The organism is Streptomyces sp. NPDC003027 (genome assembly GCF_053591435.1).
In genome coordinates, this window is the sequence record NZ_JBSFTU010000017.1 from 57,363 (window position 1) to 114,245 (window position 56,883).

Below are 56,883 nucleotides of genomic sequence, written 5' to 3' on the forward strand. Positions count from 1 at the left end.
CCGTGGCGCGGTCCTACTCCTTCCCCTTCCCCCGCTCGGTCGGCAAGGTCTTCCCGTACAACGAGTTCGTCCTCGTCGGCAAGGTCCCCGCGGCCTGACCCGCCGGAAAACTCCTCGCCGTGCCGGTGCGTTCGCCCGCGAGGCCCGGGCCGGCGAACGCCCCGGCCCAACGGGGCGAGTTCGCCCGGCCCAGATCCGCACCGCTGTGGCGGCCTCCTCGGAGGAGCTCCGCGACGCACGGCGCCTATCCTGGGACCTGCCGGTCGCCGTACGGCGACCGAGGGCCGACGAAGGAGTCCGAGGTGCCGTCGATGCTCGATGCCGTCGTCGTGGGGGCGGGCCCCAACGGACTGACCGCCGCGGTGGAACTGGCCCGGCGGGGCTTCTCCGTCGCCCTGTTCGAGGCCAGGTCCACGATCGGCGGCGGTGCCAGGACGGAGGAGCTGACCCTCCCCGGTTTCCGGCACGACTCCTGCTCGGCCGTGCACCCGCTCGGGGTCGGTTCGCCCGTCTTCAAGACCATGCCGCTGGACCGGTACGGCCTGGAGTGGCTGCACCCCGCACTGCCCATGGCCCACCCGTGGGACGACGGCACCGCCGCCGTGCTCTCCCGGTCCGTCGCCGAGACCGCCGCCTCCTTCGGCCCCCGTGACGCCGGCACGTACCGCAGACTCGTCGCTCCCTACCTCGGCAAGTGGGACACCCTGGCACGGGACTTCATGTCGCTGCCGCTGACCGCCCTGCCCCGCGACCCCGTCACGCTCGCCCGCTTCGGCGTCGACGGGCTGCGGCCCTCCACCTGGCTGATGCGCCGCTTCCAGGACGACAAGGCGCGTGCGCTGTTCGCCGGGCTCGTCGGCCATGTCATCGCGCCCCTGGGAGAGTTCGCGACGACGGCGATCGGTCTCGTCTTCGCGCTCGCCGCGCACGAGGGCGGCTGGCCGCTGCCCCGTGGCGGCTCCCAGTCGATCTCCGACGCCCTCGCCGCGTATCTGAAGGACCTCGGCGGCGCCGTCCACACCGACTTCGAGGTCAAGCGGCTCGACGACCTGCCGCCGGCCCGCGCGTACGTCTTCGACACCTCGCCCACCGCTCTCGCGAGGATCGCGGGCTTCGGCGGCTTCTACGACCGGTACCGCTACGGCGCCAGTGTCTTCAAGGTCGACTACGCCCTCGACGGCCCGGTCCCCTGGACGGCCGAGGCGCCACGCCGCGCGGGCACCGTCCAGATCGGCCCCTCCAGCGGCGAGATCGGTACCGCGCTGCGTCAGGCGTCCTCCGGCACGGCGCCCCGCACTCCCTTCCTGATCACCGCCCAGCCCAGCCTCGTCGACCCGTCCCGCGCCCCCGAGGGCAAGCACGTCTTCTGGGCGTACGGCCATGTTCCGAACGGTTGGGGCGGCGACCTCACCGAGGCGGTCGAGCGCCAGATCGAGCGCTTCGCCCCCGGCTTCCGGGACCGCGTCCTCGCCCGCGCCACGGCGGGACCGCCCGAGCTGGCCGCCCACAACGCCAACTACGTGGGCGGCGACATCGCCTGCGGCGCCGCCCGCGGCCTCCAGCTGCTGCTGCGGCCCAGACTCTCCCTCTCCCCCTACCGCACCCCGCACCCGGCCGTCTTCCTCTGCTCCTCCGCGACCCCGCCCGGGCCCGGCGTCCACGGCATGTCGGGCCACAACGCCGCGAAGGCGGTCTGGCGCCGCCTGCGAGCGACACGGGACTGACCGCGCGCCCGCGAAGCCCCGGCGTACGCCCGTCGCACCCCGGCGCGCGCCCGCGCCGGGGGCCCATCATGTCCTCATGGCCCAGACCACCGTGATCACGCTCGCCCTCGGGGACATCACCGAGGAACACGCCGACGCCCTCGTCAACGCGGCGAACTCCTCCCTGCTGGGCGGCGGAGGAGTCGACGGCGCCATCCACCGCCGCGGCGGCCCCGCCGTCCTGGCGGAGTGCCGCGCACTCCGGGCCGGCCACTACGGCCGCGGCCTGCCCACCGGCCGGGCCGTCGCCACCACCGCGGGCCGCCTCGACGCCCGCTGGGTGATCCACACCGTCGGACCCCGATTCAGCCCGGAGGAGGACCGGTCGGCCCTGCTGGCCTCCTGCTACCGGGAGTCGCTGAAGGTCGCGGACGAGCTCGGCGCTCGTACGGTGGCCTTCCCCGCCGTCTCCGCCGGCATCTACGGATGGCCTATGGAGGACGCGGCCCGTATCGCGGTGGAGACGGTACGGGCCACCGAGACGAAGGTCGAGGAGGTCAGGTTCGTCCTCTTCGACGACCGGGCGTACGAGGCGTTCGCCCGGCACATCCGCTGACCGCCGGCCGTCGTCGACGCCGTCACCGAGGCGACCGCGGCCCGGGGCGGCGAGCCGATCGGGCGTACCCGCAGAGCCCCGCGAGGACGCCTCGGATAAGGTGACCGAGTAGGAAAAACACCCCCCGGGGTTAGGTCGATGCGTTGGACACTGATCAGTCGACGAGCGAGACGCCGGAGCGGCCGCCGGCGGCCGTCGGGTACGCGGGTGTGCTGCGCGAACTCCTCCCGATCGCCCTGTGGCGCGAGGACGCCGACGGCCGCGTCGTCGAGTGGTCCCTCGCCGCGCAGGACCTCCTCGGCTACCGCCCCGAGGAACTGCTCGGCCGCCCCGCCACCCCCGTGCTCGCCCCGGAGACCAACCAGGAGCTCGCCGAGCAGCTGACGCGGCGCGTCCAGAACGGTGAGACCGTCGTCGGGACACTGCCCGTACGCCACCGCGACGGCCACGACGTGACGATGGAGATGTGGATCGTCCCCGACGTCGACCCCCGGGGGCGGCCCGGAGCCATGCTCATCGCGGTGGAGACCTCCGAGGTCCTGCGCATGCGGGACTCGCTCGCCGCCCTGCAGAGCCTCTTCACCCAGTCGCCCATCGGCCTGGCCACCCTCGGCCCCGACCTGCGGTTCCTGCGCGTCAACGACGCCCTGGCCCGGATGAACGGCGTCTCGGCCGCCGAGCACCTCGGCAAACGGCTGACCGAGGTGGTGCCCGGGGTCAACGCCGTCGCCCTGGAGGCGATGATGCGTCAGGTCCTGGAACGCGGCGAGGCCGTCGTCGACGTCCGCCGCACCGGCCGCACCCCGGCCGACCCCGACCACGACCGGACCTGGTCCTGCTCGTACGCCCCGCTGCTCGACGGCTCCGGACGGCGCCTCGGACTGATCGCCTCCCTGATCGACATCACCGAGGGCCAGCGCGCCCTCGTCGAGGCCGAGCGCGCCCGCTCGCGCTTCGCCCTGCTCGCGGAGGCCGGCACCCGCATCGGCACCACCCTCGACCTGCGGCAGACCGCCGAGGAGGTGGTACGGGTCCTGGTGCCCCGGTTCGCCGACTCGGCCGACGTACAGATGCTGGAGGCGGTCCTCGCCCCCGACGAGGCCGCCGCGGCCGGAGCCTCCACCCAGGGCCTGCTGCGCCGGCTGGCCGCCGTCTTCCCCGACCCGTCCGCTCCCACCGCGCTGCTCGCCGCCGGGCAGACCTTCCAGATCCCGCTCGGCACCGTGTACGAACGGGTCGTCGCCGAAGGCCGCGCGATGAACCTCTACCAGTCCGACATCCCCGCGCTGTTTCCCGACCCCCGCTCCGCGGCGCTGCGCGGCTACCTCGCCACCACCATCGGATCCGCCCGCCTCGTCCCGCTGGTCGCCCGTGGCAGGGTCCTCGGCGCGGTCACCGTGACGCGCGTACGCGGCCGTGAGCCGTTCGACGAGCAGGACTGCGTCCTCGTCGACGAGCTGGTCGCCCGTGCCGCCCTGAACATCGACAACGCGCGGATGTACACCGCCCAGCGGGAAGCCGCCCTCACCCTGCAGCGCAGCCTGACGAACAGCTCCCTGCCGCAGGTCGACGGTCTGGAACTCACCGGCAGGTACCTGCCCGCGAGCGACCACGACGTCGGCGGCGACTGGTTCGACGTCATCGCCCTGCCCGAGGGCCGTACCGCCCTGGTCATCGGCGATGTCATGGGCCACGGCGTGCACGCGGCCGCCGTCATGGGCCAGCTCCGCACCGTGGTACGGACTCTCGCCCGGCAGGGCGTGCCCCCCGCCGAGCTGCTCCGCTCCCTCGACGCCGCCGTCGCGGACCTCGGCGAGGACGAGATGGCGACCTGCGTGTACGCCGTCCACGACCCCGCCTCCGGCGGGGTGGTGATCGCCCGGGCCGGCCATCCGCCGCCGGTCGTGGCCACCGCCGACGGGACGATCACCTTCCTGGAGGGGCCGCCCGGCACACCGCTGGGCACCGGAGGCCAGGACTTCCGTACCGAAGAGGTGCGGCTGCCCCCGGGCAGTCTGCTGGTCCTGTACACCGACGGCCTCATCGAAGCCCGGGACCGGGACCTCGACGAGGGCATGGACCGGCTCGCCCAGGCCCTGTTCCACCACGAACGGCCCCTCACCCAGCTCTGCGACGGCATCCTCGAACAGCTGCTGCCCTGCGCGCAGCAGGACGACGTGGCGGTGCTGCTCGCCCGTACGACCCCCCGGTGATCCGCGCGCCGGGTCGGGGTGGCCGGTCCGCGTGCCGGTCCCGGTGGCTGGTTCGGGTGGCCGGTCCGCGCGCCGAGGGCCGGTTCCGGGTCACCAGGCCAGGTTCTCCAGCGCATCGAGGTCCGGCATCCCCGCCCCCGCGGCGGACCCCGGAGGGGCCGTGGTCAAGGTCAGCTCCGCCCAGATGACCTTGCCCCGGTCGGTGTAGCGGGTGCCCCACCGCTCCGCGAACTGGGCCACCAGGAACAGCCCGCGCCCGCCCTCGTCGGTGGTCGCGGCGTACCGCAGGTGCGGGGAGGTGCTGCTGCCGTCGGCGATCTCGCAGATCAGCCGGCGGTCGCGCAGCAGGCGGACCCGGATCGGCTCCGCGCCGTACCGGATGGCGTTGGTGATCAGCTCGCTGAGGATCAGTTCGGCCGTGAAGGCGATGTCGCCCAGCTCCCAGTCGGCGAGCTGCTCGGAGGCGGCGTTGCGGATGCGCGAGACGGCGGCTGGATCGGCCGGCACGTCCCACTGCGCGATCCGGTCGGCCTCCAGACGGCGCGTGTCGGCGATCAGCAGGGCGATGTCGTCGTCGGGGGCCGGCACGAGCAGCGAGGTCAGGACGTCCGCGCAGGCCTGCTCCGGACTCCGGCCGACCCGCGCCAGGGCGTCGCGCAGCAGCGCGAGACCCGTGTCGAAGTCCCGGTCGCGGTTCTCGAGCAGCCCGTCCGTGAACAGCACCAGACGGCTGCCCTCCGGCAGCCGCAGCTCCGTCGCCTCGAAGGGCATCCCGCCCACCCCGAGCGGCAGACCGGAGGGCATCTCCGGGAACTCCACCCGCCCGTCGGCGTGCACCAGCGCGGGGCCGGGGTGCCCGGCCCCGGCCATGGCGCAACGGCCGTTCGCCGGATCGTAGATCACGTACAGGCAGGTGGCGCCGGTGATCGGATCGCGTTCGCCACCGCCCCGGCTGTCGTCGTCGCCCGCTCCGCCGCCGTCACCGGACTCCGGCCGGTCGATCCGGTCGATCAGCTCGTCGAGGTGGCCGAGGAGCTCGTCGGGAGGCAGGTCAAGGGTCGAGAAGTTGTGCACGGCCGTCCGCAGCCGCCCCATCGTCGCGGCCGCGTGCAGCCCGTGGCCGACGACGTCGCCGACGACGAGTGCCACCCGGGCGCCGGGCAGCGGAATCACGTCGAACCAGTCACCACCCACCCCGGCCTTCGCGGGCAGATACCGGTAGGCGACATCGACGGCGGACACATCCGGCAGCACCCGGGGCAGCAGACTGCGCTGGAGAGTGACCGCCATGGCGTGCTCGCGGGTGAACCGGCGGGCGTTGTCGATGGAGACCGCGGCCCGCGCGGTCAGCTCCTCCGCGAACGACAGATCGTCCTCCCCGAAGGGCTCCGGGGTCTCGGCCCGCCAGAAGTTCGCCATCCCCAGCACCACCCCCCGGGCCAGCAGCGGCACGGCGACGAGCGAATGCAGCCCGTAGGCGAGCGCGACCGCCGCCCCCTCCGGGTCCTGGGCCCGCCAGCCCTCGGCCGCGCTCAGATCCTCCACCAGCACCGCGTGCCCGCTGTCGAGCGCCGTCGCCATCGGCGTCGTCGGCACCACACACCGGATCAGATCGCCCACGGGCTGGAGCGGTGGCTCGTCCCGGATGCCGGTCAGGGCCGCACGGCGCATCTCCGTGTACGTCCCCGAGGGCTCCTCCCCGCGCAGCACCGGTTCGAGCAGCTCCACGGTGACGTAGTCGGCGAACCGCGGCACCGCCACCTGCGACAGCTCCTCCGCCGTCCGCACCACGTCCAGCGTGCTGCCGATCCGCACCCCCGCGTCGTACAGCAGCTGGAGCCGGCCCCGGGCCACCTCCGCGCGGCCGGACAGCGCGGCGAGCTCGGTCGAGTCGCGCAGCGTCATCACCGTGCCGGTGGGCCGGCCCCGGTTCGGCTCGGTGGGGCGCACGTTCACGGCGAGCAGCCGGTCGCCCGCCAGGTGCACCTCGTCCGTCACCGCCCGCCCCGAGGCGAGCAGCGCGGCGGTGCCGGGGTCGAGCCCGAGCTCGGTGACATGCCGCTGCTCGGCGTCGGGCGCCAGATCCAGGAGCCGGCGGGCCTCGTCGTTGGCGAGCAGCAGACGGCGGTCGGCGTCGATGATGAGCACGCCCTCGCGCACCGCGTGCAGGACCGCCTCGTGGTGTTCGTTGATCCTGGTCATCTCGACCGGGCCCAGGCCGTGGGTCTGCCGGCGCAGCCGCCGGCTCACCAGCGCGGCGCCGCCCACCGCGAGCAGCAGGGCGCCCGCGGCCGTGCCGAGCAGCAGCGGCAACTCGTTCTCCACCACATTGCCGACGTTCTCGATCTCGATCCCGGTGCCCACCAGGCCGACGACGTCGCCGTCCTCGGTACGGACCGGAACGATCGCCCGGACCGCGTCCGTCGGCTCCCCGGTGAAGATCTCGGTGAACGACTCACCGGCCCGGGCACGCGCGATGTCCCCGGTCGCGCGCTGCCCGATCAGCTCCGGCCGGGCGTCGGTGTAGCGGATCCCGTCGGGGGTCATCACGGCCAGGAAGTCGAGACCCGCGGCCACCCGGGCCGCCTCGGCCCGCCGCTGGAGGAGGGCCGACGGGTCCGGGGCCCGCAGGGCGTCCACGAGACCGGGCGCGTGCGCGAACGCCTCCGCCGCGGCGAGGGAACGATTGCGCGCCTCACGCTCGCTGTCGTAGCGGGTCTGGAAGATCAGGGCAAGCGCGGCCACGGTCACCAGCAGGACCACGATGACCGCCTGCAGGGCGAAGACCTGACCGGCGACACTGCGCACCCACAGCCCCCTGGGTCGTCCAAGACGTCCGGTCATGGGGTTCTTCTCATGGATGTGGCTGTCATCACGGACTCGGCTGTCACCCGTCCACTTCCTCGGCTCGCCGGCGCGCCGCAGAGTTCCCTTCCCTCCATGCTGCCCCCGCCGCGCCGGGAAATCGAGGCGGCACCGGCCAGACGAGGTCGATGTCGTTTTCTCGCCAGCCCGAGGGCGTGCACGTCCCCGATCCTGTACTCATGCACACCGACACCGAGCGCTGCGTACGGGCCGTCCGGTCGAAGGACGCCCGCTTCGACGGCGTCTTCTTCACCGCGGTCCTGACCACCCGGATCTACTGCCGCCCCAGCTGCCCGGTCGTGCCGCCCAAGGCCGAGAACATGGTCTTCCACCCCAGCGCCGCCTCCTGCCAGCGCGCCGGGTTCCGCGCCTGCAAGCGCTGCCGCCCCGACACCAGCCCCGGCTCCCCGGAGTGGAACGTCCGCGCCGACGCCGTCGCCCGCGCCATGCGCCTCATCCAGGACGGCGTCGTCGACCGCGAGGGCGTGCCCGGACTCGCCGCCCGGCTCGGCTACTCCACCCGCCAGATCGAGCGCCAGCTCCTCGCCGAACTGGGAGCCGGACCGCTGGCCCTGGCCCGCGCCCAGCGCGCCCAGACCGCCCGGCTGCTCATCGAGACCACCGCGATGCCCATGGCCGAGATCGCCTTCGCGGCCGGATTCGCCTCGATCCGCACCTTCAACGACACCGTCCGCGAGGTCTTCGCCCTCGCCCCCGGAGAGCTGCGCGCCCGGGCGGCCCGCTCCTCAGGCCCCGACCGGGCGGCCCCCGGGGTGATCGCGCTGCGGCTGCCGTTCCGCACTCCCCTCAACCCCTCGAACCTCTTCGGCCACCTCGCCGCGACCGCCGTGCCCGGTGTCGAGGAGTGGCGGGGCGGCGCCTACCGCAGGACGCTCCGCCTCCCGCACGGCCACGGCATCGTCTCCCTGGCCCCGCGCCCCGACCACATCGCCTGCCGGCTCTCCCTCACCGACCCGCGCGATCTCACCCTCGCCATCAGCCGCTGCCGCTGGATGCTCGACCTCGACGCGGACCCGGTCGCGGTCGACGAGCAGCTGCGGACCGACCCGCTGCTCGCGCCGCTGGTCGACGGGGCGCCCGGGCGGCGGGTGCCGCGGACCGTCGACGCCGCCGAGTTCGCGGTACGCGCCGTGCTCGGCCAGCAGGTCTCCACCGCCGCCGCCCGCACCCACGCCGCCCGCCTGGTCACCGCGCACGGAACCCCCGTCGAGGACCCCGAAGGCGGACTCACCCACCTCTTCCCCACCCCCGAGGCGCTGGCGGGTCTCGACCCCGAGGCGCTCGCGCTGCCCCGCAGCCGCCGCACCACCCTCCTCACCCTGGTGGAGGCGCTCGCCGACGGCTCCCTGCGCCTCGGCCCGGCCAGCGACTGGGAGGAGGCCCGCGCCCGGCTCCTCGCGCTGCCCGGCTTCGGGCCCTGGACCACCGAGGTCATCGCGATGCGCGGGCTGGGCGACCCCGACGCCTTCCTCCCCGGCGACCTCGGCGTCCGCCGCGCCGCCCAGGGCCTCGGCCTGCCGTCGACACCGGCCGCGCTGACCGCCCGCGCCGCGCACTGGCGGCCCTGGCGCGCGTACGCCGTGCAGTACCTCTGGGCCACCGACAGCCACCCGATCAACCATCTCCCCGCGTAAGGAAGCCATCGAGCCATGCCGACCGTCCAGCACATGGTCGTGGACAGTCCGTACGACGCGCTGACCCTGGTCGCCGTCGACGGCGTCCTCAGCCGTATCCACATGACCGACCAGCGCCACCGCCCGACCGAGGAGGCCTTCGGCGCTCGCGACCCCCGCCCCTTCGGCGAGGTGATCCGCCAGCTCGACGCGTACTTCGCCGGCGAACTCACCGCGTTCGACCTGCCGTTGAAGCTGATCGGCACCCCGTTCCAGCTGCGGGTGTGGGAGCAGCTGTGCCGCATCCCGTACGGCGAGACCCGTACGTACGGCGAGCTGGCCGAAGCCCTCGGCAACCCGGCCGCCTCCCGCGCGGTGGGCCTGGCCAACGGCAGGAACCCGGTCTCCATCGTCGTGCCCTGCCACCGCGTGATCGGCGCGAGCGGCTCCCTGACCGGCTACGGCGGCGGCCTGGACCGCAAGCAGCGCCTGCTCGCCTTCGAGTCCGGCACCGAGCCGGACACGCTGTTCCCGGTCGCGTCCCTAGGAGCTCCTCCTACGGGCTAACCCCGCAGGCGGGTGAGGAGCGCGGGCAGCGAGGTCCCGATCGGCTCGCGCACGATCTCGTCGGCGATCTCGTCGTACGGGGTGGGCTCGGCGTTCACGATGATCAGCCGGGCCCCGTGCTCGGCGGCGATCCCCGCGAGCGAGGCCGCCGGCCGGACCTGGAGGCTGGTGCCGACCGCCACGAACACCTCGGCGGCCTTCGCGATCGCCACCGCCTCACCCAGGACGACCGGGTCGAGCCGCTGCCCGAACATCACCGTGGCCGACTTCAGGATCCCGCCGCACGCCAGGCACTTCGGATCGTCCTCGCCGGCCCTCACCCGCTCCAGAGCCTCGTCCATGGCGGAACGGGCCCCGCACCCGGTGCACACCACCGACCGCGCGCTGCCGTGGAGTTCGAGGACCTTGCGCGCCGGCACCCCGGCGATCTGGTGCAGCCCGTCGACGTTCTGCGTGATGACCCGGACCGGGTTCCCGCTCCGCTCGAACGCGGCGACGGCCCGGTGCGCGGCGTTCGGCTCGGCGCGCAGCACCGGCCCGTCCAGCCGCATCCGCCACGACCGGCGCCGGATGTCAGGATCGGCCATGTAGTGCTCGTAGGTGGCGAGCTTCTCGGCCTCGGGGTCCCGCGTCCACAGGCCGTCGGGACCCCGGTAGTCCGGGATGCCGGAGTCCGTGGAGATCCCGGCTCCGCTGAGGATGGCGACCATGGTCATACCGCGACCCTAGGACGCCGACCGGGCCTGCCGCGAACGGAATAGCGGGTGCTAGGTTCCCGCCATGGCAAAGGTGAACATCGCGCTCGACGCCGAACTCGTCGTCGAGGTCATGGTCTTGGCGGGCGTGAGCGACCCGCGGGACGCGGTCGAGGCCGTCGTCCGCGACTACATCGCCCGCGGTCACCGCACCGAGGCGCGCGTCGAACCGCGCGACGACACCCGCCGCAGGGGTGATCTCACGCCCCCCGAGACCCCGCAGGCCTGAACCGATGCGAAGGACACCCCGCCGAGCGGCCCGGATCGCCGTCCTCGCCCCCGACGGCTCCGTCTTCCTCTTCCGCTACGACAACGAGGAGGTCGGCGTCCACTGGGCCATGCCGGGAGGCGGGCTCGAACCGGGAGAGGACCCCCGCGAGGGGGCCGTGCGCGAGCTGCGCGAGGAGACCGGCTGGGAGGGGATCGTGCCGGGCGGGCTGCTCTGCACCTGGGAGCACGACTTCACCCGCGCCGGGGTCCCCGTCCGGCAGCACGAGCACATCTACGTGGCGTACGGGCCGCGCCGCCGGCCCGTCGGCGATCTCGCCGCCGCGCACGCCGAGGACCGGATCCAGCACGGGCGCTGGTGGCGCCCCGAGGAGCTGGCCGCCGCCGAGGAGGCCCTCTGGCCGCCGGACCTGGCCCGGCTGCTCGCGGACTTCACCGCCTCGGCCGACCGCTCCCGTGCCGTGCCCGGTCCGCGGAGCTGACCCGCCCCTCCACAAGGTCCCCTGCGGGCCCGACGGGCGGGCTCCGCGCCCATCCCGCCCCCCTATGGTGCGGAATATCGGCTCATCAGGGGGTGGCACGCCCTCTCGCGCTCCGGATAGGGTCGGCCTCGGCGCGACTCCTGTTCGAAAGCAAGGGATGCAAGGTGACGGACGGAGCAGCAACTGAGGCCGCACGGGGACGAGCACACGTGCTCGTCGCGGCCGACAAGTTCAAGGGTTCGCTCACGGCCGTACAGGTCGCGGAGCGGGTCACGGCGGGACTGCGACGGGTCGTCCCGGAGCTGGAGGTGGAGACGCTTCCCGTCGCGGACGGCGGCGACGGCACGGTCGCGGCCGCGGTGGCGGCCGGTTTCGAACGCCGTGAGGTACGGGTGACCGGACCGCTCGGCGAGCCGGTGACGGCGGCGTTCGCGCTGCGCGGCACGACGGCGGTCGTGGAGATGGCGGAGGCGTCCGGCCTCCAGCTGCTCCCGCGGGGCGTCTTCGCGCCGCTGACCGCCACCACGTACGGGTCCGGCGAGCTGCTGCGGGCCGCGCTGGACGCGGGCGCGACGACGATCGTCTTCGGCGTCGGCGGCAGCGCCACGACGGACGGCGGGGCCGGCATGCTGGCCGCGCTCGGCGCGGTCTTCCTGGACGCCGCCGGTGAGCCCGTCGCCCCCGGCGGCGGCCCGCTGAAGGATCTCGCCACGGCCGACCTGTCCGGTCTCGACCCCCGGTTCGCCTCGGTCGACCTGGTGCTGGCCAGCGACGTCGACAACCCGCTGACCGGCCCGAAGGGCGCGCCGGCGGTCTACGGCCCGCAGAAGGGCGCGTCCCCCGAGGACGTCGAGACCCTGGACGCGGCGCTCGCGCACTTCGTCACCGTCCTGGAGAAGGCCATCGGCCCCAAGGCGTCGGAGTGCGCGCTCGCCCCGGGCGCCGGCGGCGCGGGCGGCATCGGGTACGGCGCGCTGGTGGGCCTGGACGCGAGCTTCCGTCCCGGGATCGAGCTGATGCTCGACGTCCTCGGTTTCGCCCCCGCCCTGGAGCGGGCCACTCTCGTCATCACCGGCGAGGGCTCCCTCGACCAGCAGACCCTCCACGGCAAGGCCCCGGCCGGCGTCGCCGCCGCGGCCCGGGCGGCCGGCAAGGAGGTCGTCGCGGTCTGCGGCCGCCTCGCCCTCGCCCCCGAGGCGCTGGGCACGGCCGGCATCCGCCGCGCCTATCCGCTCACGGACCTGGAGCCGGACACGGCGAAGTGCATCGCAGAGGCGGGCCCGCTCCTCGAAAAGGTCGCGGCGAACATCGCCCGCGACTTCCTGGCGTAGGCCCGGCGCCCTGGAGTACACCGGCGGCGAAGCCGCCCCCTAGGGGGCGGCTTGCCGGCCCGGCCCGCTACCCCGCCGTCAGGCGGAAGGCGTCCAGGGCCAGGGTCATCTCCGTCAGATCCCGCGGGCGGGACAGCGACCGCGACGTGAGCTGTTCCAGCCGGCGCAGCCGGTTGAAGACCGTGTTGCGGTGGCAGTACAGCCGGCCCGCCGCCCGGCCCGCCGAGCCCTCGCAGTCCAGCCACACGTCCAGGGTCTCCAGCAGGATCGCCCGGTCCGCCGGATCGAGTTCCAGGAGCCCGCCCAGCACGTCCGATATCAGCAGCCCCGCCATCTCCGGCTGGCCGACCACCAGCGCCCCCGCCATCCGGCGGTCCAGGCGGACGATCTCGTGGGACTCCGGCGGACACGTCCGCAGGGCGAGCTCCGCGAGGCGACGGGCGCGGCCCAGCTCGGCGAGCCCGGTGACCACCGGGCTGATCCCGCCGGGCCCCGGACAGCGGCCCGCCAGAAGCTCGGAAAGCGCGTCCAGACCCGTGCCCTCCGCCAGCGACACCACGCCGATCTCGCAGTCCGCCCGCATCCGCCACAGGAACCGCACCCCGGCCCCCTGCACCCGCCGGTGGAACGGCTCGGGCACATCCCGGCGGTCGTAGCGCAGCACCACCACCGCGTACCGCCCGTGCTCCGGCAGGTCCAGGCCGGCCGCTGCCCGCGACACCACCTCCGGCGTCCGCTGCCCCTGCAACAGCGCGTCGAGGAGCGCCTGCAGCTGCTCGTCCGTACGCCGCCGCAGCTCAAGCTCCGTCGCCCGGTACGCCTCCGACGCCGTGTCCGCCTGCGCGTCCACCGCGTGCCACACCATGGTCGCCGACTGCATCAGCGCCGTCAGCTGCGCCGGATCCTCCGCCGCACCCTCGATCAGCGCGTCCCACACCAGATGCCCGGCCTGACGGTACGAGTGCACCACCAGCTCCAGCGGCATCCCCTGCTCCGCCCGCAGCCGGCCCGTCTCGTCGGCGTGCTCCAGATCCCGCCGGGGCGAGTCGCGGGGCGCCGAGATCATCTCGATCCCGATCCGCATCGCCTCGTGGGCCTCCTGCCAGTGCTGGTCGTACGGCACGATCCGGCCGTACGCCGGCTCGTACTCGTGCAGTTCCCTCAGATGCTCGTCCACCAGCTCGGGCAACCGTTCCAGCAGTGCCGTGCACGCCTGTGCCAGCAGCTTCCAGTCATCGCCGGTCCGTGGTCTGCGCCGTCCCATGACCGGAGGATGCCATCCTTCCGCCCCATCCCACAGGCCCCTGACACGCACTGTTGTGCCCGTGCACAACCCGCCGCCGCGCCCGCTGGTCACCGGCAGCGTTTCGGCCGCCGGGCGTGGACGGGCGGCCCCGGCGGTGCTGGGGTGAGCGCCACGAAACAGGCCACGGAATCCGAACAGGTCGCGGAAACGAGCACGCCGCGAAACGGAAAGCCCGGGAAACCGGACGACCCGGACACCGGACGCGCCACGGAGACCGGGCACGCCACGGAAGGGGAGCCATGGGAGGTACCGCACTCGCCCTCGAGGTCGCGGACCTGTCGGCGGGATACGGACCGGTGCGCGCACTGCGCCGGGTGTCACTCGACGTACCGGAGGGCAGCGTCGTCACCGTCCTCGGCGGCAACGGCGCCGGAAAGTCCACGCTGCTGCGCGCGGTCTCGCGCACACTGTCGTTCCACGGCGGCGCCGTCGTCTCCGGCACGGTGCGCTTCGGCGGCCGCGAACTCGGCGCGCTCGCACCCGACCGCGTCGTCGCCGCCGGGGTCTCGCAGGTGCCGGAGGGACGCCAGGTTTTCGCCCGGATGACGGTCGAGGACAATCTGCGCGCCGGAGCGCTGGGCGCGCGCGGTGACCGCGCCGCGAAGAGCGCGGCCCTCGAACGGGTCCACGAACTCTTCCCGGTCCTCAAGGAACGCGCCCACCAGCGAGCCGGGCTGCTCTCGGGCGGCGAACAGCAGATGCTCGCCGTCGGCCGCGCCCTGATGGCCGCTCCCAGGCTGCTCCTCCTCGATGAGCCCTCGCTCGGCCTCGCGCCGCTGATGGCCGCCCGCATCGCCGACACGATCCGGGAGATCAACGCCCAGGGCACGGCGGTCCTGCTCGTCGAACAGAACGCGGCGCTCGCGCTGCGCCTCGCCTCACGGGCGTACGTCCTGGAGGTCGGCGAGGTCACCCTCTCCGGACCGGCCGACGAACTCGCCGCCTCCGACGAGGTGCGCCGCCGCTATCTGGGCGTCGTCGACGAGACCGCGGCCGCCGACGCGGCGGGCGCGAACACGACGCACCCGGTGCTGTCCCGCTGGGAGGAGACGCGATGAGCGCGACTGCCGTGCCCGCCCTCGACGTCCGCGACGTCACCGTCCGGTTCGCCGGACTCACCGCGCTCGACTCCGTCGGCTTCACCGTCCGGCCCGGTACCGTCCACGCCGTCATCGGCCCCAACGGCGCCGGCAAGTCCACCTGCTTCAACGTGCTCTCCGGGGTCTACAAGGCCACCTCCGGCTCCGTCCGCTTCGGGGACCACGAGCTCACCGGACTGCCCCCGCACAGGATCGCGGACCTCGGGGTCGCCCGCATCTTCCAGAACCTCGCGCTGCCGCCCCGCGCCACCGTCGAGGACAGCCTGATGCTCGGCCGCCACCGGCTGACCCGGACCGGATTCGTCGCCGCCGGGCTCCGGCTGCCGTCCGCCGCCCGGGAGGACGCCCGCCACCGGGCCCGCGTCCGCGAGATCGCCGCGTTCGTCGGCCTGGAACGGCAGCTGGGGCAGCCCGCGGGCTCCCTCCCGTACGGGCAGCAGAAGCTCGCCGAACTCGCCCGCGCCCTGTGCATGGAGCCCCGGCTGCTCCTCCTCGACGAGCCCGTCGCCGGCATGACCGCCGACGAGCGCCGCCGTACCGCCGCCGTCATCGCCGGCGTACGCGACAGCCTCGGGATCTCCATCGTCCTTGTCGAGCACGACATGGGGGTGGTGATGCGGCTCGCCGACTCCGTCACCGTCCTCGACTTCGGCCGCCGCATCGCCGACGGCGTCCCCGCGGACGTACAGAACGACCCGGCGGTCGTCCGCGCCTACCTCGGAGAGGAGACCACCGAGTGACCACGTTCGCCGAACTCCTGCTCAACGGCGTCTCGTTGGGCTCCATCTACGCCCTCATCGCCCTCGGCTTCGTGGTGATCTTCCGAGCCACCGAGGTCGTCAACTTCGCCCATGCCTCCCTCCTCCTCGCCGGCGGGTACTTCACCGCCGTCCTGCACGACGAGATCGGCTTCTGGCCGGCGCTGCTCGCCGGCATCGCCGGCGCCGCCCTGGTCGGCGCGGCCGTCGAGTTCCTCGTCATGCGCCGCTACCGGGGCTCCGACCACAGCGTCCTCGCCATCGTCACCATCGGCGTCGACATCCTGCTCGCCACCGAACTGACCCGCCGCATCGGCACCGACATCCTCTCGCTCGGCGACCCGTGGGGCGACGCCGTCGTCACCCTCGGCCCGGTCTCGATCGCCCAGACCCGGATCGCCGCCTTCCTCGCGGCCGCCCTGCTGATCACCGCCTTCCTGCTGGCCTTCCGCCACACCTCCTGGGGCGTCGCCATGCGCGCCGCCGCCGAGAACCAGGAGACCGCGGCGCTGATGGGCATCCGCCTCGGCCGGGTCTCGATCGGCGCCTGGGCCGTCGCCGGCGGACTCGCCGCCGTCGCCGCGCTCTTCCTCACCGTCTTCCCGACCCCCGGCCTGGAGCGCTCCACCTCGTTCGCCGCGATGAAGGCCTTCCCGGCCGCGATCCTCGGCGGCCTGGACTCCACCACGGGCGCCCTCGTCGGCGGCCTTCTCGTCGGCGTCACCGAGTCCCTCGCCACCGGCTACCAGGGCGACCTGACCTTCCTCGGCCGGGGCATCGGCGACCTGGCGCCGTACCTGGTGATGGTCGCGGTGCTGCTGATCCGCCCCGCCGGACTCTTCGGTACGAAGGAGCTGGCCCGTGTCTGATCTCCTCGCCCGGCCCGTCGCCGCCCGCGCCGCCCTCACCCGGCCGCGCACCTGGGTCTGGGCCGCCGCCGGTCTCGTCCTCGCCGCCTTCCCCTTCTATCTGGACCGCTTCTGGCTCCAGGCCGGGCTGTTCGCCATGGCCGCCGCCATCGGTGCCATCGGCATCAACCTGCTGACCGGCGCCACCGGCCAGCTCTCCATGGGCCACGCCTTCTTCCTCGCCGTCGGCGCCTACGGCTACTGCGCCTTCGCCGGCGACGGCAGGGACGGCCTCGCCGGACTCGGGCTGCCCGGCTGGCTCGCCGCCGTCCTCGCCGTGGCGCTCGCGGGCCTGGCGGGGGGCGTGTTCAGCCCGATCGCCGGCCGGCTACGGGGCGCGTACCTCGGTATCGCCACCCTCGCGCTGATCTTCATCGGCCAGCATGTGCTCTTCAACGCGCATGACCTGACCGGAGGTTTCAACGGCCGGGCGGTCCCCCCGCTCACTCTCTTCGGCCTCACCTTCGACGACAGCGAACTCCTCGTCGCCGACGTGCCGTTCGGCTCCGCCGAGAAACTCTGGTACGTGGGTCTCGTCCTGCTCCTCGGGGGCGCGCTGTTCGCCCGCGGGGTGCTGCGCGGCCGCCCCGGCCGCGCCATGAACGCCATCCGGGACCACCGGATCGCGGCGGGCGTCATGGGCATCCCCGTGGCCCGCTACCGGGCCGCCGTCTTCGTCCTGTCCTCCATGTACGCGGGACTCGCCGGCGTCCTCCTCGCGCTGGTCTTCCAGCGCACCGTGCCGGAGTACTTCGGCATGATGCTCTCCCTCGAATACCTGGCCATGATCGTCATCGGCGGTCTCGGCTCGGTCGCCGGAGCGGTGGTCGGGGGCGTCTTCGTCTCCCTCCTGCCGCAGCTCCTCAACCGGTACAGCGACGCGCTCCCCCTGGTCTCCGCCCCCGGGACGGGCGGGATCGCACCGGGGGAGGCCGCCCGCTATCTCTACGGCGCCGCCGTCGTCGCGGTGGTGCTCTTCCTGCCCGGCGGCCTGGTCCGGCTGGCCGCACGGCGCACCAAGCAACCCTCGCGTTCCACGCAATCCTCAGGGGAGAACCGATGAACCACCGACGACAGGCCGTGCGGGGCCTGACCGCCGCACTCGCCGTCCTGGTCGCGCTCACGGCGGCCGGATGCAGTTCCAAGGCCAAGAGCGGCGACGACCGGGGCACCGGCGCGGACGGGGTGAAGGCCGGCGCGGGCGTCACCGACAAGACCATCGCGATCGGCGCCCTCACCGACATGACCGGTGTCTACGCCACGCTCGGCAAGAGCGTCACGCAGGCGCAGCAGCTGTACGTCAAGCAGGCCAACGCGGCCGGCGGGATCTGCGGCCGGCAACTGGAACTGACGGTCCGCGACCACGGCTACGACCCGCAGAAGGCGCTGTCGGCGTACACCGAGCTGGAGCCGAAGGTCGTCGGCTACGCCCAGTTCATCGGCTCCCCGTTCGTCGCCGCCGTCAAGCAGCGCGTCGACGGCCAGGACAAGGGGCTCGTGCTGCCGCAGGCGTGGTCGGCGTCGCTGCTCGGCTCCCCGTACATCCGGGTCCTCGGCGCCACGTACGACGTGGAGACGATCAACGCGGTCGACTTCCTGGTGACGGAGAAGGGCCTGAAGCGGGGCGACAAGCTCGGCCATGTCTACTTCGAGGGCGACTACGGCGAGAACGCGCTCGCCGGCTCGAAGCACGCCGCGGAGAAGGCCGGGCTCACGGTCGTCGAGCAGAAGATCAAGCCCACCGACAACGACATGTCGGCGCAGGTCGCGGCGCTCAAGCAGGCGGGCGTCAAGGGCATCGTCATCAGCGCCGGCCCCCGTCAGGCGGCCTCGCTGGTCGGTGTCGCGGCGGCGACCAGGCTCCAGGTGCCGATCGTCGGCAACAACTCGGCGTTCGCCCCGCAGCTCCTCGGCACCCAGGCCGGACCGGCCCTGGAGAAGATGTACTGGTTCGCCTCTCCCAGCCTCCCGATCGGCGCGGACACCCCCGCCGCGAAGAAGCTCGTGACCGACTACAAGGCCGCCTATCCGAACGACAGCCTCGACAACGGCATCGTCGCCGGCTGGACGGCGGCGAGCGTCTTCGGCGAGGCCCTGAAGAAGGCGTGCGCGGACAAGGACCTCACGCGGGAGGGCATCGGCAAGGCGCTGCTCACGCTCGACGCCCATGACGCGGGCTTCGGCATGACGCACGACCTGAGCGACCCGAAGGCCCCCTCGTCCCGCGAGTCCGTCATCATCCAGCCGGACAAGAACGTCCCCGGCGGCATGCGCACGGTCCGCGAGCCCTTCGTCTCCGACGCGGCGAAGACCTTCACCCCGAAGGCGGGCTGAACCGGGGGCGCCACCCGGCTCTGACCGGGCTCACCCCTCCTGGCGGGCGAAGCCGTCGCGCCAGGAGGGGTGAGCCGGTGTCCAGCCCCGGGCCCGCCCGGGGCGTACCAGGTGCCCGGGCCGTAGAGGATCCCGTACCGCAACGCCACCGCGTCGGGTCACCTGCCCGCAACAACCGTGTGTGAGGCTCAGGCCATGAGCGACAACTTCACGCCCCGCCCCGCCACCGCCGACCACGCCCGGATCGAGCGGCTCGACGCCGACCGGCTCCGCACCCACGCGCCCGGCGGCCTCGCCGCGCTGCTCGTCGACGCGGTCGACGGCGGAGCCTCCCTGGGCTTCCTGGCCCCTCTGGAACCGGCCGAGGCGGCCGCCTGGTGGCTCAGTGTCGCCGAGGAGGCCCGGCAGGGGCTGCGGGACGTCTGGGCGGCCCACGGGCCGGCGGGGGAGGTCCTGGGGGCGGTCACCCTTGTCCGCACCGACAAGCCGAACGGTCGGCACCGCGGCGAGATCGCCCGGCTGATCGTCCACCGGGGGGCCCGGGGCCAGGGCCTGGGCGCCCGCCTGCTCGCCGCGGCGGAGGCCCACGCCAGGGAGGCGGGGCTGAGCCTGCTCGTCCTGGACACCCAGACCGACAGCCCCGCCGAGGGCCTCTACCGCAAGGCGGGCTGGACGCCGGCCGGGATCATCCCCGACTTCGCCGCCGACCCCACGGGGGTCCTGCGCCCCACCACGCTGTACTACAAGCGGCTCGGAGCATGACGGCATGAAGAAGGGCCCGGACGCGACATCTCGCGTCCGGGCCCTTCACGTCCGACGACTACGGCAGCTGCGCCGCCTCCGCCTGTCGCGCCTCCCGGCTCTCGCGCCGGTTGCCGCGGAAGGTGTTCACCCGGCGGGCCGTCGCGAAGAGGGGGATCACGGCGCCCATCACGACCTGCAGCGCGCACCCGGTCTGGAGCAGGAACTGCCCGCCCGGCGCGTCGAAGGCCCATGCCGCCAGCATGCCCATGGCGCCGACGATCCAGGCGAGCATCGCCACCGCGAGGACACCCCGCGGCTTGGGGTACTCGACCCGGCTCACCATCAGCCACGCCACTCCGATGATCGCGAGCAGCGTCGGGACGAACGGCAGCTCAAGCAGGACGATCGAGACGACCGTCAGCGCGCCGAAGGGGCTCGGCATGCCCTGGAACATGCCGTCCTTCATGGTCACGCACGAGAATCTCGCCAGCCGCAGCACCACCGCGAGGAGCACGGCGACCGCGGCCACCGCGGAGACCTTCTGCTGCGCGCCGTCCGGGACCGCGACCATCCCGTACACGAGCACGAAGTACGCCGGAGCCAGACCGAAGCTGATCAGGTCCGAGAGGTTGTCGAGCTCGGCGCCCATGGGGGAGGAGCGCAGCTTGCGCGCCACGATGCCGTCGAAGAGGTCGAAGATCGCCGCGCACAGCATGAGGATCACGGCGGTGGCGGCGCTGTTGCGCGCCATGCCGGTCTCGGCGCTGCCCGTGAGGTGCGGGATGAGGATGCCGGTGGTGGTGAAGTACACCGCCATGAATCCGCACGTCGCGTTACCGAGCGTGAGGGCGTCCGCTATGGACAGCCTCAGCGACAGCGGCATCTCCTCGGCCTCGTCGGCACCGTCCGCCTCCGCGTCGGCGACCCAGTCGCCGGCCCGAGTGTCCGGATCAATCACGGTCAATGCGAGTCACCCCCGCGGTCGTGGTCTGACCGACCTCGACGGCGACGTCCACACCTTCCGGAAGGTAGATGTCGACGCGCGACCCGAAGCGGATCAGACCGATGCGCTCGCCCTGCTCGACCTTCGTCCCCTGCGGGATGTACGGCACGATGCGGCGGGCCACGGCCCCCGCGATCTGCACCATCTCGATGTCACCGAGCTCGGTGTCGAAGTGCCAGACAACGCGCTCGTTGTTCTCGCTCTCCTTGTTGAACGCCGGGACGAACCCGCCGGGGATGTGCTCCACGGACGTCACCGTGCCGGCCAGCGGCGCGCGGTTGACGTGGACGTTCAGCGGGCTCATGAAGATGGCGACCCGGGTCCGGCCGTCCTTCCACGGCATGATGCTCTGCACCACACCGTCGGCGGGCGAGATGACCCGGCCCTGAGCGATCTCGCGCTCGGGGTCGCGGAAGAACCACAGCATGCCCGCCGCCAGGGCGGTGGTGGGCACGGCGACAGCGGCCCAGCGCCCGGACCGGCGGGCCCGGGTCAGGCTGAGCGCCGCGGTGGCGACGGTCGGCAGAAGCCACGGCGATGCTCCGCGCGCGAGGCGTACGCCAGCGAGGCTGTCGCGAGGTGCAGAGGTTTGGCTGTGGGGCATGGATGACCTTCGTAGCGGATGATGCCGCACGGGCAACGGGGACGGCGGCTTTCCGGCGATGCTATCGGTTGCGAGCCGCAACTGGGCAAGCCAGAAGCCGAGTCGGTCGGCCGGAAACCCTTGGCAAACGCTGTCAGGGTGTGATCTTCTTCGCGGCCGAACCGACCCGAAAGCGACAATCAACCCTGGAAGCGGTACTCCTCGAGCAGCCGGCGACCGATGATCATTTTCTGGATCTCGGCGGTACCTTCACCGATGAGCAGCATCGGCGCCTCGCGGTAGAGGCGCTCGATCTCGTACTCCTTGGAGAACCCGTATCCACCGTGGATACGGAAGGCGTCCTCGACGACTTCCTTGCAGTACTCGGAGGCGAGGTACTTCGCCATCCCTGCTTCGAGATCGTTTCGTTCCCCGGAGTCCTTTTTGCGCGCTGCGTTCACCATCATGGCATGAGCGGCTTCCACCTTGGTAGCCATTTCGGCCAACTTGAACTGAATCGCCTGGTGCTGGGCGATCGGCTTGCCGAAGGTGTGGCGCTGCTGGGCGTACGAGACGCCCAGTTCGAAGGCACGCTGTGCGACGCCGCAACCACGGGCCGCGACGTTCACCCGCCCGACCTCGACACCGTCCATCATCTGGTAGAAGCCCCGGCCGGTGGTGCCGCCGAGGACGCGATTGGCCGGAATGCGCAGTCCATCCATGATGAGCTCGGTGGTGTCGACCCCCTTGTAGCCCATCTTGTCGATCTTCCCGGGGATGGTGAGGCCGGGGCGGACCTCACCGAAGCCGGGCTCCTTCTCGACGAGGAAGGTCGTCATCGACTTGTGGGGGGCGGTCCCCTCGGGGTGTCCTTCGTCACTTCGGACGAGAACGGCGACCAGCGTTGACGTACCGCCGTTCGTCAGCCACATCTTCTGGCCGTTCAGGACGTACTCGTCGCCGTCCTTGACCGCCTTGGAGGTGATGGCCGACACATCCGAGCCGAGGGCCGGCTCCGACATCGAGAAGGCGCCGCGCGTCTCGCCGGCCGCCATCCGCGGAAGGAAGTACTCCTTCTGCTCCTGGGTGCCGTGCTGCTTGAGCATGTACGCCACGATGAAGTGGGTGTTGATGATGCCGGAGACCGACATCCAGCCGCGGGCGATCTCCTCCACGCACAGCGCGTAGGTGAGCAGCGACTCACCCAGGCCCCCGTACTCCTCGGGGATCATCAGACCGAAGACACCGAGTTCCTTGAGCCCGTCGACGATCTGCTGCGGGTACTCGTCGCGGTGCTCCAGCTCCGTCGCGACCGGGATGATCTCCTTGTCGACGAAGTCCCGGACCGTGGCGAGGATCTCCTGCTGCACATCGGTCAGACCGTGGGTCTGGGCGAGTCGCGCCATGACTACTTCCCCTGTTCCTTCGGCTCGGGCCGGCCCGGCTGCTCGCCGCCGCGCTCCTTGATGTACGTCTCCGTGGGGACCATCACCTTGCGGCGGAAGACGCACACGAGGGTGCCGTCCTGCTTGTAGCCCTTGGTCTCGACGTAGACGATCCCGCGGTCGCTCTTCGACTTCGACGGCGTCTTGTCGAGGACCGTGGTCTCGCCGTAGATGGTGTCGCCGTGGAAGGTCGGCGCGACATGGCGCAGCGACTCGATCTCCAGGTTGGCGATCGCCTTGCCCGAGACGTCCGGGACGGACATGCCGAGCAGCAGCGAGTAGATGTAGTTGCCGACGACGACGTTCCTCTTGAAGTCCGTCGTGTTCTCCGCGTAATTCACATCCATGTGCAGCGGGTGGTGATTCATCGTCAGCAGACAGAAGAGGTGGTCGTCGTATTCGGTGACCGTCTTCCCGGGCCAGTGCTTGTAGACGGCACCGACCTCGAACTCTTCGTACGTACGGCCGAACTGCATGGGTCCTACGCCTCCGGGATCTCGAACTTGCTGGTGCGCCGCATTCCGGCGGCCCGGCCCTTGCCGGAGATGACCAGGGCCATCTTGCGGCTGGCCTCGTCGATCATCTCGTCGCCGAGCATGGCCGAGCCCTTCTTGCCGCCGGCCTCGGAGGTGTAGTAGTCGTACGCGTCCAGGATCAGCTCGGCGTGGTCGAAGTCCTCCTGCGAGGGGGAGAAGATCTCGTTCGCCGCGGCGACCTGGTCCGGGTGCAGCACCCACTTGCCGTCGAAGCCGAGAGCCGCGGCGCGCTGGGCGACCGCCTTGTAGCCCTCCTGGTTGCGGATCTGGAGGTAGGGGCCGTCGATCGCCTGGAGGTTGTTGGCGCGGGCCGCCATCAGGATGGCCATCAGGATGTAGTGGTACGCGTCGGCGCCGTAGCCGGGCGGCTGCTCGCCGACGACCAGCGACTTCATGTTGATGGAGGCCATGAAGTCGGCCGGGCCGAAGATGATCGTCTCGACGCGGGGGGAGGCCTGCGCGATCGCGTTGACGTTGTTGAGGCCCTGGGCGTTCTCGATCTGCGCCTCGATGCCGATCTTGCCGACCTCGAAGCCCATCGTCTTCTCGATCTGGGTCAGCAGGAGGTCGAGCGCCACGATCTGCTGGGCGTCCTGGACCTTCGGCAGCATGATGCAGTCGAGGTTCTGGCCGGCGCCCTCGACGACGGTGACGACGTCCCGGTACGTCCAGTGGGTCGTCCAGTCGTTGACCCGCACGACCCGCGTCTTGCCGGTCCAGTCGCCCTCGTTGAGGAACTTCACGATCGTGTGCCGCGCCTCGGGCTTGGCGAGCGGCGCGCAGGCGTCCTCCAGGTCGAGGAAGACCTGGTCCGCGGCGAGCCCCTGGGCCTTCTCCAGGAAGCGCGGGTTGGAGCCGGGCACGGCCAGGCAGGAGCGGCGCGGCCGGAGCCGGTTCACGTTCGTCATGCGGGGACCTCCAGAGGGTCGAGCTTGTTCGCTTTCCGGATCTCGTCGACGATACGGCCGATGATCTCCGTGATACCGAAGTCCTTCGGGGTGAAGACGGCGGCCACTCCCGCACGCTTCAGATCCGCGGCGTCGGCGTTCGGGATGATCCCGCCGACGATGACCGGAATATCGGCCGCACCCGCCTCGCGGAGGCGGTCGAGGACGTCCGGGACCAGCTCGGCGTGCGAGCCGGAGAGGATCGACAGACCCACGCAGTGCACGTCCTCGGCGAGGGCCGCGTTGACGATCTGCTCGGGGGTCAGCCGGATCCCCTGGTACACCACCTCGAAACCGGCGTCACGCGCGCGTACGGCGATCTGCTCGGCGCCGTTGGAGTGTCCGTCCAGGCCCGGCTTGCCGACCAGGAGCCGCAGCCGCCCGGCGCCCAGCTCCTCGGCGGTGCGCGCCACCTTCTCCCGTACGAGAGCCATCGGGGTGCCCTCCTCGGCGGTCACGGCGACCGGGGCGGAGGAGACGCCCGTGGGGGCGCGGAACTCGCCGAAGACGTCCCGCAGCGCCCAGGACCACTCGCCGGTGGTGACACCCGCGCGGGCGCACTCCAGCGTCGCCTCGAAGAGGTTCCCGTCGCCCGCGGCGGTCGCCTTGAGCGCGGCCAGCGCCTCCTGGGCGCGGGTCTCGTCGCGGTTGTCCCGCCACTCGTGGAGCTTGGCCACGACACGGGCCTCGTTGGCCGGGTCGACCGTCATGATCGCCGTGTCGAGGTCCGCGGTGAGCGGGTTCTCCTCGGTGGACTGGAAGATGTTGACGCCGACGATCTTCTCCTCGCCGGCCTCGATCCGGGCCCGCCGCTCGGCGTGCGAGGAGACCAGCTGCGACTTGAGGTAGCCGGACTCGACGGCGGCCATCGCGCCGCCCATCTCCTGGATCCGGTCGATCTCGGCCAGGCACTCCTCCACGAGGGAGTCCACCTTGGCCTCGATGACGTGCGAGCCGGCGAAGATGTCCTCGTACTCCAGCAGGTCCGACTCGTGCGCCAGGACCTGCTGGATACGGAGCGACCACTGCTGGTCCCAGGGGCGGGGGAGCCCCAGGGCCTCGTTCCAGGCGGGGAGCTGGACGGCACGCGCGCGTGCGTCCTTGGAGAGCGTCACGGCCAGCATCTCGAGGACGATCCGCTGGACGTTGTTCTCCGGCTGCGCCTCGGTCAGACCGAGCGAGTTGACCTGCACGCCGTAGCGGAAGCGGCGCTGCTTGGCGTCCTCGATGCCGTACCGCTCGCGGGTGATCTTGTCCCAGATGCGGCCGAAGGCGCGCATCTTGCACATCTCCTCGATGAAGCGGACGCCCGCGTTCACGAAGAAGGAGATACGGGCGACCACCTCTCCCCTGCGCTCCTCGGGGACCTGGCCGGAGGCGAAGACCGCGTCGAGAACCGCGATGGCGGTGGACATCGCGTAGGAGATCTCCTGGACCGGAGTGGCTCCCGCTTCCTGCAGGTGGTAGCTGCAGATGTTGATCGGGTTCCACTTCGGGATGTGGTTCACCGTGTAGGTGATCATGTCCGTCGTCAGCCGCAGCGACGGGCCGGGCGGGAAGACGTGCGTCCCGCGCGACAGGTACTCCTTCACGATGTCGTTCTGGGTGGTGCCCTGGAGCCTGGTGACGTCCGCGCCCTGCTCCTCCGCGACCACCTGATAGAGCGCCAGAAGCCACATGGCCGTGGCGTTGATGGTCATCGAGGTGTTCATCTGCTCCAGGGGGATGTCCTGGAACAGCCGGCGCATGTCACCGAGGTGCGAGACCGGGACCCCGACCCGGCCGACCTCGCCGCGGGCGAGGATGTGGTCGGGGTCGTAGCCGGTCTGCGTCGGCAGGTCGAAGGCGACCGAGAGGCCGGTCTGACCCTTGGCCAGGTTGCGCCGGTACAGCTCGTTGGACGCCTCGGCGGTCGAGTGGCCGGCGTACGTCCGCATGAGCCACGGCCGGTCCTTCTGACGCTCTGTCATGGGGAACCTCAGATGTTCCGGAAGCGGTTGATGGCGTCGATGTGCTGGTCCCTCAGCTCCTGGTCGCGCACGCCCATGCCCTCCTCGGGGGCCAGGCACAGCACGCCGACCTTGCCCTGGTGGAGGTTGCGGTGGACGTCGTACGCGGCCTGGCCGGTGTCCTCCAGCGAGTACACCTTCGACAGCGTCGGGTGGATCTTGCCCTTGGCGATCAGGCGGTTGGCCTCCCACGCCTCGCGGTAGTTGGCGAAGTGCGAGCCGATGATCCGCTTCAGCGACATCCACAGGTAGCGGTTGTCGTACTCGTGCATGTAGCCCGAGGTCGAGGCGCAGGTGGTGATGGTGCCGCCCTTGCGGGTGACGTAGACGCTCGCGCCGAAGGTCTCGCGGCCGGGGTGCTCGAAGACGATGTCGATGTCCTCGCCGCCGGTGAGCTCGCGGATGCGCTTGCCGAAGCGCTTCCACTCCTTCGGGTCCTGGGTCTGCTCGTCCTTCCAGAACTTGTAGCCCTCGGCGTTGCGGTCGATGATCGCCTCGGCGCCCATCGAGCGGCAGATCTCCGCCTTCTGGGGGCTGGAGACGACACAGATCGGGTTGGCGCCGCCGGCCAGCGCGAACTGGGTGGCGTACGAGCCGAGCCCGCCGCTGGCGCCCCAGATGAGGACGTTGTCGCCCTGCTTCATGCCGGCGCCGTTGCGGGAGACCAGCTGGCGGTACGCGGTGGAGTTGACGAGGCCGGGGGCCGCCGCCTCCTCCCAGCTGAGGTGGTCGGGCTTCGGCATCAGCTGGTTGGACTTGACGAGCGCGATCTCGGCCAGGCCGCCGAAGTTGGTCTCGAAGCCCCAGATGCGCTGCTCGGGGTCGAGCATCGTGTCGTTGTGGCCGTCCGAGGACTCCAGCTCGACCGAGAGGCAGTGCGCGACGACCTCGTCGCCGGGCTTCCAGGAGTTGACGCCGGGGCCGGTGCGCAGCACGACGCCCGCGAGGTCGGAGCCGATGACGTGGTACGGCAGGTCATGGCGCTTGCTGAGGTCGCTGAGCCGGCCGTAGCGCTCCAGGAAGCCGAAGGTCGACACCGGCTCGAAGATGGAGGTCCAGACCGAGTTGTAGTTCACGGAGCTGGCCATGACGGCCACGAGGGCCTCACCCGGGCCCAGCTCGGGCAGCGCCACGTCGTCGAGGTGGAGCGACTTGCGCGGGTCCTTCTCGAGGCTGGGGAGACCGGCGAACATCTCGGCCTCGTCCTTGTGCACGGTGACGGCGCGGTACGACTCGGGGAGCTTGAGGTTGGCGAAGTCGGCGGACGTGGTCTCCGGCGACTGGATCGCGTCCAGGATTTCCTTCACGGGGTTGCCTCCGGCGGTGCGGCGTCTGAGGGAGACGCTGAGGGGTTACGTCGTGGAGTGCTGCTGTGGAGGTGTGCCGTCGGTTCGGCGGGTGGTGCGGTGGCTGCGCCGGGTGGGCGCGGAGGTTGCCTGTGACGCAGGCGTCCGGGCGCACAATCACGATCGCTTGTGGGGACAGCCGGCGCACGAGGAGACCTCGGCGCGCCGGCCGCCCGGACAACATCAACGTATGGCACCGCGTGTCACCTGACAAGGCACTGCGTGCCAACAATTTCACTCAGATGCGATCCGCCCGTCACACATGAGCGATGATCGATCGAAGGGTGGGACGAAAACGGACGAAGGCCGCCCCCACAGGGGCGGCCTTCGTCGTGTTCTGTGTGCGGCGGGTCAGCTCTTCGCCAGGGCCTGCTGGATGGTGCGCATGACCTCGTCCAGCGGCGCGTCCGTACGCGCCACGGCGATCACCACGTCCTGGGCGGTGGACGCCAGGGCCGCGGTCCCGGCCGGGGCGGAGGGGGCCGTCTGCTGGGCCGGCTGCGGCGCCTGCGCCGGCCGGGCGCCTATGCCGGTGCCGAAGGTCTCCCGGACGATGGCGAAGGCGTGGTCGAGCTGCGCCTCGACATCGCCCTGGCCGCCCGCCCGCAGCCAGCGGCGCAGCACGTGGTTGTGGGCCGTGACCACCGCCGACGCCGCCACCTCGGCGAGCAGCGGGTCGTCGTTGCCGTCGTGGTGGTCGCGCTCGTCGAAGTGGCCGAGGAGATAGCGGGTGAACAGCCGTTCGTAGCGGGCCACCGAGGCGATCTCGCGCTCCCGCAGGGTGGGTACCTCGCGGGTGAGCCGGTAACGCTCCACGGAGACCGCAGGGGACCCCGCGTACATCTTCATGACTTCCTTGATGCCCCGGCAGACCGTGTCCAGCGGGTGCTCGTGCGGCGGCGCGGCGTTCAGTACCGCCTCCGCCCGCACCAGGGTGTCGTCGTGGTCGGGGAAGATCGCCTCTTCCTTCGAGCGGAAGTGGCGGAAGAACGTCCGGCGTGCGACGCCGGCGGCCGCGGCGATCTCGTCGACCGTCGTGGCCTCGTACCCCTTGGTCGCGAACAGCTCCATCGCCGCGGCCGCCAGCTCGCGGCGCATCTTGAGCCGCTGAGCGGCCGCGCGGGTGCCCGCCGTGCTCTCCGTGGAGTCGGAGGCGGACGTGGACGTGGCACGGGGTGACTTCGCGGCCTTGGACATGTCCTGAACGTACTGCATCAGCGCGGGAGTGTGCCCAGGTGGGGGAGGGTCGCCGGGGCCTCCGGAGGTGCCCGGTGGACTCAGCAGCCCTCCCCAGCCCGCGGAGGGCTCAGCGTCGGGCATATTCGCGGAAGCCGCGACCCGTCTTGCGGCCGAGGCAGCCCGCGGCCACCAGGTGCTCGAGCAGCGGCGCCGGAGCCAGGCCCGGGTCGCGGAACTCGCGGTGCAGCACCTTCTCGATCGCGAGGGAGACATCGAGCCCGACGACGTCGAGGAGCTCGAACGGCCCCATCGGGTAGCCGCCGCCCAGCTTCATCGCGGCGTCGATGTCGTCCAGGGAGGCGTAGTGCTCCTGGACCATCTTCACCGCGTTGTTCAGGTACGGGAAGAGCAGCGCGTTCACGATGAAACCGGCCCGGTCGCCGCAGTCCACCGGGTGCTTCCTGATCTTCGCGGTGACCTCGCGGACCGTGGCGTGCACGTCGTCGGCGGTCAGGACCGTCCGGACGATCTCCACCAGCTTCATGGCGGGCGCCGGGTTGAAGAAGTGCATCCCGATGACGTCCTGCGGCCGCGAGGTGGCGCGGGCACAGGCGACGACCGGCAGGGAGGAGGTCGTGGTGGCCAGCACCGCTCCCGGCTTGCAGATCTTGTCCAGGGTCGCGAAGAGCTGCTGCTTGATCTCCAGGTCCTCGGCGACCGCCTCGACGGCGAGGTCGACCTCGGCGAAGGAGTCGAGCGAACCGGCCGGGGTGATCCGCGCCAGCGTCTCGTCGCGGACCTCGCCGGTCATCCGGCCCTTGTCGACCGAACGGGTGAGCGACTTGGCGATCCGGGCCTTGGCGGTGTCGGCCTTCTCCTGCGACCGGGCCGCCAGCACGACCTCGTAACCGGCCTTGGCGAAGACCTCGGCGATGCCCGAGGCCATGGTGCCGGAGCCGGCCACGCCCACGGAGCGGACCTCACGGGTCTTCCGGCCGCTCGTGGCCGAATCCTCCAGCGGCGTCAGCGCGTCCCGGACCACGGTGGCCGAGCCCGGCGCGTCGTACGTGTAGAAGCCGCGGCCCGACTTGCGGCCGGTCAGGCCCGCCTCGCTCAGCTGCTTCAGGATCGGGGCTGGGGCGTGCAGCCGGTCGCCCGACTCGCTGTACATCGCCTCCAGGACGGTCCGCGCGGTGTCGATCCCGACCAGGTCGAGAAGGGCGAGCGGGCCCATCGGCAGACCGCAGCCCAGCCGCATGGCGGCGTCGATGTCCTCACGGGAGGCGTACTTGGCCTCGTACATGGCCGCGGCCTGGTTGAGGTAGCCGAAGAGCAGGCCGTCCGCGACGAACCCGGGGCGGTCGCCGACCGCGACGGGCTCCTTGCCGAGGTCGAGGGCGAGGTCGGTGACGGCCTGCACGGCCTGCGGGGCGGTGAGGACCGAGGAGACGACCTCCACCAGCTTCATCGCCTGGACCGGGGTGAAGAAGTGCAGGCCGAGCACGCGCTCGGGGTGCGCCGAGTCGGCGGCGAGACGGGTGACCGACAGCGCGTTGGTACCGGTGGCGATGATCGCGTCGGGCCGGACGACGGCGTCCAGCGCCCGGAAGACCTCCTGCTTGGCCTCGTACGACTCGGGCACGACCTCGATGACGAGATCGGCGTCGGCCGCCGCGTGGAGGTCGGAGTAGGTACGGAAGCGGGCGAGGACGTCTCGGCGCTCCTCCTCGGTGATCCGCTCACGGCTCACCGCGCGGGCGGTGGAGGCTTCCAGGGCGGCGACGGCCCGCGCCGCGGCGGCGTCGCTGATGTCGATGCCGATGACCTCGCGGCCGGCCCGGGCGAGGACGTCGGCGATGCCCGTGCCCATGGTGCCGAGACCGACGACGGCGATGGTGGAGAGAGGGATGTCCATCAGGGGACTCCAGGGAGGGAAGAGTGACGACTGAGGCGGCAATGCGGGCGCGTAGAGAGCGCGCGGAGGAGAAGCGACGGGCTCTGTCCCGGAGCCACGTCGAAAACTGCCGAACCGACAAACTCGATCCCACAACGGCTGCGTCACCAGGCCGTTGCGAGTGGCGCGGGGGGTGCCCCGCTCACCTGAGATTAACCGGCGAGTAACGAGCGCGCCAGTCCCGGGAAGTTCGGAAAATGTGATCTGGATCGCGGATACGCTGAACGCCATGGATATCGCCCAGGACTCCGAATTCTGCTCGATGATCGATCGATTGCGGAACGAGATCCACGGCGACTCCGAAACGTTCGAAGAACTCGTCGCGGGTGAGGACCCCGGCGATTTCGCGCGCGTTCTCACCGCGCCCGGACAGCCCCTCTGGGCCCGGGAGATCGCCGCCTTCCGGCTCGGCCTCGCGCGGGACCCACGCGCCTTCGAAGCCCTCGTCCTTCTGCTCAACCACCGAGATCCGGAGCGCTGCGTCTCCGCCGCCTACGCGCTGGCGCGGCTCGGCGACCCCCGTACGGCCCGGGCCGCCGCCGCCCTCGCCACCAACGAACTCCGCGTCGCCTACGCCCTCTTGCCGGTCCGTCTGCTCACCGAACTGCGCGCCCCCGAGTCCGTACCGGCCCTGATCACCGTCCTCGAACGGCGGTTGGAGGCCGACGATCCGCACTGGCGGGTCGGCCTCGCCTGCGTCGAGGGCCTGGGAGCGCTCGGCGACGGACGCGCCAAGGACGCGCTGGAGGCGGCCCTTGCGCACCCCCGCCTCGGAGCGGCGGCCCGCCAGGCCCTCGCCCGGCTCGACGGATCGTGAGCAACGCCGAGGCCGTGTCCGCCACGTCTTCAGGAGCTCTGCTCCTCCAGCGCCGGGACGAGCGCGAGCGCCGCGGACGAGACGGAATCCTCCTTCCGTTCCGGGACGAGCGCGAACGCCTCGATCTCGATGAGCAGCTCCGGCCGGACCAGCGCGGAGACCTGGACCGCCGAGCTCGCCGGAAGCGGGGCCCCGCCGAAGGCGGCGTCACGCGCCGCCCTGACCGCCGGGAGGTGGGCGACGTCGGTGACGAAGTACGTCAGCTTCACCACGTCCTCGAAGCCGGCGCCGGCCGAGGCGAGACAGCGGCGCAGGTTCTCGAAGACCTGACGGGCCTGCGCCCCCGGGTCGTCCTCCCCGACGACCGCACCCGAGGCGTCGAGGGAGCACTGGCCGGATATCGCGACGAACCGGCCGGTGCCCCACACGACGTGGCTGTACTGGGGGCTCGGGGCGACCCCCGCCGGGGCGGGCACGTGGGAGAGATGCGTACTCATGTCCGACATCCTCGCCCATGCCACTGACAGTCCCGTCACCGGCGGGGCCGGCGGCGTCCGCTCAGCCGCCGTGTCCGAGGAGCCGGTGCAGGAGGGCGCCGCGCGCCGAGGCGCCGTCGCGGGCCGGGACCCCCTCGGCGGCCGGTCCACCGTCACGCGCCTCCGGCGTCTTCGCCGGCTTCGGCTCCGGCTTCGGCTCCGGGAGCGCCTCGCAGACCGCGTCCGCCTCCGCTCCCGCGGCTGCGCGCGGCACGCGCCCCGTGGAGAAGTAGGCCGCCAGATGCGCGTCCAGGCAGTCGTTCCCGCCGAGCGACACGCCGTGGTTGCCGCCGCCCTGCTCGACCACCAGGCTGGAGCCGCGCACCATCCGGTGCAGCGCCACACCCCCCTCGTACGGGGTCGCCGCGTCGTCCGTCGCCTGGAGGATCAGCATCGGCGGCACCGCGTCGTTCGAGACGTCGAGCGGGGTCAGCGGCTTCACGGGCCAGAACGCGCACGGAGCGTTGTACCAGGCGTTGTTCCAGGCGGAGAACGGCGCCTTCGCGTGCGCCTCCCAGTTGTCCTTGCGCCAGACGTTCCAGTCACGCGGCCACGCCGCGTCCCGGCACTGCACGCCGGTGTAGACGGAGTAGCCGTTGTCGGCCGCGGCGTCAGCCGCCGCCAGGTCCTCGTACGCCTCGGTCAGCGGGCCCGCGTCCTTCCGGTTGACGTACGCCGAGAACGCCTCGGCCAGCCTCGGCCAGTAGCCGTTGTAGTAGCCGCCCGGCAGGAAGGTGTCCTCGAGCTCGCCCGGGCCGACCTTGTCGCCGGCCGGCTCCCGGCCCACCGCGTCGCGCATCCGGTACCAGGCGGCCTCGACCGCCGCGGGGTCCGAGCCCAGCTTGTACGTGGTGTCCTGGCGGGCCACCCAGGCCATGAAGTCCTTGTGCCGGGCGTCGAAGGCGTGGTCCTGCGCGATGTTGTCCTCGTACCAGACGCCCCGCGGATTGACGACGGAGTCGAGGGCGAACCGGCCCACCCGCTGCGGATACAGCCGGGCGTAGACCGCGCCGAGGTACGTGCCGTAGGAGTAGCCCAGGTAGTGGATCCGGGGCGCGCCGACCGCCTCGCGGATCGCGTCCAGGTCCCGGGCCGCGCTGACCGTGTCGATGTACGGCAGTACGTCGGGGTACTTCTTCCCGCACGCCTCCGCGAAGGACCGTGCCCGCTCGACGTTGCTCGTCTCCCCCTTGGCGCCGAGCGGCACGGAGTCCGGCCGCACGGGGTCGAAGTGGCCGGGCCGGCAGTCGAGGGCGGGCTCGCTCTCGCCGACCCCGCGCGGGTCGAAGCCGATCACGTCGTACCGCGCCGCCACCTTCGCGGGCAGCGAGGCCGCCACGAAGCCGGCCATGGCCCGGCCGCTGCCGCCCGGGCCGCCGGGGTTGACGAGCAGCGGCCCCTGGTAGTCCTTCGCGGTGTGCGCGACGCGGGTCAGGGCGAGGGTCACGGTCCGGCCCGCCGGTTCGGCGTGGTTCAGCGGCACCTTCAGGGTGGCGCACTGGAGCCTCGGATACGCCTTGGTGGGGCAGGCGGTCCAGGCGAGCGGGGCGAGGGGACGGGTGGCCGGTTCGGGCCGGGGCTCCGCGGCCGCGGGCAGGACGGTGACCGTCCCGGCGACCAGTGCCCCAGTGGCGATCAGGAGTCCTGCGCGTGGGTTCATAGGGCGTCCGTGCCCGGAACGCGGTGCTGACGGACGTGTTCCGCCGAGAGCTCACCCGATCAGAGGAGGGTGAGCTGGGTCGGCCCCGCGGGCGCGGGTTCTTCCGGTACGGGTTTCCGGCGGGCCGCTCCCCGGCGGGCCGGGCCGATCCCGAACTCGTCGGCGAACTCGTGCACCTGACGGGTGATCCGGCGCTGGTACCAGGTCGGCGCGTAGGCCCCGTCCGCGTACATCCGCTCGTACCGCCCCACCAGGCTGGGATGGTGCTGCCGCAGCCACGCCATGAACCACTCGCGCGCGCCGGGGCGCAGATGCAGTACGAGCGGGGTCACGGACGTCGCGCCGGCGTCGGCGATGGCGCGCACCGTCTCGCGCAGCTGCTCCGGCCGGTCGCCGAGGAAGGGGACGACCGGCGCCATGAGCACCCCGCAGCCGATGCCGTGCTCGCCGAGCGTCCGTACGACGTCCAGGCGCCGCTGCGGCGAGGGCGTGCCGGGTTCGACGGTGCGCCACAGCTCCTGGTCGGTGAAGCCGACCGAGACGGAGATGCCGACCTCGGTCACCTCGGCGGCCCGCACCAGGAGGTCCAGGTCGCGCAGGATCAGGGTGCCCTTGGTGAGGATCGAGAACGGGTTGGCGTGGTCGCGCAGCGCCGCGATGATCCCCGGCATCAGCCGGTAGCGGCCCTCGGCGCGCTGGTAGCAGTCGACGTTGGTGCCCATCGCGATGTGCGCGCCCTGCCAGCGGCGGGAGGCGAGCTGCCTGCGCAGCAGCTCCGGGGCGTTGATCTTGACGACGATCTGGGAGTCGAAGCCGAGGCCGGTGTCGAGGTCCAGATAGCTGTGCGTCTTGCGGGCGAAGCAGTAGACGCACGCGTGCGTGCAGCCGCGGTAGGGGTTGACCGTCCACTCGAACGGCATGCGGGAGGCGCCCGGCACCCGGTTCAGGATCGAGCGGGCCCGTACCTCGTGGAACGTGATTCCCCGGAACTCGGGCGTGTCGAAGGTGCGGGTGGTGACCGCGTCCGTACCGAACAGCGCGATGTCGGCGGGGGCGGCGGGGTCGTCGCCCAGATTGTCCCAGCGCATGGCCGCCTCCTCGATGGCAGTGTCCCGAGCCGCGGTCCCGGCCCTGGCCACAGAATAGAACACATGTTCCCTTGATCGCCGCGTCCCGGATTTGGGGGGCCGGGGCGCAGGTGGTTGGCTGGTCCTCCCACCCCGAGGAACCAAGCTGGAGGAAGTGCAATGGCGCAGGTCGAGGCCACCACGGAGCGGATCATCGCGGCGGACGCGGAGACGGTGTTCGATGCTCTGGCCGACTACACCGGCACGCGCGCGAAGGTGCTGCCGGAGCACTTCAGCGAGTACGAGGTACGGGAGGGCGGCGACGGCGAGGGCACCCTCGTCCACTGGAAGCTCCAGGCGACGAGCAAGCGCGTCCGGGACTGCCTCCTGGAGGTCACCGAGCCCACCGACGGGCAGCTCGTCGAGAAGGACCGCAACTCCTCCATGGTCACCACCTGGACCGTCACCCCCGCCGGCGAAGGCGCCTCGAAGGCCGTCGTCACCACCGTCTGGAACGGCGCCGGAGGCATCGGCGGCTTCTTCGAGAAGACCTTCGCCCCCAAGGGGCTCGCCCGCATCTACGACGCGCTGCTGGCCAACCTGGCCACCCACGTGGAGAAGTAACCTCCACCACGAACACCGCTCACCGATTCGAGTGGTTTCCCCGCGACCCCCGCCAGAGCGCCCCGCGCGCCCAGGGGGCGCGGGGGCTCTCGTAAACGCGCTGATGAGCGCCCCAAGTGCCACCTGCCGCAGGCCTGTTCACGCCCCTGGGCACCACCGATCCGCCCTCCCGTCCGACTTGCTCCCGCTTCGCGCCCAATGCGAAGAATGGCGCGGCGCCGACGCCGTGACGAGGGGAGCAGCATGTGGGTGCGATCGCGATGGTGAAAGCCGCCGAGGACACGACGCCGCTCGTCGAGGGCGATCCGCCGTCCGGCCAGGAACCGCCGCCCGAACCGGCACCGGCCCTCGACCCCCGCCGGGTCCGGCTCGTCTTCTCCGGGCTGATGCTCGCGCTGCTGCTCGCCGCGCTGGAGCAGATGATCGTCGCCACCGCCCTGCCGAAGATCGTCGGCGAACTCCAGGGCCTGGACCGGATGTCCTGGGCGATCACCGCCTACCTCCTCACCGCCACCATCGGCCTGCCCGTCTACGGCAAGCTCGGCGACCTCTTCGGCCGCAAGGGCGTCTTCCTCTTCGCCATCGTGGTCTTCGTCATCGGCTCGGCCCTGGCCGGCTGGTCACGGACCATGGACGAGCTCATCGCCTTCCGGGCCGTGCAGGGCGTCGGAGCCGGCGGCCTCATGATCGGCGTGCAGGCGATCATCGCCGACATCGTCCCGGCCCGGGAACGCGCCCGCTACATGGGCCTCATCGGGGCCGCCTTCGGTCTGGCCTCCGTCGCCGGACCGCTGCTCGGCGGATTCTTCACCGACCACGTCTCCTGGCGCTGGTGCTTCTACTTCAACGTCCCCTTCGGCCTCGTCACCCTCGCCGTCGTCGCCCTCGTCCTCAAGCTCCCCAGGCCCACGGAGCGGGCGCGGCTCGACGTCCTGGGCGCGCTCCTGCTGGCCGCCGCCTCCACCTGCGTGGTCCTGCTGACCAGCTGGGGCGGGACCGAGTACGCGTGGGACTCGCGGGTCGTCATCGGCCTCGGGTGCGGGGCGGCCGTGACCACCCTGCTCTTCCTGGTCGTCGAGCACTTCGCGCCCGAACCCCTCATCCCGCTGCGGTTGTTCCGCGACTCGGTCTTCACCGTCACCAGCCTCGTCGGAGCGGTCGTCGGCATCGCGCTGTTCGGCGCCGCCAGCTATCTGCCGACCTTCCTGCAGATGGTGGAGGGCGCCACCGCCACCGAGTCCGGCCTCCTCATGCTGCCCCTGATGGGCGGGATCGTCGTCGCCTCGATCGTGTCCGGACAGCTCATCAGCCGCACCGGCCACTACCGGATCTACCCGGTGCTCGGCGGCGCCGTCTCCGTCGCCGGCATGTGGCTGCTCTCCCGGATGGAGACGGACACCCCGCGCCTGCACCACAGCGTCTGGCAGGCCGTCCTCGGCGTCGGCATCGGCCTCGTCATGCCGGTCCTCATCCTGGCCGTGCAGAACTCCGTACGCCCCGCCGACCTCGGCACCGCCACGAGCGCCCACAACTACTTCCGCCAGATCGGCGGCAGCGTCGGTGCGGCCGTCTTCGGCACGCTCTTCGCCGCCCGGCTCGACGACGCCCTCGCCGACTCCCTGCCGCGCACGGCGGGAGCGGTCCTGCCCGCCGCCGAATCGATCACTCCGCAGGCGGTGCACGCCCTCCCGCCCGCCCTGCGCGACGCCTACATCCAGGCGTACGCGGACGCGATGCCGCGCATCTTCCTCTACCTCGTGCCGGTCCTCGTGCTCGGCCTCGTTCTCGCCTTCTTCCTCAAGGAGAAACCGCTGGTGTCCCACCCCACCCCCGCCGCCGAGGCCACCGCCGTCCCCCGGGCCAGGAACGCCACCGCCCACCCAACCCCCGCCGGGCTCCCGGTCTGCGGCACCGTCCAGCACCACGACGGCACCCGCGTCCCGCGCGCCGCCCTCACCCTCATCGACGTCCAGGGCCGGCAGATCGGCCGCGGCGGCAGCGGCGAGGACGGGCGGTACGCCCTGAGCGTGCCGGGCGCCGGCTCGTACGTCCTGATCGCCGCGGCCGGCGGGCACCAGCCGCAGGCCGTCTCCGTCACCGTCGGCGAACGCCCCGTCGAGCTCGACGTGGTCCTCGGCGGTGCGGGCCGGCTGGCCGGAACGGTCGTCACCGCCGACGGTTCTCCCGTACGGGACGCGGCGGTCACCCTCACCGACGTACGCGGAGAGGTCGTCGCCTCCACCCGCAGCGGCCGCGACGGCGGTTATGTCATCACCGAACTGGTGGCGGGGGAGTACACGCTGGCCGCCAGCGCCCCCGCCTTCCGGCCCGCCGCCCTCCCGGTGAGCGTGCAGGCCTCCCGCGAGACCCGCCAGGACATCGAGCTGGCGGGCGGCGCGGTGCTGCGCGGCACGGTCCGCGCGGGCGGCGGCCGCCCCGTCGAGGACGCCCGGGTCACCCTCCTCGACGCCGCCGGGAACGTGGTGGACACCCTCACGACCGGCCCGGACGGAACGTTCCGGTTCGTGGACCTGTCCTCCGGCGAGTACACGGTCATCGCCGCCGGCTATCCGCCGGTCGCCACCGTCCTCCAGATGGCAGGCGGCGGACGCACCGAACGCGACCTGCAGCTCGGCCACGAGGACTGACCCGCCGCCGGCGGCCCGGGCGGGCGTCACACGTCCACTCCACCGACACTTGTCCACAGGGGTGGTCGTGCCGCCGGTCGCCGCGTACGGTTTCCAGGCATGAAGATCCTGATCAGCGCCGACATGGAAGGCGCCACCGGCGTCACCTGGCCCGCCGACGTGCTGCCGGGGACACCGCAGTGGGAGCGGTGCCGGTCCATGTTCACCTCCGACGTGAACGCGGCGGTGCTCGGCTTCTTCGACGGCGGCGCCGACGAGGTGCTCGTCAACGAGGCGCACTGGACGATGCGGAACCTGCTCCTCGAACGGCTCGACGAGCGGGCCGAGATGCTCACCGGCCGGCACAAGTCCCTCTCCATGGTGGAGGGCGCGCAGCACGGCGACGTCGACGGCATTGCCTTCGTCGGCTATCACACCGGCGCGGGCGCCGAGGGTGTGCTCGCCCACACCTATCTCGCCAACTCCATCACCGGTGTGTGGCTGAACGGCGAGCGGGCGAGCGAGGGGCTGCTCAACGCCCATGTGGTGGCGGAGTACGGCGTGCCGGTCGTCCTCGTCACCGGGGACGACCTGACCTGCGAGGACGCCCTGGGGTACGCGCCCGAGGCGCACAAGGTCGCGGTCAAGGACCATGTCTCGCGGTATGCGGCGGTGTGCCGCCCGCCGACCCGTACGGCCGCCGAGATCCGGGCGGCGGCCAAGGCGGCGGCGGCCCTCGCCGTACGGCACGAGCCGGTGCGGGGCGGACCGTTCACGGTGGAGCTGGAGTTCGACGCCGAGCATCTCGCGGCCGCCGCCACGGTGGTGCCCGGCACGGCACGGAGCGGCGAACGCCGCGTCGCGTACACCAGCGAGACGATGTACGAAGGCATTCGCACGTTCAAGGCGGTCACGACCATCGTCTCGGCCGCCGTGGAGGAGCAGTATGGATGAGCCGACCCAGCGGCCGGACGCCGCGGCCCTCGACGAGGTGGTGACCTTCACCTCCGAGCTGATCCGGATCGACACCACCAACAGGGGCGGTGGGGACTGCCGGGAACGGCCCGCGGCCGAGTACGTCGCCGAACGCCTCGCCGCCATCGGCCTCGAACCCGCCCTCCTGGAGCGGACGCCCGGCCGCACCAACGTGGTGGCCCGGATCGAGGGCACCGATCCGTCCGCCGACGCCCTGCTCGTCCACGGCCATCTGGACGTGGTCCCGGCCGAGCCCGCCGACTGGGCCGTGCACCCCTTCTCCGGCGAGGTCCGCGACGGAGTGGTGTGGGGGCGCGGGGCCGTGGACATGAAGAACATGGACGCGATGGTGCTCGCCGTGGTCCGTTCCTGGGCCCGCCAGGGCATCCGGCCGCGCCGCGACATCGTCCTCGCGTACACCGCCGACGAGGAGGCCAGCGCCGAGGACGGCTCGGGCTACCTCGCCGACCAGCACCCCGGCCTATTCGAAGGCTGCACGGAAGGCATCAGCGAATCCGGGGCGTTCAGCTTCCACCCGCACCCCGGCATGACGCTCTACCCGATCGCGGCCGGCGAGCGCGGCACGGCCTGGATCAAGCTGACCGCCCACGGCCGGGCCGGACACGGCTCCAAGGTGAACACCGCCAACGCCGTCACCCGGCTCGCCGCCGCCGTCGCCCGCATCGGCGACCACCCGTGGCCGGTCCGTCTCACGCGGACCGTACGGGCCGCGCTCACCGAACTGGCCGCGCTGCACGGCATCGAGGCGGACGTCTCCGCCGACGGCTCCGACGTCGACCGGCTCCTGGAGAAGCTCGGCCCGGCCGCCGCCCTGGTCGAGCCGACCGTCCGCAACAGCGCCAACCCCACGATGCTGGACGCCGGTTACAAGGTGAACGTCATCCCGGGCCACGCCGTCGCCTATGTCGACGGCCGTATGCTGCCCGGCGGCGAGGAGGAGTTCTCCGCGACGATGGACCTGCTCACCGGGCCCGACGTGGAGTGGGAGTTCCACCACCGCGAGGTCCCCCTGGAAGCCCCCGTCGACTCCCCGACCTTCGCCAAGCTGCGGGCCGCCGTGGAGCACTTCGACCCGGCCGGCCATGTCGTGCCGTTCGCCATGTCCGGAGGCACCGACGCCAAGCAGTTCTCCCGGCTCGGGATCACCGGCTACGGCTTCTCCCCGCTGAAGCTCCCCCCGGAGCTGGACTACGGCGCACTGTTCCACGGCGTCGACGAGCGCGTCCCCGTCGACGCGCTCCACTTCGGCGTCCGCGTCCTCGACCACTATCTCCGGTCCGCGTGAAGGGGAGTCGGCATGGTACCCACGGGCCCCTACGGCAGCTGGCCCTCGCCCATCGGCGCCGCGCTGGCCGCCGCCCGCGACGGTCGCCCCGAGTATCTCGGGGCCGTCGGCGAGGAGCTGTGGTGGACGGAGCCGCGCCCCACCGAGGGCGGCCGGCGCACTCTGATGCGCCGCAGGGCCGACGGAGCCGAGGAACAGGCCCTGCCTCTCCCGTGGAACGTACGCACCCGGGTGATCGAGTACGGCGGGCAGCCCTGGGCGGGACACGCACGGGAGGCAGGCGGCCCCCTGATCGTCTTCGCCCACTTCCCCGACCAGCGGCTGTACGCCTACGAGCCGGACGGCGACGGCGACCTGGCCGCCCCCCGGCCGCTCACGCCCGTCTCCGCGATCGGCGGCGGGCTGCGCTGGGCGGACCCCGTGATCCGCCCCGAGCGGGGCGAGGTCTGGTGCGTCCTGGAGGAGTTCACCGGGCCCGCGCCGACCGATGTGCGCCGGGTCCTGGCCGCCGTCCCCCTGGACGGATCGGCGGAGGCCGACCGGTCGGCGGTCCGTGAACTGACCGACGACCGCCACCGTTTCGTCACCGGGCCCCGGCTCTCCCCGGACGGCCGGCGGGTCGCCTGGATCGGCTGGGACCACCCCCGGATGCCCTGGGACGGTACGGAGGTCCTGCTCGCCGACGTCACGCCCGACGGCGCCTTCGCGGACGTCCGGTCCGTCGCCGGCGGGCCCGAGGAGTCGGTGCCGCAGGTCGGCTGGACCGCCGACGGGCGGCTGCTGCACCTCAGCGACCGCAGCGGCTGGTGGAACCTCTACCGCACGGGCCCGGACGGCGAGCCGGTCGCCCTGTGCCCCCGCGCCGAGGAGTTCGGCGGCCCCCTGTGGAAGATCGGCCTCAGCTGGTTCCAGCCCCTGGAGAACGGCCTGGTGGCCGTCGTCCACGGCAAGGGGGCGACCGCCCTCGGGATACTCGACCCGGACAGCGGCGAGCTCGTCGACGCCGCGGGCCCCTGGACCGAATGGGCCCCCGCCCTCGCCGCGCACGGCACCCGGGTCGTCGGCGTCGCCGCCAGCCCCCGCAGCGGCTACGAGATCGTGGAGCTCGACACCGGTACCGGACGCGCCAGGGTCGTCGGCTCGGCCCACGACGACCCGGTCGACCCGGCGTACTACCCCGAGCCCCAGATCCGTACCTTCACCGGACCCGACAACCGCGAGATCCACGCCCACGTCTACCCGCCGCACAGTCCGGACCGGATCGGCCCCGCCGAGGAACTGCCGCCCTATGTGGTGTGGGCGCACGGCGGACCGACCGGGCACGCCCCCCTCGTCCTCGATCTGGAGATCGCCTACTTCACCTCCCGGGGGATCGGCGTCGCCGAGGTCAACTACGGCGGCTCGACCGGATACGGCCGGGAGTACCGCGAACGGCTGCGCGAACAGTGGGGCGTCGTCGACGTGGAGGACTGTGCCGCCGTGGCCGAGGCGCTCGCCTCCGAGGGCACCGCCGATCCGGCACGGCTCGCGATCCGCGGCGGCAGCGCCGGCGGCTGGACCACCGCCGCCTCCCTGGCCGGCAGCGACCTCTACGCCTGCGGCACGATCATCTACCCCATCCTCGATGTCCTCGGCTGGGCCACCGGCGAGACCCACGACTTCGAATCCCGCTATCCGGAGTCGCTGATAGGCCCGCTCACCGAGGTCCCGGCGCGCTACCGGGAACGCTCGCCGCTCCACCGTGTCGAGCGGATCTCCGCTCCGTTCCTGCTGCTCCAAGGGCTCGACGACGTGATCTGCCCGCCCGCGCAGAGCGAGCGGTTCCTGGCCGCGATCGCCGGGCGGGGCGTCCCGCACGCCTACCTCGCCTTCGAGGGCGAGAGCCACGGCTTCCGGCGCGCCGAGACGATGATCCGGGCCCTGGAGGCCGAACTCTCCCTGTACGCCCAGGCCTTCGGCATCGACCGGCCGGACGTCCCGCTCCTGGAGCTGCGGAAGTGACGGCCGCCCGGGGGGCGCCGACGGCCCCCGCGGGGGTGAGGGCGCTGACCCGGCCCGCCCGGCTGCGCCCCGGGGCCCGCGTGGCGGTCGTCGCGCCCAGCGGTCCCGTACCCGAGGAGCGGCTCGCGGACGGCCTCGACATCCTGCGCGGCTGGGAGCTTGAGCCGGTGGTGGCCCCCCATGTCCTGGACCGGCACCCGGAGCTGGACTTCCTCGCCGGTACGGACGCGGCGCGCGCCCGGGACCTCCAGGAGGCCTGGTGCGACCCCGGCGTGTCGGCGGTGATCTGCGCCCGGGGCGGCTACGGCGTCCAGCGGATGGTGGACCTGCTCGACTGGCCGGCGATCCGGGCGGCCGGTCCCAAGGTCTTCGTCGGCTACAGCGACATCACCGCCCTGCACGAGGCCTTCGCGGTGCGCGCGGGGCTCGCCACCCTGCACGGGCCGATGGTCGCGGCGGGGACCTTCCTCAAGGACCTGCGCACCCAGGAGTCGCTGCGGGCCACGCTGTTCGAGCCCGAGTCGGTACGCACGCTCGGCCTGGAGACCGCGAGGCCGCTGGTGCCGGGCCGGGCCCGCGGCGTCACCCTCGGCGGATGCGTCAGCCTTCTCGCCGCCGACCTGTCCACCCCGCACGCCCGCCCCTCGGCCCGGGGCGGCCTGCTGCTCCTGGAGGACGTGGGGGAGGAGCCGTACCGCCTGGACCGCGTCCTCACCCAACTGCTGCGCTCCGGGTGGCTGGACGGGGTCGCGGCCGTCGGCCTGGGTTCCTGGGCCGAGTGCGGGCCGTACGAGGAGGTCCGCGCGGTCCTTGCCGACCGGCTCGGCGGCCTGGGTGTCCCGGTGGTGGAGGAGATGGGCTTCGGGCACGGCGAGACGGCGCTGACCGTCCCGCTCGGGGTGCCGGGGGTGCTGGACGCCGGGTCGGGGACGCTCACCCTGGACGTGCCCGCGCTGACCTGAACCAGGCCCGGCCTCCGGCCGCGCTGAACCGGACTCCGCTGAGGCCTCCGGCCGCGCTGAACCGGACTCCACTGAGGCCTCCCGCATCGCTGAGCCGGCCTCCGCTCGGGCCTCCCGCATCGCTGAGCCGCAGCCGCTCGACCCGCCCGCGCTGAGCCGACCCCGCTCAACCCGGCCGCGTGGTGCCGAACCCTCCTCGGCGCCGCCCGCGCACCTTTACTGAATCTCCGTCAACGACCCTTGTCCCAGGCGTTGACGCGGCTATGACAGGCGCCCCACCATGGGCGCTGCCCCGTACTGACCAGTCGGTAAGCCGAGGGGCCCGTGCCGTTCATGTGTCCTCAGCGTGGAGGTCTCCGTGTCCCGTGCCCTGCCCCGACCCCGAAAAGCCCTCGCCCTGGTGGCCGGTACGGCGCTGGCGGCGCCGCTCGCGTTCGCGGGACCGGCACAGGCGGCCGAGCCCGGCGCGTACACCGTCACCCCGCTGACGTTCACCGTCGAGGCCGGCGGCCGCAGCTGTGTCGTCGACGCCGACCTCTACCGGCCCGCCGGAGTGGACGCCGACAATCCGGCGCCCGCGGTCCTCGCCACCAACGGCTTCGGCGGGAGCAAGGCGGACGGGTCCACCGACGCCATCGGCAAGGCCTTCGCCGCCCGCGGCTTCGTCGGGCTCGTCTACTCCGGCCTCGGCTTCGGCCGGTCCGGCTGTCTGATATCCCTCGACGACCCGCGCATCGACGGACAGGCCGCCTCCCGGCTCGTCGACTTCCTCGGCGGCGCCCGAGCCGCCGACGACGGGACCCGGGCCGACTTCGTCCTGCGCGACGGGGCCGCCGACCCCCGGGTCGGCATGATCGGCGGCTCCTACGGCGGCGCGATCCAGCTCGCCACCGCCTCCTTCGACCCCCGGCTCGACGCCCTCGTCCCGCTCATCACCTGGAACGACCTCGCCTACTCCCTCGCCCCCAACAGCGCCGACCGCGCGACCCCCGGCGTCTTCAAGTGGCAGTGGGCCAACGGCTTCTACCTCATGGGCGAGGGCCAGCCCCTGCTCGCGCCGTCCCTCGACCCCAGCCGGATCAACTCCCTGCGCTGTCTGCACTTCGTCACCGACGCCTGCGACACCATGCGGCTGCTCAACTCCGGTCGCTACCCGGACGCCGAGACGCGGAAGATGCTCGACTTCGCCCGGAGCGTCTCCCCGGTGTCCTACCTCGACCGGGTCAAGGCGCCCACCCTGATCGTCCAGGGCCAGTCCGACAGCCTCTTCACCCTCAACGAGGCCCAGGACACCTACGAACGCCTGGAGGCGCGCGGCGTCGACACCAAGATGATCTGGCAGTCCTGGGGACACAGCGGCGGCATCACCGATCCGGCGGCCGGCGAACTCGACCTCGGGCAGGGCAACCTGGAGACCAGCTACGTGGGCCGGCGTGTGCTGGCGTGGTTCGACCGGTATCTCCTGGGCGACCGGAAGGCCGACACCGGGCCCGAGTTCGCCTACTACCGCGACTGGCGGAGCGGCTACGGCACCGCCGCGCGGGTGCCCGGCCTCAGCCAGCGGCTCTACCTCTCCGGGGACGGCAAGCTCGTCGACAACCGGGCCAAGGTCGCCCGGGGCTCACGTCAGTACACCAACTGGCCGGTGCCGACGAGCCACTCGGAGGCCTCGCTCGCCGGCCTGATCGGACTGCCCGACCCCCAGCCGTACGACACCCGGGGCACCTACCTCGGCTGGACCAGTGCCCCGCTCACCGCGCCCGTCGACGTCGTCGGCGCGCCGAGGGCCACACTCCGGGTCGTCTCCCCGCAGACCGAGCGCGTCCAGGGCTCCGGCGACGCCGCCGACAAGCTCGTCCTCTTCGCCAAGATCTACGACATCGCCCCGGACGGGAAGAAGACCCTGGTCAACCGGCTCGTCGCGCCGGTTCGGGTGCCCGACGCCACCCGGCCGTTCACGGTCGAGCTGCCGGGGATCGTGCACCGTTACGAGACGGGCCACCGGCTGGAGTTCGTCATCGCCGCAAGCGACACGGCGTACCTGGGCAACCGGGGCGTCAAGCCGGTGACCGTCACCAGCGCCCCCGAGGACACGGGGACACTGGAACTGCCGGTCGTCGACGGCCGGGTCGGCTGAGCCCGTCCGGCCCTGACCCGACGCGGGCTTCAGGACATGACCTCAAGGGCCGCGTAGCCCGGGCGGACCACCTCGTCGATCAGCCGCTGCCGCTCCGGCAGCGGCAGGAAGGCGGCGTCGAGCGCGGCGACGGTGAACTCCTCGAAGACCTCCGGGCCGTACCCGAAGGCGTCCACCATGTGCTGGAACTCCTCACTCATGGTGGTGCCGGAGACCAGACGGTTGTCGGTGTTGAGGGTGATCCGGAAGCCGAGCCGGCGCAGCTCGTCGATCGGGTGCGAGGCGTAGTCCTTGGCGGCACCCGTCTGGAGGTTGGAGGTCGGGCAGACCTCCAGGGCGATGCGGTTGTCACGGACGTACGAGGCGAGAGGGCCCAGGGTGCCGTCCTCGGCGATGTCGTCCGTGATCCGCACCCCGTGGCCGATCCGCTCGGCGCCGCAGACCTGGACGGCCTCGTGGATCGACTCCGCGCCGACCGCCTCGCCCGCGTGGATGGTGAAGTGGCAGTTGTTCCGCTTCAGGTGCTGGAAGGCGGGGAGGTGGCGGGCCGGCGGGTTGCCGATCTCGCCGCCCGCGATGTCGAAGCCGGCCACGCCGTTCTCCCGGTGGGCGACGGTGAGCCGCGCGATCTCCAGCGAGCGGTCGGTGTGCCGCATGCCGGTGAGCAGGGTGCGGACGGTGATCCGGCCGCCGGAGCGGCGCTCGCCCTCGCGGAAGCCGTCGTTGACCGCCTCGACGACCTCGTCGAGGCTCAGCCCGCCCTCCAGGTGCTGCTCGGGGGCGTAGCGGATCTCGGCGTAGACGACCCCGTCCGCCGCCAGGTCCTCGGCGCACTCGGCCGCGATCCGCTCCAGGGCGGAGCGGGTCTGCATCACCGCGCAGGTGTGGGCGAAGGTCTCCAGGTACCGCTCCAGCGAACCGGAGTCAGCGGCGTCCCGGAACCAGACCGCGAGCTCGGCCGGGTCCTCGGTCGGCAGCGCGGTGTAGCCGCACTCACGCGCCAGCTCGACGATCGTGGCGGGGCGCAGCCCGCCGTCGAGGTGGTCGTGGAGAACGGCCTTCGGGGCCCGCCTGATCCACTCGGAGACGGCGGGCGCGGAGGGTGCGGCGGAGTTGTCAGACAAGTGCATGGCGGGGAAGTGTACGCCAAGCCCGGCCGCGGCCGCTGTGACGGTGGCGACAGGGACGTCGGCGGGTCAGTCGGCCGTCAGTTCGACTGGAGGACCGGCAGCGCGGGAGCGCCCGTCGGCAGCATGTGCTTGGCGGCCATCACCGGCGTCTCGCCCACCCGGACCACCTGGGTGACCAGGACGGCCGGGGTGTCGGCCGGGCGTCCCAGCTGCTCCCCGCGGCGCTGGCCGAGCAGGGTCGCGGTCACACTGCTGTGCGCCCCGAGCGGCACCCCGCGCGAGGCCCCGGCGAGCACCGCCAGCATGGAGGTGCGCCCGGCCGCCGGCTCGGTGCGCAGGGCCCGCGCGAAGTCGGGGTGCGCCCGCTCCAGTACGTCGTCGGCGGCCGCCCACTCCTGGCTGAGCGCGGCCGCCGTACCCTCTCCGGCCAGCAAAGACTCCCAGAAGCGCAGCTCCGACCGGGCGGCGGCGAGCAGGTGCTGGGTGGTGAAGTCGGTGGGCTCCTCGACCGTCCGCAGCAGCGCCCGGACGGTCAGCGGGGCGCCCGCCCCGATCAGCTCCTCCAGCGGCTGGATGTGCTCGAAACCGCGCCGCGGCGGACGGTCGGCGACGGTCCGGCCGACTCCGCGCCGTACCGAGAGGAGTCCGTCCTCCTGGAGCAGGAGCAGCGCCTCGCGCAGGGCGGGGCGGCTCACCCCCAGTTCGCTCGCGAGCTTGGGCTCCGAGGGGAGTGTCGAGCCCGGGGGGTAGGTGCCGTCGTGGATGGCGTCCGCGATCCGTTCGTAGAGCACCACGACGGGTCGCCGCTGCTGTCCGCTGACTGCCACTGCCCCTCCTCGACCGACTTGTCGGCAAGTCAACGGTATTCGGATTCACAGGTCAAAGGGTCTTGACGTGTGAAGCGCGTAGAGTCCAGCCTGTCGTGGCGCTGCTTGTCAGACAAGCAAGACGAGTAGTGCGCGTAACGACGTGACATCCAAGGCAAAGGGGCCGACATGTCAGCAAAATCCGACCTCAGCGGCCGTGGGCCCATGCTCCTGGCGATGGTGCTCGCCGTCCTCGGCTACCAGATCAACGCCACGATGCTCAGCCCCGCGCTGCCGGATGTCATCGAGCGCCTGGGCACCACCACGGCCGCCGCCGGTCTCTCCCAGACCCTCTTCTTCCTGATGGCGGCCATCGGCCAGGTCACCCTCGCGCGCCTCAGCGACCAGCGCGGCCGCAAGCCGATGATGATCGTCTGCGCCTTTGTGCTGATCGCCGGAAACCTGCTCTGCGTCTTCGCGCCCAACATCGAGGTCTTCATCGCCGGCCGTGTCCTCCAGGGCATCTCCGCCGCGATGTTCACCCTCGCCTTCCTCACCCTCAACCAGCTGCTCAGCCCGGCCGGCTTCGGCAAGGCCGCGGGCATCATCACCGCCGTCAACGGCGGCCTGGCGGGCGTCGACGCCATCGCCGGCGGCCAGATCGCCGACACCATCGGCTTCCGCGGCATCTTCGTCTGCTCGACGCTGATCGCGGTCGCGGGCCTGATCGGCGTGCGGAAGTACGTCCCCGACGTCCCGGCCGCCGCCCCCGACGGCCGTCTCGACTCCCGGGGCATCGCCGCCCTCGCGCTCGGCCTCACCGGCATCCTCGTCGGCCTCGCCCAGGGCGCCGCCTGGGGCTGGACCTCCGTGCTCACCCTCGGCTTCCTGCTCGGCGGTCTCGCCTCGCTCGCCTTCTTCGTCGTGTCGCAGAAGAGCGCCGCCAACCCCGTCATCGACATCGAGGTCCTCGCCTCGCGCCGCGCCTGGCCGCTGCTCCTCACCACGATCTGCACCCTCGGCGGCGCCTTCGGAGCCATCGCGCTCACCATCCCGCTGTTCTCCCAGGACGTACGCGTCGGCCTCGGCCTCTCCGCCGTCACCGCGGCCGTCCTCTTCCTCACCCCGATCCAGCTGATCGGCGTCGTCTCCGCCCCGCTGACCGGCCGCCTCGGTCCGAAGATCGGCTGGCGCACGATCGTCGTCGCCGGCGCCGTCGCCAACTTCGCGATCTTCCTCTTCGCCACCTTCTTCCTGCACCAGGAGTGGATCCTGGTCGCCGCGCTGGCCGCGCTCGGTGTCACCTACGGCGGCTTCATGCTCACCGGCCTCAACGGCCTCGCCGTCACTACCGCCCCCAAGGACAAGCCGGGCTCGCTCTCCGGGCTCAACGGCGCCTGCTTCGGCATCGGTGCCTCGCTCGGCATCGCCCTCGCCTCCGCGATGATCACGGCGGGCAGCGACGCCCAGGGCGTCACCGAGGCCGGCTACCAGCACGCGATGTACGCGGCGCTCGCCCTGCTCGGCATCGGCGTCGTCACGGCCCTGCTCATCGAGCGCCCCGAGCCGGCCGACGCCTCCGAGGACGAACCGCGGCTGGTGCTCTCGCACCACTGACCGGGCGGCCGGCCCGCCCGCGTGGCCTCACCCGTACGGCCCTTCGCCCGGCGGACCGTACGCCGTTTCCCGCCGCCCCCGTGCGGACCGGAGCCCTCCCTCCTGGTCCCACGGGGGCGGGCGTGATCTCCGGCGTACCCCCGCGTCCGGGGACGGCGTCCGGGCATAGCCTGGCAGGGTGATCGACGACCCCCGATACCTCACCGCGGGCCCCCGTGTGGGGCTGCGGCCCTACACGCCCGCCGACGCGGAGGAGTTCACCGCCCATGTCCGCGCCAGCCGCGAGCTGCACCGCCCCTGGCTCTTCCCACCGGACAGCCTCCAGGCGTACGCGGCCTACGCGGGGGCGATGGACGAGGACCCGGCGAGGGAGGGGTTCCTCGTCTGCGAACGGGAGGAGGACGGCCGGCTCGCCGGATTCGTCAACATCAACAACATCGTCCGCGGCGCCTTCCTCAGCGGAGCCCTCGGCTACGGCGCCTTCGCGCACGCCGCCGGCCGCGGACTCCTGACCGAAGCGCTGGGACTCCTCCTGCCGTACGCCTTCGGCCCGCTCGGGCTGCACCGCCTGGAGGCCAACATCCAGCCGGGCAACGCCGCCTCCCGCGCCCTGGTGCGCCGCGCCGGATTCCGCCTCGAAGGCTTCTCGCCCGCGATGCTCTTCATCGACGGCGCCTGGCGCGACCACGAACGCTGGGCCGTCACCGCCCCGCCCGGACCCGTGGCGCGGCGCACCCCGTCCTAGGTGAGAGCCACGAGCCGCTCCCGGACCGCTACGGGGTCCGGACGGCGCCCTGACCCCGGCGCTGGTCGACGTACTCGAAGACCGAGCCGTCCGGGTGGACCGCGATGAGGTTGCGGCCCGCCGGGGTCGGCACCGGGCCGGCCAGGACCCTCGCGCCGGCCTCGGTGAGCGAGGTGAACGCGGCGTCCACATCCTGGACGGAGATGGTCGCCGCGACCTTGCGCAGCACCTCCAGCTCCGACTCCGGACCGCTCATCAGCAGGAAACACCCGACGGCCGCGACCGAGACGCCACCACGCTCGAAGCGCAGGGCACGGCCGCCGGTGAGCCGCTCGTAGAAGCCGACCGCCGTATCGAGGTCGTCGACACAGACACGCAGCGTGGTTCCGAGAATGTCCATACGGACGACCCTAGTTGACCGGGGCGGACCGTCAGGAGACCCGGCACAGGATCTCGCCGTGCGGCACCATGAACCAGGCGTCCTCCCGCCGGCCCCACTCCCGCCACGCCTCGGCGATCGCCGCCAGCCGTTCCCCCGTGGTGTGGCCGCCGTCCACCGCCAGCTTCGCGTACACCGACTCGGTCGTGCGGTCCGCCCACAGCCCGCTCCACCACGCCCGCTCCTGCGCGGTGGCGAAACACCAGGTCGCCGCGGTCGTCGTGACGTCGGTGAACCCGGCCTGCCGCGCCCAGGCGAACAGCCGCCGCCCGGCGTCCGGTTCACCGCCGTTGGCGCGCGCGACACGCCGGTACAGCTCGCGCCACTCGGTCAGGGCCGGCGGCTCCGGGTACCAGGCGAAGGAGCCGTAGTCGCTGTCGCGGGCGGCCACCAGCCCCCCGGGACGGCACACCCGCCTCATCTCCCGCAGCGCCCGCACCGGGTCGCCGACGTGTTGCAGCACCTGATGGGCGTGGACGACGTCGAAGGAGTCGTCGGGGAAGTCCAGGGCGTGCACGTCGGCGACCGCGAACTCCACGTTCCGAACGCCCCGTTCGGCGGCGTGGGCGCGCGCCTTGGCCAGGACGTCCTCGGCCGCGTCCACCGCCGTCACCCGGCCGGGCGCGACCAGTGCGGCCAGATCGGCGGTGATGGTCCCCGGCCCGCAGCCCACGTCCAGGACGTCCAGACCCGGCCGCAGCTCCGGGACCAGATACGCCGCGGAGTTGGCGGCGGTGCGCCAGCTGTGCGAGCGCAGCACCGACTCGTGGTGGCCGTGGGTGTAGACGGCGGTCTCCTGGTGCTCGGACTTCTGCTGGTGCTCGGACTTCTGCGCCATGGCCGGACTCCCTTGGGTGGTGGGTAGGGTCACCGTACGCCCCACCGCCATATCGTGAGACGTAAATCTTGAGATATGGACAAGGTGTCGGTGGACTCCCCGGGTTACTCCCCGGCTCCCTGGGCACCCGCGTGGTGTGCACCGCCGACAGTGCCCGCCCGCCGCGACAGAAGAACGCGTGGAGGAAGGTCCGCCATGAACGAAACGTTGTCCGCGCTCGCCCAGCAGCTCCGGGTCGACTCCGTGCGAGCCGCCGACGCGGCCGGCTCGGGCCACCCCACCTCCTCGATGTCGGCCGCGGAGATCGGCGCCGTCCTCCTCGCCCGCCACCTCCGCTACGACTTCGACCGCCCCGACCATCCGGGCAACGACCGCCTCATCCTCTCCAAGGGGCACGCCTCGCCCCTGCTCTACGCCATGTACCGGGCGGCCGGCGTCGTCGCCGACGGCGAACTGCTCACCTTCCGCCGCCGCGGCAGCCTCCTCGAAGGCCACCCCACGCCCCGGCTGCCCTGGGTCGACGTCGCGACCGGCTCCCTGGGCCAGGGCCTGCCCGTCGGGGTCGGCATGGCGCTCGCCGGGAAGTTCCTCGACCACGTCCCGTACCAGGTCTGGGTGGTCTGCGGGGACAGCGAGATGGCCGAGGGATCCGTCTGGGAGGCCGTCGAGCACGCCTCGTACTGCCGCCTGGACAACCTCACGCTGATCGTCGACGTCAACCGCCTCGGCCAGCGCGGACCCACCCGCCACCAGCACGATTTGGGCGCCTACGCCGCCCGCCTCGAAGCCTTCGGCTGGCACACCGTGCCGATCGACGGGCACGACGTCGACGCCGTGGACGCGGCGCTGCGGGAGGCCCGCGCCACCGTCGGGCGTCCCACCGCGATCCTCGCCGCCACCCGCAAGGGCCGGGGCGTGGCCGCCGTGGAGAACCGCGAGGGCATGCACGGCAAACCGCTCCCGGACGCCGAGGCCGCCATCGCCGAGCTGGGCGGCACCAGCGACCTCCAGGTCGACGTGACCGACCCGCCCGCCGCGCAGGTCCCCCGCCACGAACGGGGCCGCGCGCCGGATCTCCCGCGCTACGACAAGGGCGGCGAGAAGGTCGCCACCCGCGACGCCTACGGAGAGGCCCTCGCCGCCCTCGGCGCCGTGCGCGGTGACGTCGTGGCGCTCGACGGCGAGGTCGGCGACTCGACGCGCACCGAGTACTTCGCCAAGGCGCATCCCGAACGCCACTTCGAATGCTGGATCGCCGAGCAGCAGCTCGTCGCGGCCGCCGTGGGGCTCCAGGCGCGCGGCTACGTCCCGTACGCCTCGACGTTCGCCGCCTTCCTCACCCGGGCCCACGACTTCATCCGGATGGCGGCCGTCAGCAGGGCCGGGATCAACCTGGTGGGCTCCCACGCCGGTGTCGCCATCGGTCAGGACGGGCCCAGCCAGATGGGCCTGGAGGACCTGGCGATGATGCGGGCGGTGCACGGCAGCACCGTCCTCTACCCCTGCGATCCGAACCAGACGGCGAAGCTGGTGGCGGCGATGGCCGACCTGGACGGCGTCCGCTATCTGCGCACGTCCCGCGGCGGGTCCCCGGTCCTCTACGGCCCCGAGGAGGAGTTCCCGGTCGGCGGCAGCAAGGTGCTGCGCAGCCACGGCGAGGACGACCGCGCGACCGTCGTCGCCGCCGGGGCGACCGTCCACGAGGCGCTGCGCGCCGCCGACCGGCTGGAGGAGCTCGGCCTGCCCGTACGGGTCATCGACCTGTACTCGGTCAAGCCGGTGGACACCGCCACCCTCGACCAGGCGGCCGGCGCCACGGGCTGCGTCCTGACCGTCGAGGACCACCGGCCCGAGGGCGGGATCGGCGACGCGGTCGCCGAGGCGTACGCCAACGGCCACGGCGACGTGCCCCGCCTGGCCCGGCTCGCCGTCCGCTCCATGCCCGCCTCCGCGACGCCGGAGGAACAGCTCCACGAGGCGGGGATCGACGCGGACGCGATCGTGTCGGCGGTCGAGCTGATGCTGGAACGGGTCCTCGTGCGCTGACGTCGGCGACCGGGCACCGGGCGGCGGCCGGAGCGCGGACGGCGGGCGGCGGAGGACCGGCCGCGCGGCCGGTCGACCGGGGCCGGGCAGACGAGGTCCGCCCGTGCGGACCTGCTCCCGTGCGGACCGCGCCCCGCGCCGAGTGTCGCCTCTCCGTCACCCCGACGGCGGCGGGTACCGCGTGCACCGCTCTTCTCCGGCGGCACCCGGTCCGGCGCCGGTCGGACCACCCGCCGGCGCCGCCCTCTGGGGCGGCGAATCCCCATGATTCTTCGTATAAAGGGCAGTGGCGCCATGGGCGTGCGCCGCCCGTGGCTCAGGAGGTACGGAACATGCGACAGACGGCTCCGGAAGGCCGCGGCCCGGTGCGCTACGGGCCCCCCGTGCCGGAGCCCGACCTGCCCGTGCTCCCCGGGCAGGCCGCGATCCTCGCCGCGGCCGCCGGCCGCGGCACCGTCGAGCCGCCCGGCGGAGGCCCCGTCCTGCGCGAGGCCGCCGGCGGGTACTGGTGGCGGCGCGGACTGCGCACCCACGCCGAGGACGTGGTCGCCGCCCCCGGCGCCCAGCCCCTGCTGTTCGCCCTCCTCGCCGCCCACGGCGGGGACGTCCTGATGCCCCGGCCGTGCCCCGCCTGGTGGACGCCGCAGGCGCGGCTGCTCGGCCGCCCCGCCTACCACGTACCCACCCCCGCGGAGTGCGGCGGCATCCCCGACCCGTACGCCCTGTTCGAGACCGTGCGGCGGGTGCGCGCCGAGGGCGGACAGCCCCGGCTGCTGCTGATCTCGGTCGCCGACGACCCCACCGGCACCGTCGCCCCGCCCGAACTGGTCCGCGAGGCCTGCGAGGCGGCCGTCGCCGAGGGGCTGCACATCATCAGCGACGAGACCTGGCGCGACACCCTGCACCGCCCCCAGGACACCGTGCTGCTCAGCCCCGCCGAGATGTGCCCGGACGACGTCACCGTCCTCTACGACCTGGCCGGCGCCCTCGCCCCCGCCGCCTGGCCCTGCGCCGTCGCCCGCTTCCCGCCCACCGCCCCGTCACGCGACGACCGGTACGCCGACCCGCGGGCCCGCACCCTGGACGTCCTCACCGCCCTCGGCGCCGTCGTCGCCGGCCCGGTCGCACCCGCCGCGGCGTACGCCCTCGACGAACCCGAGGAGGTCACCGTACGGGCCGCCCAGAGCGCCGCCCTCCACGCGCGCGTGGGCGCGGCCGCCCACCGGGCCGTCCTCACCGCCGGAGCCCTCGCCCTGCCCCCGCAGGCCGGCCGTCATCTCTACGCCGACCTCGGACCGCTGCGGGCCGGGCTCGCCGCACGGGGCGTCACCGACTCCATGGAGCTGGAGAACCATCTCACCGAACGGCTCGGCACCCCCGTCCCCGGCGGCCACCGCTTCGGCGACGAACTCGGGGCGCTGCGGGTGAGGTTCGACACCGGAGCGCTCCTGGGCCCGGCCGAGGAGGAGCGGAAGGAGGCGCTCACCGCCGCCGCGCCCGAGGAACTGCCGCACGTGAGCCGCGCGTTGGCATCCTTCGGAGCCGCCCTGGAGGAACTCCGGTGACCCCCGGGAAACTCCGGCACCACCCCAGAACCGGATATCCCCGACGAGCTGCCGAGAACGGAGCCCGCAGATGACGGAACAGACGGCAAGCCCGGCCGAGCCCCCGCTCACCCGCCCCGCACCCACGGCCCCGGCCCCGGTGCTCCAGCCCCTCGGGCGGCTCCGGGACGACTGGCCGTGCTCCTTCGCCGACCGCCTCACCGCCCCGCTCCCCGGCGTCCGCGCCATGGCCCGGCTGGCCCGCGAGGGCACCATGCGCCCCGGCCGCGAGGGGCTGCGCGACATCCCGCTGCTGCCGTACGAGCCCGGCCCGCTGCCGGCCGCCGGGCCCGGCACCGTCTCCGTCACCTGGGCCGGACACGCCAGCTGGATCGTCGGCATCGGCGGCCTGACCGTCCTCACCGACCCCGTCTGGTCGCGCCGGATCCTGGGCACCCCGGCCCGGATCACCCCGGTCGGGGTGGCCTGGGAAAACCTGCCCCGGGTCGACGCCGTCGTCATCAGCCACAACCACTTCGACCACCTCGACGCGCCCACCCTCAGGCGGCTGCCCCGGGACACCCCGGTCTTCGTCCCCGCCGGACTCGGCCCCTGGTTCACCCGCCGGCGGTTCACCCGGGTCACCGAACTCGACTGGTGGGAGGCGTGCGAACTCGACGGCGTGCGCGTGGAGTTCGTCCCGGCCCACCACTGGTCGAAGCGAACGCTCCGCGACACCTGCCGCTCCCTGTGGGGCGGCTGGGTCCTCACCGACCCCTCCGGCCGCCAGGTCTACTTCGCCGGGGACACCGGCTACGGCCACTGGTTCGCCGAGATCGGCCGCCGCCACCCCGGCATCGACCTCGCGCTGCTCCCCATCGGCGCCTACGCGCCGCGCTGGTGGCTCCGCGACGTCCACACCGACCCCGAGGAGGCCGTCCGCGCGTTCCAGGACCTCGGCGCGCGGCGGATGGCGCCCATGCACTGGGCGACGTTCGTCCTCTCCTCCGAGCCGGTCCTCGAACCCCTCACCCGGGTCCGGGCCGCCTGGGAACGGGCCGGTCTGCCCCGCGAGGACCTCTGGGACCTCCCGGTCGGCGCCTCACGCGTGCTCGCCGCCTGACGTGTTCGCGTCCTCCCGCCGCGCCGCCCGTACCCGACGCCACAGCCCAGGAGCCCCGCTGATCAGCAGCGCCAGGACCACCGCCGCCACCACGCCCTGCCACGGCTCGGGGAAGAGCGAGCCGCCCAGAATCCCGATCAGCTGATACGTCGCCGCCCACGCCAGACACGCCGGCAGGTCCCCCCGGACGAACCGGCGCAGCGGCATACCCGCGAGCAGGCACGCCAGCATCACCGGGATCCGCCCGGCCGGCACCAGCCGCGACAGGACGAGCACCGACACCCGATGGGTCTCCAGCCGCTCCCTCGCCTGCGCGAGCCGCTCCGGGGCCGCCCGGCCGCGCAGCGCCGCGAGCCACCGCGAACCGTTCTTCGACCGGACACCGCGCTGGCCCAGCCAGTACAGCGCCACATCGCCCACGAGCGCCGCGAAGGCCGCCACGAGGAAGACGAAGAGCAGCGGGAGCGGCGCCGTCTGGTGAAAGGCGACGACGGCCGCCGAGCTGACGACCGCGCCCGTCGGCACCACCGGCACGAGCGCGCCCAGCGCCACCAGCAGGAACAGCGAGGGATAGCCGACCGCGCGCTGCGTCGACTCGGGCGGCAGCTCCCGCACCGCCTCCAGCAGCCCGTCGATCACCGGGCGACCTCCGGCCGCACCCGCTCGCCGTGCCCGAGGAGATGCACCGCCACCTTCGGCGCGAGCCGCGCCGCGTGCCGGACGAACTCGTCACCGGGCGCGTGGAACTCGTGCGGCCGCACGGCGTCCATCCCGATCGGCCAGTACGTGCCGTAGTGCACCGGCACCGCCGCGGCCGGCGCGAGCGCCGCCAGCGCCCGGGCCGCCCGCCCCGCGTCCAGATGGCCGTGGCCCAGGTACGGCCCCCAGCCACCCACCGGAAGCAGTGCCACGTCCACCGGCCCCACCGCCCCTGCCATCCCGTCGAAGAGGCCGGTGTCCCCGGCGAAGTAGGTCCGCGCCTCGCCCTCGACCACATAGCCGAGCGCGGGGGAGCGGTGCGGCCCCACCGGGAGGCGCCGTCCGTCGTGCAGGGCGGGCACGGCCCGTACGGTCACGCCCTCCACCGCCAGTTCGTCGCCGGGCGCCATCTCGGTCAGTCGCAGGCCGAGGCCGTCCAGCTTCCGCAGCCCCGGCACGGCGCGCGGGGCACCGTCCGGCACGATCAGCCGGGTCCCGGGCGCGAGCCGGGCCAGCGAGGGCAGATGGAGATGGTCCGCGTGCAGATGGGAGACGAGCACCGCCTCGGCGGCAGCGGCCTCGGGGGGCGGAAGCGCGCCGCGCCGCCGCCGCAGATGCGCGAGCCGGCGCGCGAAGAG

At 72.7% G+C, this 56,883-nt stretch carries 49 protein-coding genes (2 of these 49 running past the window's edge); 28 read left to right on the forward strand and 21 right to left on the reverse strand.

Translation table 11 applies throughout. The annotated features are described in order from the left end of the window. The 4 genes from ACWDX6_RS14860 to ACWDX6_RS14875 all read left to right on the forward strand — a co-directional run. A protein-coding gene (locus ACWDX6_RS14860; protein WP_451485338.1) for a class I SAM-dependent methyltransferase crosses the window boundary here: on the forward strand, positions 1-98 show its 3' portion. Its footprint begins 526 nt before the window's first position; only the last 98 of its 624 coding nucleotides appear in the window; its start codon lies off the left edge, out of view; the stop codon is at positions 96-98. A gap of 204 nt (positions 99-302) precedes the next feature. Then, positions 303-1,724 (forward strand): phytoene desaturase family protein, encoded by a 1,422-nt coding sequence (locus tag ACWDX6_RS14865; RefSeq protein ID WP_451485339.1) that lies wholly within the window; start codon positions 303-305, stop codon positions 1,722-1,724. Positions 1,725-1,800: 76 nt separating this feature from the next. Beyond that, positions 1,801-2,319: an O-acetyl-ADP-ribose deacetylase gene (locus ACWDX6_RS14870; protein ID WP_451485340.1), complete on the forward strand. Its 519-nt coding sequence runs from the start codon at positions 1,801-1,803 to the stop codon at positions 2,317-2,319. A gap of 143 nt (positions 2,320-2,462) precedes the next feature. After that, entirely contained in the window at positions 2,463-4,532 is a 2,070-nt protein-coding gene (locus tag ACWDX6_RS14875; RefSeq protein ID WP_451485341.1) for a SpoIIE family protein phosphatase, read from the forward strand. Positions 4,533-4,622: 90 nt separating this feature from the next. Here ACWDX6_RS14875 and ACWDX6_RS14880 read toward each other — a convergent pair whose 3' ends face one another. Further along, entirely contained in the window at positions 4,623-7,376 is a 2,754-nt protein-coding gene (locus ACWDX6_RS14880) for a SpoIIE family protein phosphatase (RefSeq protein WP_451485342.1), read from the reverse strand. A 200-nt stretch (positions 7,377-7,576) separates the two neighbouring features. On the opposite strand from ACWDX6_RS14880, the gene ACWDX6_RS14885 reads away from it, so the two are divergent. Beyond that, the gene (locus ACWDX6_RS14885; protein ID WP_451485343.1) at positions 7,577-9,052 is read left to right on the forward strand and encodes an AlkA N-terminal domain-containing protein; all 1,476 of its coding nucleotides are present in this window, start codon (positions 7,577-7,579) and stop codon (positions 9,050-9,052) included. A 15-nt stretch (positions 9,053-9,067) separates the two neighbouring features. After that, positions 9,068-9,598, forward strand: a complete 531-nt coding sequence (locus ACWDX6_RS14890; RefSeq protein WP_451485344.1) for a methylated-DNA--[protein]-cysteine S-methyltransferase — start codon at positions 9,068-9,070, stop codon at positions 9,596-9,598. On the opposite strand, the gene ACWDX6_RS14895 is transcribed toward ACWDX6_RS14890, so the two are convergent. Continuing rightward, on the reverse strand, positions 9,595-10,314 hold the full coding sequence (locus ACWDX6_RS14895) for an SIR2 family NAD-dependent protein deacylase (protein ID WP_451485345.1): 720 nt from the start codon (positions 10,312-10,314) through the stop codon (positions 9,595-9,597). The two genes, ACWDX6_RS14890 and ACWDX6_RS14895, sit on opposite strands and share 4 nt — an antisense overlap. Before the next feature lie 64 nt (positions 10,315-10,378). Here ACWDX6_RS14895 and ACWDX6_RS14900 point away from each other — a divergent pair, with 64 nt between their 5' ends. From ACWDX6_RS14900 to ACWDX6_RS14910, 3 genes are all read left to right on the forward strand, one after another. After that, positions 10,379-10,582: a type II toxin-antitoxin system VapB family antitoxin gene (locus ACWDX6_RS14900; protein WP_451485346.1), complete on the forward strand. Its 204-nt coding sequence runs from the start codon at positions 10,379-10,381 to the stop codon at positions 10,580-10,582. 4 nt (positions 10,583-10,586) lie between these two features. Continuing rightward, positions 10,587-11,063: an NUDIX hydrolase gene (locus ACWDX6_RS14905; protein WP_451485347.1), complete on the forward strand. Its 477-nt coding sequence runs from the start codon at positions 10,587-10,589 to the stop codon at positions 11,061-11,063. A gap of 164 nt (positions 11,064-11,227) precedes the next feature. Further along, a complete protein-coding gene (locus ACWDX6_RS14910; protein WP_451485348.1) occupies positions 11,228-12,394 on the forward strand; it encodes a glycerate kinase in 1,167 nt (388 codons plus the stop codon). Between the two features lie 67 nt (positions 12,395-12,461). On the opposite strand, the gene ACWDX6_RS14915 is transcribed toward ACWDX6_RS14910, so the two are convergent. Continuing rightward, positions 12,462-13,658 (reverse strand): PucR family transcriptional regulator, encoded by a 1,197-nt coding sequence (locus ACWDX6_RS14915; protein ID WP_451485349.1) that lies wholly within the window; start codon positions 13,656-13,658, stop codon positions 12,462-12,464. Positions 13,659-13,939: 281 nt separating this feature from the next. Between ACWDX6_RS14915 and ACWDX6_RS14920 the strand changes: the two genes are divergently transcribed. The 6 genes from ACWDX6_RS14920 to ACWDX6_RS14945 all read left to right on the forward strand — a co-directional run bounded on the left by ACWDX6_RS14920 (position 13,940) and on the right by ACWDX6_RS14945 (position 19,562). Continuing rightward, entirely contained in the window at positions 13,940-14,758 is an 819-nt protein-coding gene (locus tag ACWDX6_RS14920) for an ABC transporter ATP-binding protein (protein ID WP_451485350.1), read from the forward strand. Next, a complete protein-coding gene (locus ACWDX6_RS14925; protein WP_451485351.1) occupies positions 14,755-15,540 on the forward strand; it encodes an ABC transporter ATP-binding protein in 786 nt (261 codons plus the stop codon). Before ACWDX6_RS14920 ends, ACWDX6_RS14925 begins: the two co-directional genes overlap by 4 nt. After that, a complete protein-coding gene (locus ACWDX6_RS14930; RefSeq protein ID WP_451485352.1) occupies positions 15,537-16,427 on the forward strand; it encodes a branched-chain amino acid ABC transporter permease in 891 nt (296 codons plus the stop codon). The genes ACWDX6_RS14925 and ACWDX6_RS14930 overlap by 4 nt, the downstream gene beginning before the upstream one ends. Continuing rightward, positions 16,420-17,529, forward strand: a complete 1,110-nt coding sequence (locus tag ACWDX6_RS14935; protein ID WP_451485353.1) for a branched-chain amino acid ABC transporter permease — start codon at positions 16,420-16,422, stop codon at positions 17,527-17,529. The genes ACWDX6_RS14930 and ACWDX6_RS14935 overlap by 8 nt, the downstream gene beginning before the upstream one ends. Further along, positions 17,526-18,800, forward strand: a complete 1,275-nt coding sequence (locus ACWDX6_RS14940; RefSeq protein WP_451485354.1) for an ABC transporter substrate-binding protein — start codon at positions 17,526-17,528, stop codon at positions 18,798-18,800. The genes ACWDX6_RS14935 and ACWDX6_RS14940 overlap by 4 nt, the downstream gene beginning before the upstream one ends. Before the next feature lie 195 nt (positions 18,801-18,995). Next, complete coding sequence (locus ACWDX6_RS14945) at positions 18,996-19,562, forward strand: GNAT family N-acetyltransferase (RefSeq protein WP_451485355.1); 567 nt, start codon at positions 18,996-18,998, stop codon at positions 19,560-19,562. Positions 19,563-19,620: 58 nt separating this feature from the next. Here the strand turns inward: ACWDX6_RS14945 and pssA are convergent, their stop codons facing one another. The 9 genes from pssA to ACWDX6_RS14990 form a co-directional block, all read right to left on the reverse strand. After that, positions 19,621-20,502 (reverse strand): CDP-diacylglycerol--serine O-phosphatidyltransferase, encoded by an 882-nt coding sequence (gene pssA / locus ACWDX6_RS14950; protein ID WP_451485393.1) that lies wholly within the window; start codon positions 20,500-20,502, stop codon positions 19,621-19,623. Next, positions 20,495-21,151 carry a phosphatidylserine decarboxylase gene (locus ACWDX6_RS14955; RefSeq protein WP_391135563.1) on the reverse strand — a complete coding sequence of 219 codons (657 nt, stop codon included), beginning with the start codon at positions 21,149-21,151 and terminating at the stop codon, positions 20,495-20,497. Before ACWDX6_RS14955 ends, pssA begins: the two co-directional genes overlap by 8 nt. 179 nt (positions 21,152-21,330) lie before the next feature. Continuing rightward, a complete protein-coding gene (locus tag ACWDX6_RS14960; protein WP_356889543.1) occupies positions 21,331-22,536 on the reverse strand; it encodes an acyl-CoA dehydrogenase family protein in 1,206 nt (401 codons plus the stop codon). Between the two features lie 2 nt (positions 22,537-22,538). Beyond that, entirely contained in the window at positions 22,539-23,051 is a 513-nt protein-coding gene (locus tag ACWDX6_RS14965) for a MaoC family dehydratase (RefSeq protein ID WP_451485356.1), read from the reverse strand. 5 nt (positions 23,052-23,056) lie between these two features. Further along, the gene (locus ACWDX6_RS14970) at positions 23,057-24,019 is read right to left on the reverse strand and encodes an HpcH/HpaI aldolase/citrate lyase family protein (protein WP_451485357.1); all 963 of its coding nucleotides are present in this window, start codon (positions 24,017-24,019) and stop codon (positions 23,057-23,059) included. After that, a complete protein-coding gene (locus tag ACWDX6_RS14975; RefSeq protein WP_451485358.1) occupies positions 24,016-26,028 on the reverse strand; it encodes a protein meaA in 2,013 nt (670 codons plus the stop codon). The genes ACWDX6_RS14970 and ACWDX6_RS14975 overlap by 4 nt, the downstream gene beginning before the upstream one ends. 8 nt (positions 26,029-26,036) lie before the next feature. Next, complete coding sequence (gene ccrA / locus ACWDX6_RS14980; RefSeq protein WP_451485359.1) at positions 26,037-27,374, reverse strand: crotonyl-CoA carboxylase/reductase; 1,338 nt, start codon at positions 27,372-27,374, stop codon at positions 26,037-26,039. Between the two features lie 390 nt (positions 27,375-27,764). Continuing rightward, positions 27,765-28,610, reverse strand: a complete 846-nt coding sequence (locus ACWDX6_RS14985; RefSeq protein ID WP_451485394.1) for a TetR family transcriptional regulator — start codon at positions 28,608-28,610, stop codon at positions 27,765-27,767. A gap of 109 nt (positions 28,611-28,719) precedes the next feature. Beyond that, on the reverse strand, positions 28,720-30,507 hold the full coding sequence (locus ACWDX6_RS14990) for a 3-hydroxyacyl-CoA dehydrogenase family protein (RefSeq protein WP_451485360.1): 1,788 nt from the start codon (positions 30,505-30,507) through the stop codon (positions 28,720-28,722). Between the two features lie 268 nt (positions 30,508-30,775). On the opposite strand from ACWDX6_RS14990, the gene ACWDX6_RS14995 reads away from it, so the two are divergent. After that, the gene (locus ACWDX6_RS14995) at positions 30,776-31,363 is read left to right on the forward strand and encodes a HEAT repeat domain-containing protein (protein WP_451485361.1); all 588 of its coding nucleotides are present in this window, start codon (positions 30,776-30,778) and stop codon (positions 31,361-31,363) included. 29 nt (positions 31,364-31,392) lie between these two features. On the opposite strand, the gene ACWDX6_RS15000 is transcribed toward ACWDX6_RS14995, so the two are convergent. The 3 genes from ACWDX6_RS15000 to ACWDX6_RS15010 form a co-directional block, all read right to left on the reverse strand. After that, positions 31,393-31,860 carry a RidA family protein gene (locus tag ACWDX6_RS15000; protein WP_451485362.1) on the reverse strand — a complete coding sequence of 156 codons (468 nt, stop codon included), beginning with the start codon at positions 31,858-31,860 and terminating at the stop codon, positions 31,393-31,395. Positions 31,861-31,921: 61 nt separating this feature from the next. Continuing rightward, on the reverse strand, positions 31,922-33,559 hold the full coding sequence (locus tag ACWDX6_RS15005; RefSeq protein WP_451485363.1) for an alpha/beta hydrolase: 1,638 nt from the start codon (positions 33,557-33,559) through the stop codon (positions 31,922-31,924). A gap of 59 nt (positions 33,560-33,618) precedes the next feature. Next, on the reverse strand, positions 33,619-34,647 hold the full coding sequence (locus tag ACWDX6_RS15010) for an Rv2578c family radical SAM protein (protein ID WP_451485364.1): 1,029 nt from the start codon (positions 34,645-34,647) through the stop codon (positions 33,619-33,621). Positions 34,648-34,806: 159 nt separating this feature from the next. On the opposite strand from ACWDX6_RS15010, the gene ACWDX6_RS15015 reads away from it, so the two are divergent. From ACWDX6_RS15015 to ACWDX6_RS15045, 7 genes are all read left to right on the forward strand, one after another. Then, a complete protein-coding gene (locus tag ACWDX6_RS15015; RefSeq protein WP_451485365.1) occupies positions 34,807-35,250 on the forward strand; it encodes an SRPBCC family protein in 444 nt (147 codons plus the stop codon). Between the two features lie 245 nt (positions 35,251-35,495). Continuing rightward, positions 35,496-37,898, forward strand: coding sequence for an MFS transporter (locus ACWDX6_RS15020; RefSeq protein WP_451485366.1), 2,403 nt, complete (start codon positions 35,496-35,498; stop codon positions 37,896-37,898). A 99-nt stretch (positions 37,899-37,997) separates the two neighbouring features. Further along, complete coding sequence (locus tag ACWDX6_RS15025) at positions 37,998-38,831, forward strand: M55 family metallopeptidase (RefSeq protein WP_451485367.1); 834 nt, start codon at positions 37,998-38,000, stop codon at positions 38,829-38,831. Beyond that, complete coding sequence (locus tag ACWDX6_RS15030; protein WP_451485368.1) at positions 38,824-40,158, forward strand: M20/M25/M40 family metallo-hydrolase; 1,335 nt, start codon at positions 38,824-38,826, stop codon at positions 40,156-40,158. The genes ACWDX6_RS15025 and ACWDX6_RS15030 overlap by 8 nt, the downstream gene beginning before the upstream one ends. Positions 40,159-40,170: 12 nt before the next feature. Beyond that, positions 40,171-42,159, forward strand: a complete 1,989-nt coding sequence (locus ACWDX6_RS15035; protein WP_451485369.1) for a dipeptidyl-peptidase 5 — start codon at positions 40,171-40,173, stop codon at positions 42,157-42,159. Then, the gene (locus tag ACWDX6_RS15040; RefSeq protein WP_451485370.1) at positions 42,156-43,121 is read left to right on the forward strand and encodes a S66 peptidase family protein; all 966 of its coding nucleotides are present in this window, start codon (positions 42,156-42,158) and stop codon (positions 43,119-43,121) included. The genes ACWDX6_RS15035 and ACWDX6_RS15040 overlap by 4 nt, the downstream gene beginning before the upstream one ends. A 358-nt stretch (positions 43,122-43,479) precedes the next feature. Further along, positions 43,480-45,258 (forward strand): CocE/NonD family hydrolase, encoded by a 1,779-nt coding sequence (locus tag ACWDX6_RS15045; RefSeq protein ID WP_451485371.1) that lies wholly within the window; start codon positions 43,480-43,482, stop codon positions 45,256-45,258. A gap of 29 nt (positions 45,259-45,287) precedes the next feature. Here ACWDX6_RS15045 and ACWDX6_RS15050 read toward each other — a convergent pair whose 3' ends face one another. After that, entirely contained in the window at positions 45,288-46,388 is a 1,101-nt protein-coding gene (locus ACWDX6_RS15050; protein WP_451485372.1) for an adenosine deaminase, read from the reverse strand. A gap of 77 nt (positions 46,389-46,465) precedes the next feature. Continuing rightward, the gene (locus ACWDX6_RS15055) at positions 46,466-47,215 is read right to left on the reverse strand and encodes a GntR family transcriptional regulator (protein ID WP_451485373.1); all 750 of its coding nucleotides are present in this window, start codon (positions 47,213-47,215) and stop codon (positions 46,466-46,468) included. A gap of 168 nt (positions 47,216-47,383) precedes the next feature. On the opposite strand from ACWDX6_RS15055, the gene ACWDX6_RS15060 reads away from it, so the two are divergent. Then, on the forward strand, positions 47,384-48,811 hold the full coding sequence (locus ACWDX6_RS15060; protein ID WP_451485374.1) for an MFS transporter: 1,428 nt from the start codon (positions 47,384-47,386) through the stop codon (positions 48,809-48,811). Positions 48,812-48,989: 178 nt separating this feature from the next. Continuing rightward, a complete protein-coding gene (locus ACWDX6_RS15065; protein WP_451485375.1) occupies positions 48,990-49,556 on the forward strand; it encodes a GNAT family N-acetyltransferase in 567 nt (188 codons plus the stop codon). 28 nt (positions 49,557-49,584) lie between these two features. Here ACWDX6_RS15065 and ACWDX6_RS15070 read toward each other — a convergent pair whose 3' ends face one another. Together ACWDX6_RS15070 and ACWDX6_RS15075 are read right to left on the reverse strand one after the other, a co-directional pair. Further along, positions 49,585-49,956, reverse strand: a complete 372-nt coding sequence (locus ACWDX6_RS15070) for a VOC family protein (RefSeq protein ID WP_451485376.1) — start codon at positions 49,954-49,956, stop codon at positions 49,585-49,587. Between the two features lie 31 nt (positions 49,957-49,987). Continuing rightward, complete coding sequence (locus ACWDX6_RS15075; protein ID WP_451485377.1) at positions 49,988-50,833, reverse strand: methyltransferase domain-containing protein; 846 nt, start codon at positions 50,831-50,833, stop codon at positions 49,988-49,990. 195 nt (positions 50,834-51,028) lie between these two features. Between ACWDX6_RS15075 and ACWDX6_RS15080 the strand changes: the two genes are divergently transcribed. The 3 genes from ACWDX6_RS15080 to ACWDX6_RS15090 all read left to right on the forward strand — a co-directional run bounded on the left by ACWDX6_RS15080 (position 51,029) and on the right by ACWDX6_RS15090 (position 55,546). Further along, positions 51,029-52,879 (forward strand): transketolase, encoded by a 1,851-nt coding sequence (locus ACWDX6_RS15080; protein ID WP_451485378.1) that lies wholly within the window; start codon positions 51,029-51,031, stop codon positions 52,877-52,879. Between the two features lie 332 nt (positions 52,880-53,211). Further along, a complete protein-coding gene (locus ACWDX6_RS15085) occupies positions 53,212-54,444 on the forward strand; it encodes an aminotransferase class I/II-fold pyridoxal phosphate-dependent enzyme (protein ID WP_451485379.1) in 1,233 nt (410 codons plus the stop codon). A gap of 70 nt (positions 54,445-54,514) precedes the next feature. Beyond that, the gene (locus tag ACWDX6_RS15090) at positions 54,515-55,546 is read left to right on the forward strand and encodes an MBL fold metallo-hydrolase (protein ID WP_451485380.1); all 1,032 of its coding nucleotides are present in this window, start codon (positions 54,515-54,517) and stop codon (positions 55,544-55,546) included. Here ACWDX6_RS15090 and ACWDX6_RS15095 read toward each other — a convergent pair. Both ACWDX6_RS15095 and ACWDX6_RS15100 read right to left on the reverse strand, forming a co-directional pair. Further along, positions 55,526-56,185, reverse strand: a complete 660-nt coding sequence (locus tag ACWDX6_RS15095; RefSeq protein WP_451485381.1) for a DedA family protein — start codon at positions 56,183-56,185, stop codon at positions 55,526-55,528. The genes ACWDX6_RS15090 and ACWDX6_RS15095 overlap by 21 nt on opposite strands. After that, positions 56,182-56,883, reverse strand: the 3' portion of a protein-coding gene (locus ACWDX6_RS15100; RefSeq protein WP_451485395.1) for an MBL fold metallo-hydrolase. The gene runs 78 nt beyond the window's last position; 702 of the gene's 780 nt are visible here — the last part of the coding sequence; its start codon lies off the right edge, out of view; its stop codon occupies positions 56,182-56,184. The genes ACWDX6_RS15095 and ACWDX6_RS15100 overlap by 4 nt, the downstream gene beginning before the upstream one ends.

Coding starts and splice junctions, on each gene's coding strand:
- ACWDX6_RS14905 (WP_451485347.1), top strand. CDS start 10,587: ATGCGAAGGACACCCCGCCGAGCGGCCCGGATCGCCGTCCTCGCCCCC.
- ACWDX6_RS14995 (WP_451485361.1), top strand. CDS start 30,776: ATGGATATCGCCCAGGACTCCGAATTCTGCTCGATGATCGATCGATTG.
- ACWDX6_RS14940 (WP_451485354.1), top strand. CDS start 17,526: ATGAACCACCGACGACAGGCCGTGCGGGGCCTGACCGCCGCACTCGCC.
- ACWDX6_RS14985 (WP_451485394.1), bottom strand. CDS start 28,610: ATGTCCAAGGCCGCGAAGTCACCCCGTGCCACGTCCACGTCCGCCTCC.
- ACWDX6_RS14885 (WP_451485343.1), top strand. CDS start 7,577: ATGCACACCGACACCGAGCGCTGCGTACGGGCCGTCCGGTCGAAGGAC.
- ACWDX6_RS15075 (WP_451485377.1), bottom strand. CDS start 50,833: ATGGCGCAGAAGTCCGAGCACCAGCAGAAGTCCGAGCACCAGGAGACC.
- ACWDX6_RS14920 (WP_451485350.1), top strand. CDS start 13,940: ATGGGAGGTACCGCACTCGCCCTCGAGGTCGCGGACCTGTCGGCGGGA.
- ACWDX6_RS14895 (WP_451485345.1), bottom strand. CDS start 10,314: ATGACCATGGTCGCCATCCTCAGCGGAGCCGGGATCTCCACGGACTCC.
- ACWDX6_RS15030 (WP_451485368.1), top strand. CDS start 38,824: ATGGATGAGCCGACCCAGCGGCCGGACGCCGCGGCCCTCGACGAGGTG.
- ACWDX6_RS14965 (WP_451485356.1), bottom strand. CDS start 23,051: ATGCAGTTCGGCCGTACGTACGAAGAGTTCGAGGTCGGTGCCGTCTAC.
- ACWDX6_RS14955 (WP_391135563.1), bottom strand. CDS start 21,151: ATGCCCCACAGCCAAACCTCTGCACCTCGCGACAGCCTCGCTGGCGTA.
- ACWDX6_RS15005 (WP_451485363.1), bottom strand. CDS start 33,559: ATGAACCCACGCGCAGGACTCCTGATCGCCACTGGGGCACTGGTCGCC.
- ACWDX6_RS14890 (WP_451485344.1), top strand. CDS start 9,068: ATGCCGACCGTCCAGCACATGGTCGTGGACAGTCCGTACGACGCGCTG.
- ACWDX6_RS14880 (WP_451485342.1), bottom strand. CDS start 7,376: ATGACCGGACGTCTTGGACGACCCAGGGGGCTGTGGGTGCGCAGTGTC.
- ACWDX6_RS15010 (WP_451485364.1), bottom strand. CDS start 34,647: ATGCGCTGGGACAATCTGGGCGACGACCCCGCCGCCCCCGCCGACATC.
- ACWDX6_RS15090 (WP_451485380.1), top strand. CDS start 54,515: ATGACGGAACAGACGGCAAGCCCGGCCGAGCCCCCGCTCACCCGCCCC.
- ACWDX6_RS15035 (WP_451485369.1), top strand. CDS start 40,171: ATGGTACCCACGGGCCCCTACGGCAGCTGGCCCTCGCCCATCGGCGCC.
- ACWDX6_RS14925 (WP_451485351.1), top strand. CDS start 14,755: ATGAGCGCGACTGCCGTGCCCGCCCTCGACGTCCGCGACGTCACCGTC.
- ACWDX6_RS14945 (WP_451485355.1), top strand. CDS start 18,996: ATGAGCGACAACTTCACGCCCCGCCCCGCCACCGCCGACCACGCCCGG.
- ACWDX6_RS15080 (WP_451485378.1), top strand. CDS start 51,029: ATGAACGAAACGTTGTCCGCGCTCGCCCAGCAGCTCCGGGTCGACTCC.
- ACWDX6_RS15060 (WP_451485374.1), top strand. CDS start 47,384: ATGTCAGCAAAATCCGACCTCAGCGGCCGTGGGCCCATGCTCCTGGCG.
- ACWDX6_RS14870 (WP_451485340.1), top strand. CDS start 1,801: ATGGCCCAGACCACCGTGATCACGCTCGCCCTCGGGGACATCACCGAG.
- ACWDX6_RS14975 (WP_451485358.1), bottom strand. CDS start 26,028: ATGACAGAGCGTCAGAAGGACCGGCCGTGGCTCATGCGGACGTACGCC.
- ACWDX6_RS15015 (WP_451485365.1), top strand. CDS start 34,807: ATGGCGCAGGTCGAGGCCACCACGGAGCGGATCATCGCGGCGGACGCG.
- ACWDX6_RS14915 (WP_451485349.1), bottom strand. CDS start 13,658: ATGGGACGGCGCAGACCACGGACCGGCGATGACTGGAAGCTGCTGGCA.
- ACWDX6_RS14990 (WP_451485360.1), bottom strand. CDS start 30,507: ATGGACATCCCTCTCTCCACCATCGCCGTCGTCGGTCTCGGCACCATG.
- ACWDX6_RS15000 (WP_451485362.1), bottom strand. CDS start 31,860: ATGAGTACGCATCTCTCCCACGTGCCCGCCCCGGCGGGGGTCGCCCCG.
- ACWDX6_RS14970 (WP_451485357.1), bottom strand. CDS start 24,019: ATGACGAACGTGAACCGGCTCCGGCCGCGCCGCTCCTGCCTGGCCGTG.
- ACWDX6_RS15025 (WP_451485367.1), top strand. CDS start 37,998: ATGAAGATCCTGATCAGCGCCGACATGGAAGGCGCCACCGGCGTCACC.
- ACWDX6_RS14900 (WP_451485346.1), top strand. CDS start 10,379: ATGGCAAAGGTGAACATCGCGCTCGACGCCGAACTCGTCGTCGAGGTC.
- ACWDX6_RS15085 (WP_451485379.1), top strand. CDS start 53,212: ATGCGACAGACGGCTCCGGAAGGCCGCGGCCCGGTGCGCTACGGGCCC.
- ACWDX6_RS15070 (WP_451485376.1), bottom strand. CDS start 49,956: ATGGACATTCTCGGAACCACGCTGCGTGTCTGTGTCGACGACCTCGAT.
- ACWDX6_RS15050 (WP_451485372.1), bottom strand. CDS start 46,388: ATGCACTTGTCTGACAACTCCGCCGCACCCTCCGCGCCCGCCGTCTCC.
- ACWDX6_RS14960 (WP_356889543.1), bottom strand. CDS start 22,536: ATGGCGCGACTCGCCCAGACCCACGGTCTGACCGATGTGCAGCAGGAG.